This is a genomic window from Noviherbaspirillum sp., assembly GCF_036563305.1.
In the GTDB taxonomy this organism is placed as follows: domain Bacteria; phylum Pseudomonadota; class Gammaproteobacteria; order Burkholderiales; family Burkholderiaceae_D; genus Noviherbaspirillum.
In genome coordinates, this window is sequence record NZ_DATCMQ010000016.1 from 392335 (window position 1) to 445831 (window position 53497).

Here is a 53497-nt window from a genome sequence, read left to right on the forward strand (position 1 = left end):
TGCTCCGCCGCCCGGACCAGGTCGAGGAACAGCAGGAACATCGAAAGGGTGCAGAACAGGAAGCTGAGCACGCCCATTGCCTGCATCCTGCGAATCAGCGTGATGCGCAGGCCCAGGTTGGAAATCTGCCTGATGACGACCTCCGTGAGGTTCTCCTGGTTCTGGCTGTGCAGGTGCCGGATCAGCTGGGTCAGCACGATGAAGCGGTTGGTATAGGCCAGCAGCAGCAGCGAGATGGCGGGAAAAAGCAGGGCGGGCGTGGTCAGGTTCATGGTCGGGACGGACAAGGGCAAAGCCGCGATTGTTGCATGCGCCGTGCCTACCGGCGGCGATGGGGCGCGTGGCGGTCATACCAGCAAGGATCCTTCTTCCTGACCCAGGCGACGAAGCGCTGCATCTCCTCGTTCTCCAGGATGCGTTCCCAGGTGTGGTAGTAGGCCGCAAGCTCCTTCTCGCTGAACACCGAGTGGATCTTGTTGTGACATACGCGGTGCACCCGCACCTTGTCCCGGCCGCGATGGCTGCGCGGCACCAGGTGGTGCTCGTTGACGGAAGGGCCGTCGACCATGTCGCGGCCGCAGAGCGGGCATTTCTCCATAAGGGCGGGCATGAGCCGGAGGCGCTCCTGCTTGGTGCGCAAACCGCGCCGGTCGTTCCCGCCGGCAGTGCGGGCCCGGCTCAGGCGTGCGGAGTGCGCTTGACGAAGAACAGGGTGGCGCCGACCGCCATCAGCACGCCGCCGAAGAACTTGTTCTGCTTGCGCACCGCGTTTGCGCTGCGGAAGTAGCGTTGCATGACCGCTGCGGCGAGCGCATAGCCATGCATCACCACCAGGTCGACTGCACAAGTCGTGGCGGCAAGGATCAGCAATTGCGGCAGCAGCGGCGCGCTGCCCGAGATGAACTGCGGCAGCACCGCGACCATGAACACGATGCCCTTGGGATTGGTGGCGTTGGTCAGGAAGCCGAGCAGGAAGCGCCGGCCTGCGGTAGGCGCCGGACCGCCGTGCGACTGCACGGCGCCGGTGTCGACGCGGGCGCGCCACTGCGTGATGCCGAGGTAGATCAGGTAGAGCGCGCCGACCGTCTTGACGACTGCGAAAGCGGTTTCCGAGGCCAGCAGGATCGAGCCGACGCCGGCGCCGGCAATGAACAGCACCAGCAGCAGGCCTGCCTGCAGTCCGAGGATGGTCACCGTGGCCTTGCGCACGCCGTAGGCAAGTCCATGCGACATCGACAGCACGGCACCGGAGCCGGGCGAGACCGCGATCAGGCAGGAAGCGAAGAAGAAGGTGATCCAGGTGGTGAATGTCATGGCGGACGTCGGCGTCGTTGCAGGGCAAAGGGCGCCCATCTTAGCAAAGCCCGCGGCAGGTCGCTCGCGCGCTCCGCAGGCCTGCATGCCGAATGGCAGGATGACCGGTGGCGCGGTGGTGTGTAGTCGCAGGACGGGTGCGCGGCGCCAGGGGAAGCCACCTGGTGCTGACACTGCGCGGCAAGCATCGTGTCGATGAGCCAGGAAATGAATCTTTGCGAAAGCGCCATTGTCTACGATAGCCCATGACCGATGACACTGGAGGAATACCGTGGAAACAGACAAAGGAAACACGCCGGAGCAGAAGCGCAATGTAACCGAGGCGGACGTCAAGTCAGTCGACGGCAAGTCCGGGCAGAGCCTGAAGAGCAGTCACAACGACAAGAGCCACGAGAAGGCGGGGGGCGATACCGGCGCCGGCGGCGGCAAGAAGCAGGAGCGTCATCAGACGCACTGAACAGACGCACTCAGCAGATGCACCGAGCGGGGGCGCCGGCAGACGCCGCCGCTGCTCAGCGGCGCCCGACGACGATGTCGCGCTCGGCCATCATCCGGCGCAGAAAGTCCTCGGCCCGCACGACATGTTCCGCAAGCATGCGCTGGCGGTCCGCATAGGCCTCGTTCAGGCGGGAGCCGCCGTGCAGGTTGCCGGTTCGCTCCCCGGGCAGCGGTTCGATACCGATCCGCTGCTTCCTCCTCGCTTCCTCCAGCAGCATCTCCGCACGAATGACATCTGCCTCGGCGTCGTTGGCCGACTTCATCCGGCCCGGCGGCGGGATGGTGCTCAGCCGGTCGATCGGCGTGCGCTCCATCCGGGGCGGCGCCGCCGACCTGTCCGGCGGCGTGGTACTCCACAGATTGCCCTTGATTGGCGGCACGACCGCAATGGTCTCGTCGAGGCGGGCGCCCCGCTGCACCTTGTCCGAATACAGCACGCGGCCGTCCGGCGTGACCTGCCGGTAGACGGTTGCGCTGTCATGCGCGGTGGCGAGGCCAGGCAGGAAATGTACGGCAAGCAGGGCTGCGATCAGCATTTTTTTCATGGCGGCGCTCCTTTGCTTCAACTTAGCACAGGGTGCCAGGGCGTCCACTGACAATCAGCAAGCGGAATTGCGCCGACAGCCGGAAGCGCCGGGACAGGTCACCATGGCGTGAAGGCACATGTCCTTCCCTCGCCGGATCAATGGCATCCTCGCCCTGCAGCCGGACAGGCGGACGGCATGCAGCGGCAGCGCCCGGAAGCAACGGCGCCGCGAGACAGCGAGCGCAGCGATGCTGTCGCGCGCTTTCAGGAACGCTTGTTGGCCGCGACCTGCTTCAACAATTCCTCGGTGAAGTCGACAATCGACATCTGGCGCGGGGCAGATGGGCGTGCTTCCTGTCCGGGGACAGCGGCGGGGCGGGTGGCAACGCGGTCGAGCAGGTCGGAAAGGATGCCGGCGGCATCGGCGGGGTTGAATTCGGGATTACGCATGAAACCTCCAAAGAGGGCTTAGTTGCCGCGCGGAAGCTTTCGTTCCTTTAGGAAAAAACTTTTCTCGCGCGGCGTCTCATCCCCTTGTCGGCTTGCCAAATCGGCAGTCAGCGGGAAGCGCCGCTTGAGCTCTCGCGGCCGGTCTGCGTTGCACCGGGATTGCTCTTCACCTGTCCCTGGAAGCGTGCAAGTTCGCTATCGATCTGGCGCCGCGCCGCCGCGGCGTTCACATCCGCCCACTCATCCTTGCCGAGGCCGCGTGCGTTTTCGATCAGCGGTCGATCGACGTTGAGCAGCAGGTCGAGGTCCGGCCGCTGCGGGAAGGAGAAGGCCTTCAACGGCAGGGCCACCAGCTTGTCCTTCGGGCTCAGGGCCTTGTCCACCTCGAGCACGGCATATGCGCGGCCGGTCCCGAAATTCACGACAAGGTCCTCGATCTCGCCGGCGCTGTGGGCCGCGCGATCATTGACGTCCTTGCCGATCAGCTGCTCCGCCGAGATCAACCGTGCGCCGGAAGGCGTATGACGTGCCGTTTCCTCCTTGAAGAAGTAGCGGTCGACGGCGCCGCGATAGGTCTCCTCGCTGAAGTTCGGCCGCTTGTCCGGCGAGAATCCCGGCGCCTTTTCCAGTTCCTCCTTGCTTGCATTCAGCACCAGCGGGTCGCGTTCGCGCTCACCCGGCTGGAGCCGGCCCGCAGGCAGCGCGAACTGCTTGTCACCGATGTTGGCAATGCCGCCGAAGGACAGCACGACGTAGCTCACGCGCTGGTTGTCGATGTCGATCACCAGGTCCTCGATGTCGCCGAGGTTCTCGCCCTGGGGATTCTTGACCTGCTTGCCGATCACTTCGCTGGCACGCATGTCGCGTCCGCCGGCCGGCACGTTCATCCGCACCGCATTCTGCGCATCGCGCGCGGAATTGCCGCTCTGCGGCGACTGCTGCCCCTGTGCAAGCACTGGCACGGCCGCCGCGATCAGCAAGGGCGCCAGCATCATGGCGAGCAGCTGTGTCTTGATGGAAGTCGCATGCATTTTTCCGGTCCTCCTGTAATTGCCGATTCCACCTCCGTGCAAATTCCGCGCCCGGCGGCCGCCTCGTGCGCATCCGCAAGACGCGAACCGCGGCGGACAGCAGAATGAGCGCAACGAGGATTTGGAGAAACGCATGAAAAAGCTTCTGGGCCTGGTAGTTCTTTCTCTCGCCTTGCCCTGCCATGCCGATTTGCAGCCGCGCTGGGAAGTCGGCTTCGGCGTGGGCGCGGTGAGCATTCCGGACTACCGGGGCGCGGAAAACCGTAGCGGCTACCTGCTCCCGGTGCCGTATTTCGTCTATCGCGGCGACGTGCTGCAGGCCGACCGCGGGGGTGTGCGCGCCGCATTGCTCGATCGCGGCAACGTGCAGCTCAACCTCAGTCTGAACGGCAGTGTCCCGGTCAGCGCCGACGACAATCCACAGCGGCGGGGCATGCCCGACCTCCGGCCCGCCGTCGAGATCGGTCCGACCGCGGACATCCGGCTGTGGCAGGCCGTCGACCGGAAATCGGCACTGTCGCTGCGCCTGCCATTGCGCGCCGCGGTCACCGTGGAATCCTCGCCGCGACACGTCGGCTGGCTGTTCGCCCCGGGCCTCAGCTTCACGACGGACGCCCCGGCCGGATTGCGCGGCTGGAAGCTCGGGGTGCAGGGCGGGCCGCTCTATGCCGACAGCGATTACAGCAGCTATTTCTACGGAGTACGGCCGGACCAGGTGGCCGCCGGGCGGCCAGCCTATGACGCGCCGGGCGGCTTTGCCGGCACGCAGTTCACGGCGACCTTGTCGCGCCGTTTCGCGCGGTACTGGATCGGCGGTTTCCTGCGTCACGACAGCCTGCGCGGCGCGGCATTCCGCGACAGCCCCCTGGTGCGGCAACGGGACGGCGTGTCAGTGGGCCTCGCCGTTGCGTGGATATTCGGCGCCTCGTCCGAGCTGGTCGATGCCGGGCGCGATCGTTAGCGCGTCCACCGGAAGCAAGATGGATGCGGCCCTGCAGGCGAGCAGGCAAATGCTCGTCGCGGCCATATCGACTACGGGGCGGGCACTAGGGAATTGCGTGGTCTGCGGGGGGTCTCAGGCCGACAGGAGGAACCCTGATGAAAGCGAACGTACGAGCAAAAGTGCAGGGCAGCCGAATGCGGGACGCAGTACCTCCGGCCTATCGCGACGCGGTGGCGAAGGAGGTCCGTGCCGACGGCATCTACACGCTGATCCTGTGCGACCACGGCGAGCGGGATGTGGTGATGTCCGCACCGCTGGCACGGGCCCTGCGCAGGATGGGAGAGCCCGCGGCGGACGGCGTGCTCATCGTCGGCACGGTATTCACCGAGGAGGCGCAGGTATTGGCGCGTGCGCACAACGCCCGCATCATTCCCCTGCGCAGTGGCAAATGGACGGATTCGTCCGCGCGCCAGCGGCAACTGAAACCGACACCTGTGTGATCACCCGGCCCGTCGGTTCGCAGCCGCTGGGCGTGCACTTCCCCTTGCATGCCGCTTCTACGCAAGCGGCGGGTCGGTCGGCGCGCCGGACGCGCGACCTGCTGGAAGCACGTTCCAGCGGACGCGGCATCGCCTTTCTTTTAGAATGGCGCTCATTTGCCCCGCGCCATCGGCGCGCACCGATATCAGCATGTCAATTATTGAAGAAGCGGCCCTTGCCGGCCTGCTTGCCGAACTCGGCATTACGCCGCCAATCCTGGCTGCAAAAGGACTGCCCCCATACGCTGTCGCGCCCGAGGTCGTCGCTGCCGAGACAGGCGGCGACGACCGGGAGCATCTGCTGGTGCCTGCCGCAGCGCGTGCGTGGCGGCAGATGAAGCAGGCGGCCGCGGCTGACGGCGTCGACATGCATATTGTCTCGGCCTTTCGTACCCTGGAAGACCAGGCCGACATCATCCGCGAGAAGATTGCCCGGCGGATGCCCATGGAAAGGATCCTCATGCTCAGTGCGCCGCCGGGCTACAGCGAGCACCATACCGGCCGCGCAATCGATATCAATACGCCCGGTTGCATTCCGCGTGAAGAACCATTCGAGGACACCGCGGCATTTCGCTGGCTGCAGCGCCATGCGGTGCGCTTCGGATTCACGTTGTCCTATCCGAGGGGGAATGCGCTCGGCTTCATCTACGAACCTTGGCACTGGTGCTGGCAGTCGCCGGCGGAAGGGGGCGGGAAATGAAAATGAGAATGGCCGAAAACTCGCTGTTCGCGATCCTGCTGCGCAAGCCATGGTGGATCAGCATCCTGCTGGCGGGCGTGGTGGCGCTCGCGATGGCGGCCGTGCTGCCGCGCGATTTTGCGCCCTATGGCGCATCCGGGGCCTTCCCGTTCCTGGTCATCGGGATCATTGCCGCCGTGCGGCAGTGGCGGGTCCCGAATGCGGCGACGGTGACGCGAACCCTCGATGCACTGCGCGCAATGCCATGGAATGCCTTTGCCGCGGCGGTTGAACAGGCGTATCGCCGCCAGGGATACGAAGTGCGCCGGCTCGACGGCGCCGCCGACTTTGCGGTGGTAAAGGCAGGGCGCAGCACACTGGTCAGCGCGCGCCGCTGGAAGGCGGCGAGCACCGGCGTCGAGCCACTGCGTGAACTGCTGGCGGCGGTCGACAGGGAGCATGCACAGGATGCCGCCTGCCTGAGCCTCGGCGGCGCCAGCGGCGCGGCGTTGCAGTTTGCGCAACAGAACCGGATCCGCGTCGTCAGCGGCGCGGAACTCGCCCTGCTGATGCAGGGAGTGACGTCGCCCCGCACCTGACGTCGCCCTTTACCGCAGGCTGTCACATTCCCGGGCGGCTGCCCTGGCCCTCGTTGACGGCGCCTCGCCAGGCGCCTGTCTCCTGGCCGCGCGACTCGATGAACTCCTTGAATCGCTCCAGGTCGCCATGCACGCGGTGCGAGAACACACCCAGTGCGTCGCCGACATTCTCGGTCACGCCTTCCGGGTCATAGTCCATCTGCACCATGATGCGGGTGGTATTGGCATCGATATGGTGGAATGTCACGACGCCGGCATTCGGCGCGCCGGTCGTGCTGCGCCAGGCGATGCGCTTGTCCGGGATCTGTTCCGTGATCTCGGCATCCCACTCCTTGCGCTTGCCTCCCACGTCCGCACACCAGTGCAGGTGCGTGTCGTCGAGCTGGCGGACCTCCGTGATGCCCTCCATGAAGCGCGGGAATTCCTCGAACTGGGTCCACTGGTTATAGGCAGTGTTGACCGGCACATTCACTTCGATCGATTTTTCTACTGTAGACATGTTGACCTCCTGAAATTGAAGTTGCACTCCGGCGCCGGCAGGCTCGACAGCCGACTCGTAACGGTTAGACAAGGGCGTGCCGGAAGATTCAGGCGAAAGCGCGGGGATGGAGGGGCAATGCGGGCGACAGTCGACGCGGAGGCGGAGGCATGCTTAAATGCAATCTTCCCTATGCTTTCGGCAATCTCATCATGATCGACTGGCTCCGCCGCCTGTTTGCCGCTGATCCCGCCCCCCGTATCCAGGCGCCCGCGGCCGCTCCGCGCCCGGCGCCTGCCCGGGCCGCCAGCTTCGCCGACGACTGGGTGACGACAATGCAGCGCGACCGGATCGACTTCATGTTTGCGAGCTGGCTCTTCGAGGCGGAGCATCACGCGGAGGTCTTCACGAGTCCGCACGAGGACGCGATCCTGGCGGAGCTGGATGCGGTGCTGCAGTCGCGCGAAGCGGGAGCCCACCTGCTGCGCCGGCTGCCGGGCGTCATCCCGCAGCTGCTGCAAAGCCTGCGCGGCGGCGAATTTGCCGGCCCCGAACTGGCGCGCAAGATCTCGGGCGACCTGGTGCTGGTCGCCGAGGTGCTGCGACTGGCCAACAGCGTAGCCTACAAGCCCGGCACAGCGATCACCAGTGTCGAGCACGCCGTCATGATCCTTGGCCAGAACGGCCTGCGCCAGTTGATTACCAGCGTCGCGTTCAAGCCGATCATCGACCTGCGCTCGGGCAGCTTCACCCGTATGGTGGCGCCGCGGCTGTGGGAACAGTCCGAGCGCTGCGCCCTGGCCAACCGGATGCTGTCGCGGGGGGATGCCGCGGATCCGCTCGACACCTTTCTCGCCGGCCTGATCCAGAACGTCGGCCTTACCGTCTCGCTGCGCGTGATTGACCGCATGTCCGACAAGGGGCAGGCCATCGGCTCGCCGACCTTCTGCAACGGGCTGGCCAGCATCGGCAGGGCATTGGCCTGCAGCATCGGCGCCGACTGGCACTTTCCGGCGCCGGTCCTCGGCGCGATTCGGGAGCAGGGAGAAAACAAGCCCGCCGATGCAATGTCGCCGGTTGGGCGTATCCTCTTCATGGGCGACTATCTGAGCAAGATGGACATCCTCGCGCGGCACGGCCGCCTCGATACGACCGACCCGCGGGTATTGGCCGGTCTGCAGGAGGAGGAGCTGGAATGCCTGGCGCAACTGGCCGGGGTCGAAGAGCGCGTCTGGCTGCTGCCGGCCGCCGGCGCCAGGCAGCCGGCTGCGGCAGGACAATGAACCAGTAGCAATTCGTGCACACTAAGCTACAGCTATTGCATCAGACCATTGTCAGGAAGGAAATCCGACCGATATGTCCAGAATCTTTTCAAAAGCCGAAGACGCTGCGCCGGCGGACGCGCCCGCAACCGGTCGGCCAGAGGGCGAGTCCACCGGTGCTGTGGAACCGGACGCGGCAAAGCCGGCGGGCGTGGGTGCCGACATCGCGAACATGATCGGCAATCACAAGGGAAAGCTCGCGATGGGCGCCGCCGCCATGCTCGGCGTCGCTATTTTCTACAAGTGGCGGGAAGGCCGGCTCGCGAAGGAAGACCCCGAGGAATATGCCCGGCTGCAGCGGCTGAAGGCTGCCGTCGGCAAGGATGCCGAGGCGGATGGCGATAACAACGAAACAGGCAGCCGGCAATGAAAACCCTCAAGATCGATTTCGTGTCCGACGTATCGTGCCCATGGTGTGCGATCGGCCTCAAGGCGCTGGAGCAGGCCCTGCAGCAGGTGGCCGGCGAAATACACGGTGTCCTGCATTTCCAGCCTTTCGAACTGAACCCGCAAATGGGTCCCGAGGGCCAGGACATCGATGAACACCTGGCGGAGAAATACGGCGCGAGCCCCGAGCAGTCGGCCCGCACCCGCGAGGCGATCCGCGCGCGCGGCGCCGAAGTCGGGTTCGATTTCCGCATGGACCGGCGCAGCCGTATCTACAACACCTTCGACGCACACCGCCTGCTGCACTGGGCCGGGCTGGAAGGGCGCCAGCAGGCACTCAAGCACCTGCTGTTCGGCGCCTACTTCACCGACGGCGCGAACCCCGGCGACCATGACCTGCTGGTGCGGCTGGCGGCGGAAGCCGGACTCGACCCGGAACAAGCCCGCCAGGTCCTGGCTTCGGACGCCTACGCGCAGGAGACGCGCGCGCAGGAACGCTACTACCTCGAGCAGGGCATCCACTCGGTCCCCGCGGTCATCATCAACGACCGCTACCTGGTGCAGGGCGGCCAGCCGGCGGCGGCGTTCGAGCAGGCATTGCGGCGCGCCGCCGCAGACTGAGTTCAGCGCTTCAGGCGATAGCCGGTGCGGAAGATCAGCATGATCGCCACCAGGCACAGCAGCAGGAAGCCGAGCGTCATGCCGAAGCTGATGCCGACGTGGACGTCGGATACACCGTAGAAGCTCCAGCGGAAGCCGGAGACCAGGTAGACCACCGGATTGATCAGCGTGAGTTTCTGCCAGAACGGCGGCAGCATGTGGATCGAGTAGAAACTGCCGCCGAGGAAGGTGAGGGGTGTGACGATCATCACCGGCACGATCTGCAGCTTCTCCCAGCCATCGGCCCACACGCCGATGATGAAGCCGAACAGGCAGAAGGTCAGCGCCGTCAGGATCAGGAAGCCCACCATCCAGAACGGGTGCAGGATGGTGTAGTCGACAAAGAGGCGCGCGGTGCAGAGGATGATCACCCCGAGGATCACCGACTTGGTCGCCGCCGCGCCGACATAGCCGACCACGATCTCCAGCGGCGACACCGGCGCCGACAGCACTTCGTAGATCGTGCCCGCCCATTTCGGCATGTAGATGCCGAACGACGCATTCGAGATGCTCTCGGTGAGGACCGACAGCATCACCAGGCCAGGCACGATGTAGGCGCCGTAGCTGATGCCGTCGATCTGCTCCATCCGCGAGCCGATCGCCGCCCCGAACACGATGAAGTAGAGCGAGGTGGAGATCACCGGCGAGGCGATGCTTTGCATGATGGTGCGAAACCAGCGCGCCATCTCGAACTTGTAGATCGCCTTGATTCCATGAATGTTCATTGTTGTTTTTCCTCGTGCACCAGGCTGATGAAGATCTCTTCCAGCGAGCTCTCGCTGGTCTGCAGGTCCTTGAAGTGGATGCCGTACTCATCCAGGCCGCGCAGCAGCTCCGGGATGCCGGTGCGCTCGTCGGCGGCATCGAAGGTGTACACCAGCTGCGACCCGTCCGCCGACAGCTCCATGCGGTAGCCGGAGAGGGCGGCGGGCACCGCGGACAGCGGCTGCTGCAGGTGCAGCGTCAGCTGCTTCTTGCCCAGCTTGCGCATGAGGGCCGACTTCTCCTCGACCAGCAGGATGCGGCCCTTGCTGATGACGCCGATGCGGTCGGCCATCTCCTCGGCTTCCTCGATGTAGTGGGTGGTGAGGATGATGGTGACGCCGCTTTCGCGCAGGCGTCGCACCATTTCCCACATGTCGCGCCGCAGCTCGACATCGACGCCGGCAGTCGGCTCGTCGAGGAACAGGATCTTCGGTTCGTGGCTGAGGGCCTTGGCGATCATCACGCGGCGCTTCATCCCGCCCGACAGTGCCATGATCTTGGCATCCCGCTTTTCCCAGAGCGAGAGGTCCCTCAGGATCCGCTCAAGGTACGCGTCGTCGGGCGCCCGGCCGAACAGGCCGCGGCTGAACTTCACCGTGTCCCAGACGCTCTCGAAGGCATCGGTCGACAGCTCCTGCGGCACCAGCCCGATCTTGGCGCGCGCCGCCCGGTACTCGCGGGCGATGTCGTGGCCGTCGGCGGCGACCGTGCCGCTGCTGGGGTTGACGATGCCGCAGATGATGCTGATCAGCGTGGTCTTGCCGGCGCCGTTCGGGCCGAGCAGCGCAAAGATTTCGCCCGCACGGATCTCGAGGTTGATTTCCTCCAGGGCCCGGAAACCGGTCGCATAGGTCTTGGTCAGGTTGCGCACCGAAATCACCGGATGCCCCCGGCTCGTCATGTCCGGCATGTTTTCTCCTTGTTATGCATGGCAGGCGCCATGTTAAAACATCCGGCGCCAGCAGGTGCGCGTGCCCCGGATCTTGACGCAGGTCGATTGCTCGCCGTGCGGCAAGAACTGTTTCGCCGGCGGATGGACTGAGGAGTAGTCATATTCAGGAGGACGCATGCAGACCACCCGGGATCAAGGACAACTCTGGAAAAAGATCGCCGACGCCTACCAGCAATGGGACGGCGACAGGGCCAGACTGATGGGCATCGACGACCTGTCGGAAATCCTGCCGGACCTCGATCCCGACGAGATCGAACAGGCACTGGCCCGGGCGCACGCCGAAGGCAAGGTGGCGGGCTACGACGGACGCCGCCGCTTCCGGCTGGTCCCGAATCACTAGCGCGCGTGCGGGCTACATCCTGCCGAAGAACCAGTTCACCGCAAAGCGCGCAACCTCGGCGGGTATCTCGTGCCCGCCTTCAAACTCGTCATACATCACCGCATACTCTGCCCGCCGCAGGCGCGGGACGATCGTCCTGCTGCACGGTCCGACCGGCAGCACGGCGTCGCGCGTGCCGTGCGAGATGAATACCGCCGGCTGGCCCCGCGGCTGCAGCGGCGCAATGAATCCCGGCGAGAACGCGATCACATGGCTGAACAGGTCGCCGTTGGCCAGGCCCAGGGAGAGCGCATAGGACGCCCCATCCGAAAAGCCGCCGATCGCCAGGCGCCGCACATCGATCGCATGGCGCGCGAATACCTCCCCGAGTGCCTGGTCGAGCAGGCGCACGTCGGGTCCGTAGGTGCGGCTGACGATGACGTCCCAGGTCGGTGCCTGGGACGCCGGCGCCACCAGGATCATGCCGTTGTCGTCCGCCAGGTGCCGCAGCAGGTCCAGGCCGTGGTGGGCGTGCCCCCCGCCCCCGTGCAGCAGCAGGACCAGGGGAGCCGGGTTGGACGGGTCGCACCCGGGCGGCACGTACAGGTAGCTGTCGCGCCGGCTGCCCAGGTCCAGCTTCTGCAGGCCATGCTGTGCAGCGGCAGCGGCAGCGGGGCGGGACGGACGTGCATGCAGGACGGCATCGCGGGACATGTTCGATCCTTTGCGTCAATCGGAGCGCCGGGAAGCGTTTAGATCCTGCCGTCCTGCTTGGTTCCGGCCGTCGCGCGGCCGGCCACCTATCCCTTCACATGTGCTGCGCCAGGAACCTTGGATCGGACGTGGAGTCATCTGGACTCTTTTCTACGTCCTTACAAGGAGACGAGCAATGGATGAGCAACAGCACATGAACCGCAGCGGCGCCGGCTTTCCGGTCGATCGCCCGCTCGAGGCGCTCAAGGCCGACCACGCTACTGTGAAGCAACTCTTCGAACGCTTTCTTAACACGCAGGACATGAACGTGCGGCAGGAGGCCGGACCGCGTGTCATCGAACTGCTGGAAATGCATGCTGCACTGGAAGAGACGGTGTTTTATCCGCAGGTGCACGACGTCGATCCGTCTCTGGTCAACCATTCCGAACAGGAACACCAGGAGGCACGGGACCTGATGCAGCAGCTCAAGGGCATGGACGTCGGCGACCCGCAGTATGAGCAGCTGATGCGGCAGCTGTCGGAATCGGTCCTGCACCATGTCGAAAGCGAGGAGCAGCAGCTGTTCCCGAAAGTGCAGCAGGCGAATCTCGACATGACCGCACTCGGCGTGCAGATGCAGGCCTACGAGGCCAGCATGGTGAGCGCAGCGGCGCGGGCAAGCGACCAGCCGGGCAGGCCGCGCTGAGCAGGGCGGAGGACGCCGGCCCAGGACTGCGCCTGTCGTCCTGCGGCCGGTGTCGCCGAAGGACGACGCGCAGGACGGTTACGCGGCGCTGACCTGCCTGCTGTCGAAGTAGCCCTTGAAATGCCGGATCTTCCCGTCTTCGTTGAAGGTCAGCAGGCTCACGCCTTCGTACTCCAGCGGCTTGCCGCCGGCGTCGGTACCGGTCGACCGCCAGAACAGCCCGGCCGAATGATCGCTCGCGGTGACGTCAGTGAACTCGGAGTGGATGTCGCGGAATACGCCCCGGTACTCGCGCCAGAACTGCGCGATCTGGTCCCGCCCCTTGCGCTCGTGGCCCGTGCGCTCCACCAACGGGTTGCTCAACTCGGCGTCATCGGCAAACATCTCGACGATGGTATCCACGCCCGCCGATTCTCCCTGCTCCACGCTGTGCAGGCGCGCGATGAAGGTTTCCGCCATGCTCCTGACCTGTTGCTGATCCATGCTTTCCTCGCAGTAAACGGTTCAAGGCACGCCTGCGCGGTGCCGGCGCAAGCAGAAGAAGTGGCAGTACGATGTGGGCCGGCGGGCAAAGTTCACCGATGCCCGCGTCAGCCTGCGCTGGCGCGGCGCAGGGGCTGCGACGAGGCGGCTTCGATCACGCTGCGGAAGAAGGTGACCAGTTGCGGCACGTGGTGGTCGAAGGTGAACTGCGCCCGTTGCGACCAGACCCGTTCGCGCACCGCCTGCATGGCGCCCCTGTCATGCAGGGCCGCGGCGAGGCCGGCAATGTCGTCGAAGAACACGCTGATGCCCAGGGCCTGCGCCAGGGAGCGGGTGGCGACCAGCGCGCCGTCGTTGCTTTGCTGGATCATCGGCAATCCGGCTGCCGCCAGCGTGCTCATCCGCGCCGGATAGTTCAGGTCGTCCCAGTTGGCGCGCCGCAATTCGCCGCCGTTCACGCTCCTGAAGCTGTGCAGCCAGCCGGCGTCGTACTGCGAGAATTCGCGCGTCCAGCGGCCCTGCTCGACATTCGGGTGGAGGTGCAGGTAGCCTGGCGCGAGCGCCTGCGTCCGGTCGATCCACTCCTTCCACTGGCCGTGCGTGAACTCGCCGTAGAAATGCAGATGGATGCGGTGCGCGGCAAGCTCCGCCACCGTATGGGGATGCAGCCCGATCGGACGACCCGGGGAAACGGTGTGAACCTCGCCATCGGATTCCGACAGCAGCGGCGAGCGCGGCTGGTCGAACCAGTCGCGTTTCGGCAGGTCGCCGTCCAGCACATGGGTGGGCTTGCTGCGCGAGAGTCCCGGCACGACGGTGTCGAACCAGTCGCGCATCTCCGGGCTTGAAAAGATCTGTCCGTCCGCATGGCGATGCAGTTCCACCAGCTGCGGCCAGGTGCCTTTCTCCATGCAGATGAACGGGCCTTCCTTGAAGTGCCAGACGAAGGGCGTGCCGCGCGTCGCCATCATCACTTCGTGGGCGAATGGCACCGCCTGCCAGTTCAGCAGCGCATAGATGACATCCGGCTGTATGCGCTGCACCGCCTCCCGCCAGTTGTCGCGGGGCAGATCCTCGACGTGGCCGAAAGGCAGCGGCCCGACGGTGTTGTACCAGTAGGGGTCGCGCATCCAGAGCCCGTACAGCTTGTGTCCTTGCTCCTCCAGCGCCAGCACCCGGTCCGCGTTGTAGGCCAGTTCGCCGACCAGCAGGATCTTCAGGCCGTCGGCGGCGGGCGGCGTGTCCGGCCGTTCCCGCATGGCTTGGTATTGCGTCACTTCGTCGATGTGGTGGCCGGCGCTGCTGTGGAAGCGCAGCGGCTGCGTGACCCGGTAGCGTGAGCGGAAGGTGTTGATGCCGCCAGCCGGCTCCTGCATGATCTTGTGCCGCTGATGCGGATGATCGACCCATTCGCAGCTGACGCTGCCGGTGCCAACGAAGGCGCCGAGCGGCCGCAGCAGGGACCAGTACAGGCGATCGAGGTCGTCCGACTCGAGTTCCTTGCGTTCGATCCAGCGCAGTTGCATGCGGCGGTGCATGCACTGGACGAGCTGCAGCGGCCGGCCCGCGATCTGCCCGTCGGCATCGCGGTTGTAGCGATGGCGGACGCCGGAGAACGCGAGCACGGCAGCCGGATCCTGGTCGAGCCGTGCCTTGAGCTGCTGCAGATGATCGCGGTAGTAGACATCGTCGCTCGGCAGGTAGGCGACCAGCGGCGCGCGCGACTTGCCCAGCGCCAGGTTCAGTGCATGGCCGAGTCCCTTGTTCTCGGGCAAACGGTAGAAATGGATGCGCGGATCCCCGAGGTAGGGAGCGACGGCAGCCTGGGTACCGTCGCGGGAGCCGTCGTCCACGATGATCGCTTCCCAGTCCTCCATGCGCTGCGCCAGCAGGCTGTCCAGTGCACGTGCGATGAACTGCGCATGTTCGAAGGTGGGCATCAGCACGCTGACGGCGGGTGCATGGATGAGCTGCATGTATTCCTCTTGTCTGGACGTTGCACCATCCTACGGCGACTATGGACCTGGCCTCCTTGATTTGCGACGACAATCCTGTGCGCCGGGATAAATCACCCATCCGGCGCATCACATCCAGGCCATCAAACCGGCCCGCGGTTGACGAACTACAACGCGCTGCCGACGGGTTTGCGGACATACTGTCCGGCATCAATCCGACTGAAGCGAACATGAACCTCCAATGCACGACGCCGCCTGATTGCCTCGCCCGAGGAAGAGGGGAGGCGGCATGAGCCGTCACTGGGTCAGCGGCAACCGGTTCGCCCTGCTGGAGAACGGAGAGCAGTTCTTTCCACGCGTATTCGACGCGATCGCACGGGCGCGCACCGAGATCCTGATCGAGACCTTCATCCTCTACGAGGACAAGGTCGGCAAGGCGCTGCATGCGGCGCTGGTCGAGGCCGCGCGGCGGGGCGTCAGCATCGACGTGACCGTTGACGCCTTCGGCTCGCCGGACCTGTCGGAGGACTTCATCCGCACGCTGACGGAAGCCGGCGTGCGCCTCCACGTCTTCGACCCGGCCCGCAAGCTGTTCCGGCGCTTCAACTATTTCCGCCGCATGCACCGCAAGCTGGTGGTGGTGGACGGCGCGTTGGCCTTCGTCGGCGGCATCAACTATTCGGCCGACCACCTTGCGGACTTCGGGCCGGAAGCCAAGCAGGATTACGCGGTCGAGGTGGAGGGGCCGATCGTCGCCGACATCCACCGCTTCATGCGCGCGGCCATCGAGGAAGGCAAGCCGCGGCGCTGGTTCCGCCGCCGGGCGGCGCCCGGGCCGAGCCGCCCGGTGCCGCGTGCAGGCGACGCCGAGGCGATGTTCGTCTGGCGCGACAACGGCGAGCACCGCAACGACATCGAGCGCCACTACCGGCTCGCGCTGAGGCTGGCGCGCAAGCGGGTCATCATTGCCAACGCCTATTTCTTCCCCGGCTATGCGTTCCTGCGGGAACTACGCAAGGCGGCCCGCCGCGGCGTCGAAGTGTCGCTTATCCTGCAGGGCAACCCGGACATGCCGATCGTGCAGACCGCCGCTGCCATGCTGTATTTTCATCTTCTGCGCGGCGGCGTGCGGATCTACGAATACTGCAAGCGGCCCCTGCACGGAAAGGTGGCCGTGGTCGATGACGAGTGGTCGACGGTCGGCTCCAGCAACCTCGATCCGCTGAGCCTTGCACTGAACCTCGAAGCGAACGTGATGATCCGCGACCGTGCCTTCAACCGCGAACTGGCCGCCAACCTGGAGGGGCTGATCGCGCACAGTTGCAAGCAGATCGAAGCCGAGGACCTGCGCGAGCCGCACCTGTGGCGCAAGCTGCGCAGTTTCGTGCTGTTCCATGTGCTGCGCAAGTATCCGTCCTGGGCGGGTCGGCTGCCGGCCCATGCGCCTCGCCTTGCACTGCTGAAGCCGGAGGCGGAGCAGCAGGCAACCGACCGCCTGGATGAAAAGGCCAGCCTGTGAGCGCGCATCGGACGGCGGCTGCCCGGAAGGGCGGCATTACCGCGCGCGCCTGGTGGCCGTGGCTCAAGCGCGCGCTCACCGTCCTGTTCTTCGGGGTGGTGGGGTACCTTCTGTACACCCAGGCCCGTTCGGTGGAATGGGGAGAGGTGCTCGAGACATTGCGGCGGCGCCCGGCATCGACGTTGTGGCCGGCAGCCGTCCTGGCCGCCTGCAGCTACCTGCTGTACAGCTGTTTCGATCTGCTCGGACGCCGCGTCACGCAGCACGGGCTGCCGGTCGGGCAAGTGATGACGGTGAACTTCATCAGCTACGCCTTCAACCTCAACATGGGATCGCTGGTGGGCGGCGTCGCCTTCCGCTATCGCCTCTATTCGCGGCTCGGTCTGGACACCGCCACCGTGACCCGGGTGGTGGCGCTCAGCATGCTGACCAACTGGCTCGGCTATCTGCTGCTGGCCGGTCTGGCATTCACCCTGACCCCACCGGAGCCGCCGGCCGACTGGAAGCTCGGCACCGGCGGGCTGCGCTTGCTGGGCGCCGGCCTGCTGGCGGCCGCGCTCGCCTATGTGCTGTTGTGCGCATTCTCGCGCCGCCGCGACTGGAGCATACGCGGTCACGACATCCAGCTGCCTTCGCTGAGAATGGCACTGCTGCAGTTGCTGATGTCATCCGCGAACTGGCTGCTGATCGGCGGGACGGTGTGGCTCCTGCTTGGGCGGGAGATCGCCTTCGGTCCGGTGCTCGCCGTGCTGCTGGTGGCGGCCGTGGCGGGCGTGATCACCCATGTGCCGGCCGGGCTCGGCGTGCTGGAGCTGGTGTTCGTTACCCTGCTGTCGCACGAGGTGCCCCGGAATGCATTGCTGGCGGCCCTGCTCGCCTACCGGGCAATCTACTACCTGGGCCCGCTGGCCATCGCGGCACTTGTGTACGTGGTCATGGAACTGCGGGCACGGCGCGCCGGCGGCCGCAAGGGCGGCTGACCGGCCGCATGCCCACCATGCGCCGGCCAGGCATTGTCCATGCGCCCGGCCTGCGTCGACCGGTATGCGGCAGCTCAGTCCTGCAGGTCGATCTCTGCAAGCGCACGCCGGATGCTGTCGGCGTCGCCCGGACGCACCAGGCGGGCGCATTCGCGGCCGTCGCGCAGAAAGACCAGCGTCGGCCACAGCGTGACCCGGAACGAACGGCCGAGCGGACGTCCCTTGCCGTCCTCGATCTTCAGGTGGCGCACGCCCGGATGGGCCGCGAAGGCGTCGGCGATAGGCGCTTGCGCGGCCTGGCAGAAGCCGCACCAGGGCGTGCCGAACTCCAGCACGGCGGCTCCCTGCAGCTTGTCGATGTCGGCGCGTGCCGGCTCCGTCGCAGCGTAGTCGTGGTTCATCGTCATGGTGGTCACCAGGTCGGCATTACGTCATAGATTTGCAGGAAGAGCCGCGGTTCCGCGGCACGTGGCGCAGCAAGGATGCGTGCGAAAAATTTGCGTCCGGACGCGCCGGCTCCTATTGTATGAGAACAAGGATACCGCTCCTGGAGATGCCGTACATGCGCCAGCAAATCAAATGCGTCGCCGCGGTGCACGCCGCCTGCCTGTTCGTCGTTGCGGCTTCCGCTGCCGCGGAAAACATCTTCTCCTTGTACTCCACCGGCCCGGACGCCGCGACGGACGGTGCACGCCTGTCTCCTCCCGGCGGGCGTGTCGGTATCAACCCTCCGGAGCCGCGCGGCGAACCTGGGACCTTGCGCCGCGTCCCGTCCTACGGCCTGCGTTTCAGCCACTTTCCCGAACGCTTTCCCAACTGGGGGATAGGCGTCGACTTCACCCACTACGGCGTCGGTGCGCAGGGGGGCGCAACGGCGGCCGGAAGCGGACTCTGGCGCGGGGCGCTGGCCAGCAACCCGTCGCCGATGGACCGCCTGGCGCAACGCTTCGGCCAGCAGCCGCAAGGGGTCGATGTTCTCAGCGTCGGCGGCCTTTATCGCTGGCGGGAGGAGGGCAACGAGGCGGGAACGGGCAGGCTGCTGCCCTATGTCGGCGTCGGGCTTGCCTACTACCGGCCGTCCTCCGACGGCATGACTGGGATAGGTCGACCGCCGGCGTATGAATCCTCCGGTCTCGGATACCAGATGCTGGGTGGCGTGCAATATCGGTTTACCGAGCGCGCAGGTGCCTTCGTCGAGGCGAAATTCAACAGCGGCAGTGCGCTCCAGGGTTATGGCGGCGACATCGATTCTCCGCTGCGCAGCTTCCATGCGGTGGCAGGCGTGAGCTACAGCTTCTGACTTGACTGTGCTTGACATAGATCACATGCGCCGGGTCCCAATCCATCCGCTTTTGCGTCGAGAATGAGCGAAAAGACGGTGCATGCAAGCGCATCTCCGTTCACGAAAACAGCGATACGCTGCGGCAGGCATCAGGGGGCTATCGTAGTCGGTTTGCAAGGAGTCAATGATGGACAAGGCGCCCGCATCGCTGGTCGGCGAGATGAGCATTATGGATACCTCTGGCCACAAGCAGCTCAAGTGGAAAATGGACAGGCTGGACGAGATCGCTGTTGCAAGAGAGACGTTCGACGCGCTGGTGAAGGAAGGCTATTCTGCCTTCGGCTCCAGGAGCAAGAACGAGGCAAAGCAGACGGTCCGCGAATTCGACCCGACGCTCGAAGACCTGGTCATGGTGCCGCGGACCGTAGGGGGCTGACATGCACGCCGTGCCAGACCTGCGGGACGCCTGGCGGCGCCTGGTGCGCTTCGTCGGCGGCCAGCGACGATCATCGGCCTGGCCGTCGCGCCGTGGCGTCCATGGCGTCCATGGCCTTTACCAGCGGGTCAGGGAGCATGCCCTTGAAACCTTCCGCAACAGCGACCTCGCGGGCTTCGAGGATATCCACCGCGAGCGGCGCGCGAAGCGTCGCTCGCTCAGCCTGCTGATGCGCCTGTTGTCGCCGCAGCAGCGCAACGAATTTCGCCAGTTCGGCCATTTCTACGTCGCCGGCGCCGCCAGCGGCAACCGCTACCGGATCCGCCCCGGCACCTTTGCCAACATCGACGTGCTGTACCCGACGGGCAGGGTCAAGCACCGCTTGTGCGCCCATCCGGCCGGCGATGTTCCGGTCTATGACGTGATGGCGGCGCAGCTGCTGCACCTGCAGGATCCCCTGAGCGAGGCGCGCTTCCTGCGCCAGGCCAACGTGCATCTTGCCATCTCGGAAGACGGCGGGCGGTCCGCCTCGATGTGGATGGGCTGAGCCGCGGCGCTAGCGCGGTTTCGGCTGCAGGGCGTCCGCCTCGAAGCGGACGCCGTCCCAGCCGGTCTTCATGAAGTTGCGGATGTTCTGGTGGTCGCTGCCACCCGGACTGCCGAGCACATCCTGCCGGTAATAGGCGCCGAAGCAGGCCAGGGTCTGCTGCGCATCCAGCCCGTGCAGCCTGGCGAAGGCCAGCAGCTTGCAGGAACCGTTGTTCTGTCCGGCCTCGTTGCGCACGGCGCCATTGACAAAGGCCGTCGGGGTGAAGGCGAAGTGGGTGTCGATGACGCCCATTGTGTCGCTGAATTCGATAGTGGCGGGCTGCGTGCGCACACGGTGCAGGAAGTCGTCCAGTGTCATTGCTTATCCGGAAGGCAGGTTGATCGACCGTGCACATGCACGGCCGCAAGAGGATAGCCGATTGCCCGCAATGCCGCTCGGCCGCTGCCCCTAACCTACCGGCCGGTGACGGCTGTCCGCCTGCATTTCGGCCGGCGTCAGATAGCCTTCCTTGACTCCGGTCAGCGGGGCGCCGCCTCCGCTGCCCGCGAAGTCCGGCGCAATCCGGTGCATCAGGTCGTCCGGCACCGACTCGGCGCACGCCCTGGCCGAGGCGAACAGCGGCAACTGGTAGGGATCCTGTCCCTCTTCCACCGCTGCCGCCAGCGGTTCGAAATAGTCGCGGGCGCGCGCCATCAGCATCTCGCGCATGCGGGCCGAGGACGCGTTGGTTTCGGCGGATTCGGCCAGGAGCGCATGGTCGATCACCGGGATCGGTTCGGCATCGCTGCCGGCGCGCGCCAGCATGAAAGGATCGAAGCCGGCTTCCAGCAGGGAGCTGAGAAAGCGTTCATGAAAGATGCTGTGGCGCACCCCGTCAAGCGCAAGGGAATGGAAGGAAGGGCCGTTTCCCTCGTTGTAGGCCTGTGCGGCTTGTTGCACGATCATATCGAGCTGGGTCCAGTCGAAGCCTTCCGGATTGCTTTCCCAGGCTTCCTGCAGATCCATGAATTCGCCGACGAGGCGATTGATCGCGTTCGAGTCGAGTTGCGCCATAGTGCCTCCTAAAACCGCTTTGGCGCGCGATTCCCGAAAACGTTCAGCGTCGGGAACACGGCGTGCTTGCCGGCGGTAACCTGACAGCGCCGGCGGTTCCATCCGCCATAATGTAGCCGATCAAAGCATGTGCAGATTTCGCGAGCGATAATGCCGTATGTATTCCCTTTGCGCGACAAAATGCGGCAAGGGACCATGTCCCCTAACTCTTGAAGGCAGAAGACGTTGACTACCAGAAGCAAACGCTGGAACGGCAAGTTTGAGAACTTGCCGACCGAATTCCTGAAGGCCGTGCTGGCCCGGATGGGAGACTATGGAGACCGCGTGCAGTTCTCGCTGGTCACCGGCGGACCGGAACCCGCCTACCAGGTGATCAATGCCGACGAGAAGAAGATCGCCTTTGACGGCAGTCATCATCTGCTGCGCGTCGAAGGCGACGAATTTTCAGGCACGAATGTTTCCGCGGTCTTCTCCACCGAGCAGGTGAAGGCGGCCATTGCCGGCATGGCGCCGGTTACCGCCGGCGGGAAGGCGACGAAAGCGGTGCGCAGCACCGGTACCCGTGCCAGCGCGGCCAGGCTGGAGGAACAGTGCGCGGCGCAGCGCTACGAGTATTTCCGCAATCACCGGCAAAGCCTCCCCGCCGGTATCGCCGGTCATACCGAGGAAATCACGACCCTGATGAAGCAAGGCAAATCGGTGGAGGAGGCCTTCGACGAGGTGGTCCGCAAGTATTTCTAGAAACGATCGCGGCGCCGCCATGTCCGAGGGGAAGATGGACTCGACGACAAGGGTGACTTCATGCAGGTAAGCGAACTCGAAGACCTCGACCGCCGGTTGCACGCACTGCAGGACCGCATGCGGCAATACAGCATGCGGGAGGATGCGCCGCTGGACGACAGGCATCCGCTGGTGCAGGAGGCAACGACCTGCGACTTCATGCTGCCGGAGGTGCTGACCGTCGGCAACCTGGCCGAAACGGTGGCCCGCAAGATCGGCAACGTGCGGCTGCTGCTCGAGCGGGCGCGCAAGCATGAAGGACTGCCGGAGTCGGCGCAGCTTGCGGCCGGGCAGGAATACATGATGGATGCGGATGACTACCGCGTCGCGCATGACGGAGCGGGCGCGCAGGAGCGGCGCCCGGCCGGCTGAGGAACGGCTGCGGCAATGGCGACCGGCGCCGGCGAAGGCAAGCGCAGCGTGCGGGCGCAGGCTGCCGCACCGCCGCGCGAGGCGCCGCAGCACGGCGACCTCGGCGTGCTGCGGCAGGCGGCGATGCAATGCCGGGCCTGCCACCTGTGGCGGGATGCGACGCAGACCGTATTCGGCGAAGGGCCGTCGCATGCGCGCCTGATGCTGGTTGGCGAGCAGCCGGGCGACCGGGAAGACCTGCAGGGCCATCCCTTCGTCGGGCCGGCCGGCCAGCTTCTCGAGCGCGCGCTGGACGACGCCGGGATCGACCGCGGCGCGGTCTACCTGACCAATTCGGTGAAGCACTTCAAGTTCGAGCAGCGCGGCAAGCGGCGGCTGCACAAGAAGCCGGTGGAGGGCGAGATTGTCGCCTGCCACCAATGGCTGGAACGGGAGCTGGCGCTGGTGAAGCCGGCGCTGGTCGTTGCGCTGGGCGCCACCGCTGCCCGGGCACTGCTGGGCGCCGCCACGCCGGTCGAGGCCAATCGCGGGCGCCTGATGCCGTTCGGCGAACGCGGGCGCATCCTGATCACGGTCCATCCCTCGTTCCTGCTGCGCATGCCCGGGGAAGCGCGCGCCGCAGCCTATGCGCGCTTCGTGGCCGACCTCGCGCTTGCGGCGGGCGCCTAGCCTAGCCCGCGCGAGGATTGCGCAAACCGCTTTCCAACATGCGGCAATCGGCGTAGTGTGAGGCGGTCTCTCATCCGGAGGAGAGCCGAAATGAACAAGACCTTGCGTTGGCTGCTTGCCCTCATCCTGCTTGCCGTGGCCGCGACCGCCGTCTATATCTGGGTCCAGGGCCCGACCTACCGACCCTCGCCCGACGCGCCGCCCGACGTGCCGCCGCTCGCCGCCGCACCGCCTGCCCCGGAGACCCACTACCCGGTCCCGGAAACCAGGGAAGTATTGCCGCCGCTCGAGAAGAGCGACCCCACGCTGCTCGCCGCATTGTCCGAGGTGTTCGGCAAGGGCGTGCGACAGTACGTGCAGCCGCAGGAGCTGGCGCGCCGCATCGTCGTCACGATCGACAACCTGCCGCGCGAAAGCATGTCGGGCCAGCTGCAGCCGCACAAGCCGGTCCCCGGCAAGCTGCGCACCGAGCGGAACGGCGGGACCGGAGAAGGCCTGCGCCTGGCCGCAGCCAATGAAGCGCGCTACCGACCGTATGTCCTGCTCCTGGAAGCGGTCGACCCGGCTGCCTTCGCGGCGGGGTACCAGCACATGTATCCGTTGTTCCAGGAGGCGTACCGCAACCTCGGCTATCCGGACAAGCACTTCAACGACAGGCTGGTCGCCGTAATCGACCATCTGCTGCAGGCACCGGCGCTTGCCGAGCCGCCCGCACTCGTGCAGCCCCACGTCTTCTACAAGTTTGCCGATCCCGAACTGGAGAAGCTGTCCACGGGACACAAGCTGATGCTGCGCATGGGGAGCGGCAATGCGGAGCGGGTGACGGCGAAGCTGAAGGCGATCAGGGCGGAGTTGACGAAGGAAGCCGTCACCCGCTGAGATGGCGAATGGGACGGCGTGACAGGACCTTACTGCAAAAAAAAGACCCGCAGAAGCGGGCCTTCGGGAAAGCCGGTACGGCCTATTTCGTCCAGCTGTCCTTCAGCGTCACCACCCGGTTGAATACCGGCCTGGTCGCCGCATGGTCGATGCGGTCGGCAACGAAGTAGCCGTGGCGCTCGAACTGGAACTTCTCGTCCGGCTGCGCGGCGCGCATGCCTTGTTCGAGGTAGGCGGTCACCACTTCCTTTGCATGCGGGTTCAGCGCCTGCTTGAAGTCCTTGCCGCCGGCGTCCGGGTGGGGGTCGGTGAACAGCCTGTCGTACAGCCGCACTTCCGCCTCCAGCGCGTGGCTGGCGCTGACCCAGTGGATCGTGCCCTTGACCTTGTAGTTGTTCGCCCCCTCCGTTCCGCTCTTCGAGTCGGCGAAGTAGTTGCAGTGGACCGCGATCACATTGCCGTCCGCATCCTTGTCGCACCCGGTACATTCGACAATGTAGCCGTAGCGCAGGCGAACCCGGTTGCCGGGATACAGCCGGAAGTAGCCCTTGCTCGGCACCTCCATGAAATCTTCCGCTTCGATCCACAATTCCTTCGTGATCGGGAAGCTGCGCTGCCCGCGCTCCGGATGGTGCGGATGAACGGGCGCCGCGCATTCGTCGACGAGGTTGTCGGGGAAGTTGTCGATGATCAGCTTCAGTGGACGCAGCACCGCGACGGCGCGCGGCGCCTTTGGATCGAGGTCGTCGCGCAGCGCGCCTTCCAGCGTGCTCATGTCGATCCAGCTGTCCGCCTTGGCGACGCCGACGCGTTCGCAGAACAGCTGCACCGATTCCGGCGTGAAGCCGCGCCGGCGGATGCCCACGATGGTCGGCATGCGCGGGTCGTCCCAGCCGTCCACGATCTTCTCCTCGACCAGCTGCAGCAGCTTGCGCTTGCTGGTGATGGCATAGGTCAGGTTGAGCCGCGCGAATTCGGTCTGCTCCGGCAGCGGCCGCTTGAAGAAGCCGCCCTCGGCCGCGCGTTCCAGCACCCAGTCGTAGAACGGACGGTGGTCCTGGAACTCGAGCGTGCAGAACGAGTGGCTGACGTTTTCTATCGCGTCTTCCAGCGGATGCGCATAGTCGTACATCGGATAGATGCACCATTTGTCGCCGGTCCGGTGGTGGTGTGCGTGACGGATCCGGTAGATCGCCGGGTCGCGCATGTTCATGTTGGGAGAGGCCATGTCGATCTTCGCCCGCAGGATGTGTTCGCCATCCTTGAATTCACCGGCCTTCATCCGGCGGAACAGGTCGAGCGATTCGGCGGCGGGGCGGTCGCGGAACGGCGAGTTCCTGCCGGGCTCGCTGAAGCTGCCGCGACCCCGCGCCATTTCTTCCGCGCTCTGGCTGTCGACGTACGCATGCCCGGCGCCGATCAGGTATTCGGCGATTTCATAGAACCGGTCGAAGTAGTCGCTGGCGAAATAGAGGTGTTCGCCGCTGTCGTCCTTCCAGTCGAAACCCAGCCACTTCACGCTGTCGAGGATGGTGTCGACGTATTCCTGCTCTTCCTTGGTCGGATTGGTGTCATCGAAGCGCATGTGGCAACGGCCGCCGAAGTCGCGCGCAAGGCCGAAGTCCACGCAGATCGCCTTCGCATGGCCGATATGCAGGTAGCCGTTCGGTTCCGGCGGGAAGCGGGTCACCACCGGCGGTAACGGACGTCCGAGATGATCGGTGCGGTGGTCGTACTTGCCCGACGCGAGATCGGCTTCGATCAGGCCGCGCAGGAAGTTGGAGGCGGGTGCCGCGGTTTCGCCGGCGGCGGTGTTCTTGGCGTCGTTGCTCATGAAGGGAATGGTCCGGATAGGCGGTGCAGATACAAGGCTTGCCGCATTTTACCGTACCGTGCCGAGGGCGTCCGCGCGGTCGGCCTTTATGCGCGCGGCGCGAACATGATGATCGCCATGCCGGACAGGGAAACCAGGACCCCGGCGACATCCCACCCGGTGGGCCGGATGCCGTCCACCGCCCACAGCCAGGCGAGGGCGACAGCGATATAGACGCCGCCGTAGGCCGCATAGACTCGCCCCGCGGCATTCGGATGCAGGGTCAGCAGCCAGGCGAACAGGGCGAGGCTGGCGGCCGCCGGCAGCAGGACCCAGGCCGGCGCGCCTTTCTTCAGCCATAGCCAGGGAAGGTAGCAGCCCGCGATTTCGGCGAGCGCGGTGAGGATGAACAGGACAAGGGTCTGGATGACATGCATGGCGGCTTCCGGTCGGCGCGGACACGATGCCCGGGCGCAAGCAGCGCATGATAGCAAGCCGGCGCGCGGCATAATCGCCGGCAAGGAAATGTACCGGAGGCGGGCGCATGGCTGCAGCGGCGATTGAGCGGGCATAAACACCGTGCCGTTCGGGGCGTCCGCTTGCGATAAATCTAGCTCTTCGAATTCCGGAAACGGCTAAATACGCGTGTACTCAACCAGATCAGCCGCGCCGGCGGCAGTCCGCGCGCCATTCCAGCAATGCCCGACGCGCGGGCAAATGGAGCAGTCGCTGCGTCCGTTCGAGACGCCGCCATCGCCTTCGGCCGCGCCGGCTGCCGGCGCTTTAACTGCCGCGGGACTTGGCCGTGCGCGCGGAAGGCCTGCGCTGCGTGCATGCCGGACGAAAGGAGCAAGTGATGACGATACGCCGCGAAGACCTCGCCGCAGCTGCCTCCCTTGGCCTGCTGCAATACAACCAGGTCGACCCCTTGCTGATTTTCCTGCTGCAGCGCGACCTGCGCGAACGCCAGGTCGCGCTTGCCGCCAGTGCCCGCGCCACGCCGGTGCAGTGGTTGCGGACCGTGCTGTCCTACGTCGCCGCCTTTCTCGCGGTCCTCACCCTCGGGATGTTCGGTGTCCTGCATGTTTCCCGGATTGCGCCTTCCGCAGGGCTGGCGGCGCTGGTGCTGGCGGTTATCCTGTACACCGCCGTCGGCGTCGGTCTCGCCGTCTGGAGCCGGGGGCAGGGCCATTGTCGTCCGATACGGGTGACGCTCGGCGTCGTCATGGCGTCGGTGCCCCTCGCGGTGCTTGCGCTGCACGGCGCCGCCGTCGCCTGACCGGTACTACATCTGCCGGAACAGGTGGGCGTAGACGCGGCTGACGGGCAGGGTCTGCTGCCTGCCGCGCAGTCGCAACGCAATCTTGCCGCTGTCGTCGCGCACCGCTGCCTCGACGAATTTCAGGTTGACCACCGTGCCGCGGTGGATCTGCCAGAAGCAATCGGGGTCGAGCTGCGGCAGCAATTCCCGGAGCGGCGTGCGGATCAGCGCCTCCCCCTCCGTGCTCACCACGTTCACATACTTGTCCGTCGCTTCGAAGTACTGCACCTCGCCGACCGGTATCAGCCGCACCTGGTTGCCGACCGCCGCCCGGACCAGCTCCAGCCGCGCCGACGCGCGTGGCAGCGGCACCAGCGTACGCAGCTGCCCGACGATCTGCTCCAGCGCCTGGTCGCGCTCGGCGTGCCGCGCCAGCCGCGCGCGCAGCCGCGCAACGGTTTTGCCGAGGCGCTCGTCGCTGACCGGCTTGAGCACGTAGTCGGCGGCAGCCTGCTCGAAGGCCTGCAACGCATATTCATCGTAGGCGGTCACGAACACCACCAGCGGGAAGGGCCGGTCGTCCGGCCAGTCCTCCGCCAGCTCCTGCGCGGCCTCGATGCCCGACTTGCCGGGCATCTTGATGTCGAGGAACAGGATGTCCGGCCGCTGGGCCAGCGCCTCGCTGACGGCCTCGACGCCGTTGGCGGCAATGCCCACCACCTGCAGTTCCGGCCAGAGGCGCTGCAGCGCCTGCTGCAGCATGAAGGCAAGGACCGGCTCGTCCTCGGCGATCAGGGCATGGATCCGGTTCATACGGGCAGTCTCATGATGGCGCGCACGCCGTGCGGCGTCGCGGGTTCGAGGTCGAGCGATGCCTGCGGCCCGTAAAGGGCGCGCAAGCGTTCGCGCACGTTGGCGAGGCCGGTGCGGGTGCCGGCGGTGGGGGCATTCTCGTCGTGGCCGAGACCGTCGTCGCGCACCGTCAGCACCAAGCCGCCCGCGACGCGCTGCGCATCGATGTCGAGCCGTCCGCCGTCGAGCTTCGGTTCCAGGCCGTGCTTGATCGCGTTCTCGACCAGCGGTTGCAGCAGCATCGGCGGCACCGGCTGCGCCGCCAGCTCGGGGGGCAGCCGAAGCGCAAAGCTCAGGCGGGAGCCCATGCGCACCTGCATCAGGCCAAGGTAGGCTTCCATCAGCGCGAATTCCTGGCCGAGCGTCGCCTGTTGCGCCCGGGAGGTGCCGAGCGTGGCCCGCAGGTACTGGATCAGCTGGTCGAGCATCAGCTGCGCACGCTGCGGGTCGACCGCGATCAGGCCCTGCAGGTTGGCCAGCGTGTTGAACAGCATGTGCGGTTCGATCTGCGCCTGCAGCAGCTGCAGTTGCGCCTGCAACGCCTGCCTTTCGGTCGCGGCGGCCCGCGCCTTCTCGGCCGCCGCCTCCGCCTTGAGCTGCTCGATCTGGCTGCGCTTCCAGAAGAACCAGGTGATCGATGCGCAGACCAGGATGAACATCAGGTAGAAGCCGATTTCGTTCTTGCTGCGCACGGCCTCCAGGCGTTCCAGCGGGATGCCGAGGAGCAGGCTGGCGGCGGCGTTGCCCAGCAGCTGGGCGGACGGCAGGGCGGCAATGAACAGCAGGGCGAATGGCAGGGCAGGGGGCTTGTCCTGCCCCCACAGCAGCAGGCGTCCGCCATCGATGAAGCTGACCATCATGGTGCCGATGCAGACCGACACCACCAGGTTCTGGACGAAGGAGTCATTGAGGCGGAGTATGTAGGTCACCACCAGCGCGACGGCGATATTGAACACCTGCGTCAGGGCGACGTCGATCGCGAAGCGCCGCAACCGCGGCAGCGGCCGGGCCGCGGCCTGCGGCAGGGTGTCGGTGGTGCCGGTGTTCATGAGCGCTTCTTCATTTCCTGTTCGATCATGCGCTGTTTCCAATGCGTTCCCGGCGCGTGCAGGGCGACGGCCAGCCCGTGAAATAGTAACCCGATTCCCCATCCCGCCAGCGGCCAGATCGACCAGAGACGGTCCGGGACGGCCAGCAGGTTGAACAGGATCAGGCCGCTGTTGACGGTGGCGAAGACGGCGAGATGGATGCCGAAACCGATCCGGCGTTCGACCTGGCGGCGTGCCTCGTGGTAGTGCTGGTTGCGTTCCATGTTGCTCTCCTTGGGTTGGGCGACGGTTCAGATGAGTCCGGCGGCGTTCCACAGCAGGGCGCCCAGCCGGCGGTCCGGCAACAGCGCAAAGATCCCTGCGATCACGAGTCCGGCATACGCGCCGGTCATGCCGCGGCGATGGGCCATGATCCTGCCGCGCGCGGCCGCCACGATCGCCGCGGTCACCGCGACCAGCGTCACCACGGACAGGATGTGGATGGCGGAAAAATGGCCGTGGGACCTTATGCCGAAGGACACGAGGGCGGTGGTCAGCATCAGCACCACCCACGTCCTGCCGGCGATGCGGTGCAGGGTGGAGCCCTTGCGCGCGGCAAGGGCGATACCGCCGAGCACGAGCGCCAGGCCGGCAGTGGCGACGTGGATCAGGATGACCGGGGTGAATGCCATGTTACGCTCCATCGGTTGGTTGATGGAGGCAGTATCGGGATGGCGGCAGGCGTGCGCGAGCCGAATGCGACGAACTGCGGGATAGGTGGAGCGAGCTGTCGCTGCCGGGCGCGAACGGGATTAGAAGCCGACCGCCTGGCCGTCGCGGCGACCGTCGCTGGCGGCCACGTAGCCGTCGTCCAGCTTCCAGATGAATTGCCCTGAACCAAAGTCCATGTAGCTGTCGCTCACGCTTTCCAGCCGGTGGCCGCGCGCCGCCAGCGCCTCGGCAAGTCCCGGGGCGGCGCTGCCCTCCAGGTCGAGCACCAGGCCGTGATGGACACGCCAGCGCGGCGCGTCGCAGGCTGCCTGCGGTTGCTGCCGGTACGTCAGCATGCGCACCAGCGCCTGCAGGTGTCCCTGCGGCTGCATGTTGCCGCCCATGACCCCGAAACTCATGACCGGCGCCCCGTCCCGGCTCAGGAAGGCCGGAATGATGGTGTGAAACGGCCGTTTGCCCGGTGCGACGCAGTTCGGGTGGCCGGGCAGCGTGTTGAAGCCATGGCCGCGGTTCTGCAGGCTGATGCCGGCGTCCGGCACCACCACGCCCGACCCGAAGCCCAGGTAGTTGGACTGGATGAAGCTGACCATCATCCCGTTGTCATCGGCCGCGGTCAGATAAACCGTGCCGCCCGCCGGCGGCTGGCCATGGCCGTAATCCGCCGCCCGCTCACGACTGAGGAGCCGGGCGCGCTCCGCCAGGTAGCCGTCGTCCAGCAGATCATGCGCACGCACCTCGGTCATCCAGGCACTGTCGGCAACCCAGCGGTAGGTGTCGGCGAAGGCCAGTTTCATCGCCTCGATCTGCAGGTGCAGGCTGTCGGCGCTGTCGGGCGGGTAGCGGGAAAGGTCGAACTGTTCGAGTATGCCGAGGGCGATCTGGACCGCGATTCCCTGGCCGTTGGGCGGCATTTCATGCAAGGTGTAGCCGGCGTAGTCGCGCGCGATGGGCGCGATCCACTCGGGGCAGTAGGCAGCGAGATCATCCAGCGTCAGCGCGCCACCGTGGAGCGCGGCATGGTCCGCCATCGCTTCGGCGAACTCGCCGCGATAGAACACTTCGCCATGGGTCTCGGCGATGCGCGTCAGGGCATGGGCCGCGGTCGGAAACAGGAAATTCTCGCCGACATGCGGCGCCCGGCCATACGGCATGAAGACCTGGGCGAAGCCAGGCTGCCGCTGCAGCAGCGGTACCGCCCCGGCCCATTTGCGCTGCACCGTCTGCGCGACCAGGTGGCCGCGCTCCGCCAGTTCGATTGCCGGCTCGAACAGGTCGGCAAACGGCAGCAGGCCGTAGCGTTCCGAGAGGGCGACCCAACCGGCCACCACGCCCGGCACCGTCACCGAATTCCAGCCGCGCTGGGGAATCGCTCCGCCATGCCGCGCGGCGAAGTAGGCCGGCGTCCAGGCGGAAGGCGCCGGACCCGAGGCGTTCAAGCCGGTCAACTCCCGCCCGTCCCAGACCATGGCGAACGCGTCGCCGCCCAATCCGCACGAAACCGGCTCGACCACGACCAGCGCCGCGGCCGAGGCAATCGCCGCATCCACCGCGTTGCCGCCCTTGAGCAGCATGCGCAGACCGGCCTGGGCGGCCAGCGGATGCGACGTGGCGACCACATTGCGGGCAAACACCGGCGCACGCGTGGTCGGATACGGGTTGGTCCAGTTGAATGCGCTCATCGCGGCTCCGGCCGGTTATCGTCCGTCGCGCGGCGGGCGCGGCGCCCGCCGGCGTCGTCAGACTATCTTCTTTTCGCGCAGCGCCTCGATCTCCGCGAGGGTCAGCCCGAGCATCCGGTGCAGGACTTCATCGGTATGCTGCCCGAGCAGCGGCGGCGGCAGCTCGCATGCAGGCGGGGTTGCCGACATCTTCATCGGGCTGCCGACCAGCCTGACCTTTCCGCCGGTGGGATGCGGCACGTCGACGCGCAGCCCGCGTGCCTGCACCTGCGGATTCTCGAAGACTTCGTCGAGATTGTTGATCGGTCCGCATGGGACGCCTGCCGCTTCCAGTGCGTCGATCCATTCCTGCTTGGTGCGCGTCTTCACCATGTCGGCCAGCAGCGGCACCAGCGTGTCGCGGTGGCGCACCCGCATCGGATTGGTGGCGAAGCGTTCGTCGGTCGCCAGCTCCGGGCGGCCGCCGGCCTCGACAAAGCGCTTGTACTGGCCGTCGTTGCCGACCGCGACGATGATGTGGCCGTCGGCGGTCGCAAAGGTCTGGTACGGCACGATGTTCGGATGGGCGTTGCCCCACCGACGCGGTGCCTGGCCGCTGGCCAGGTAGTTGGTGTTCATGTTGGCGAGCATCGCCACCTGCACGTCGAGCAGGGCCATGTCGATGTACTGGCCTTCGCCGGTACGGTCGCGATGGGCGAGGGCGGCCAGGACCGCAATCGTCGCGTACATGCCGGTCATCAGGTCCGAGATCGCGACACCCGCCTTCTGCGGGCCGCCGCCCGGCTGGTCGTCACGCTCGCCGGTGATCGACATGAAGCCGCCCATGCCCTGGATGATGAAGTCGTAGCCGGCACGCTGGGCATAGGGGCCGCTCTGACCGAAGCCGGTGATCGAGCAGTACACGATGTCCGGTTTCTCGCGCTGCAGCGACGCATAGTCGAGGCCGTATTTCTTCAGCTGCCCGACCTTGTAGTTCTCCAGCACCACGTCGGACTGCCTTGCGAGCGCGCGCACGATCTCCTGGCCTTCCGGCGTCGCGATGTCGAGGGTGACCGACCGCTTGTTGCGGTTCGCCGCGAGATAGTAGGCCGCCTCGGTGGTATCCCTGCCTTCCGCGTCCCGCAGGTAGGGCGGGCCCCAGTGCCGGGTGTCGTCGCCGGCGCCCGGGCGCTCCACCTTGATGACGTCGGCGCCAAGATCGGCGAGGTTCTGGGCGCACCATGGTCCTGCCAGGACGCGGGTGAGGTCGAGGACGCGTATGTGTCCGAGGGCTTTCTTGTTCAGCGGCGAATCAGCCATTTTTCGAATTGATCTGCGGTGAGCGGTTGAGTGTAATGGTAGCCCAGCCCGATGTCGCAGCCGCGTTCGCCCAGGTATTCGACCTGCTGCGATGTCTCCACGCCCTTGGCAACGACCTCCAGCCCCAGCCGGTGCGCGGCGCCGAGAGCCGCGTCCACGTCCTCGCGGCCATCCTCCCCTTGCGCGCCGTCTGACGGGCTGGCATCGATTTTAACCTTATGCACCGGATACCGCCCGAGAAGCGCCGCATCGAGCCCCGCACCCGTGAAATCGTCGATGCTCACTGTCACGCCAATGGCGGCCAGCCCGGCAAGGGTGTCTCCTGCCGGCTGCGGCGGATCGCGCAGCAGCGCTTCCTTCACCTCGCATTCCAGCTGCCGTGGCGGCAGGCGGTTGTCGCGCAACGCCGCCTGGAGCGCCGCCGGCAGCCCCGGATCGGCGAGCTGGGCGGCGGACAGCTTGACCGCGACAGTGAAGCCGTCGATGCCGAGCCGCTGCCAGGCCGCCGCCTGGCGGCACACGTCGGCAAGTGCCCAGGCAGTAAGGGCCGGCAAGCCGCCGCCCTGTTCGGCAAGCGGGAGGAAACTGGCGGGCAGCAGCAGGCCATGGCGCGGATGCTGCCAGCGCAGCAGGGCTTCCACTCCGCGGATGCGGCCGTCGTGCAGGTCGACCTGCGGCTGGAAATAGTGCCGCAGTTCGTGACGTTCGACCGCACGCCGAAGCTGGGTGGACGGCGCGTCCGCCGTCGCCTCCTCGGCGGCCGGCACAAACGTCCGGTACTGGCCGTGGCCGGCGGCCTTGGCCAGGTAGCGCGCCTGTCCAGCCTTTCTGACCAGCGTATCGAGGTCGGCGCCGTCGCGCGGGTAGAGGGCAATGCCGACGCTGGCGGAAACGCGCAGCAGCCGGCCCTGGAGGGAATACGGGTTGCGCATGCTGTCCGTCACCTGTTGTGCGATGTCCTCCGCCACCTGCATGTCGCCCAGGTCGCGGGCCAGCAGCAGGAATGCGTCCCCGTCCAGCCGCACGAGCAGGTCGTCGCGGCGCACGGCATTTTTCAACCGGAGAGCCACCGCCTTCAGCAGTTCGTCGCCGAGCAGGAGGCCGTGGCGGTCGTTGACTTCGGTGAAGCCGTCGAGGTCGACCACGAACGCCGCCAGCGTGTTCGAGCGGGCGCTCAGCCTCGGAAACAGTTCGGCCGCCTGCTGCCGCAGGTAATCCCGGTTCGGCAGGCCGGTCAGGGTGTCATGCAGCGCCACATTGCGCAGCCGGCTTTCGGCGCGGCTGCGCGTGATCTCCTCCAGCGCGGCGGCGACCAGGCCTGCTGCGGTCTCGGCAAACCCGGCCTCGTCCTTGCGCCACGGCCGTCCCTCGCCACTCACCGTGAACACCAGCACCCCTGCCGGCACGCCGCCGGGCAGCACCGGCGCCAGGATGGCCGCCTTGATGCCGTGCGCGTGGAAATACTCGCAGCAGAGTGCGCTGCGCGGGTCGCGGTCGACATCGTCCAGCGCCAGCGGCCCGCCTCCGGCCAGTACCTTCCGCATCAGCGGTTCGAATCCGCCGGTGAACAATGCGTCCGGCACCTCCTCGACGAAATTCTGCCGCACGTCGTCATAGGCGCTCAGGCAGCGGGCGGGCCGGTCGTCGTCCGCTTCCCAGTAGGCGCAGCGATGCACGGCGATCGCCTTGGCGGCGGACTTGACGATCACCTTCAGTGTGGAGTCGAGGCTGGCGCGCGGCTTGCGCGCGATGCGTAGCAGCCGGTTCAGGTAGTGCAGCTGGCGCTTGCGTTCGCTTTCGGTGCGCTGCTGTTGCGCCACCTGCTCGCTGATGTCGCGCACATTGACCAGGAGCCCGTGCACATCGGGGTGCGACAGCAGGTTGACCACGGTGCCGGCAACCCGGCTCCAGCCGCCGTCGGCGCGCCGCAGGCGCATTTCGAGCCCGACCGTGTCGGCGGCGGCGGCCCGCTCGAGCGCATGGCTAACGTGCTGGCGGTCGTCGTGGTGCACCAGGGTCAGCAGGGCGTCGCCATGGGGGCCGGCAAGCTGGCCGAACGCCCGGTTGGCGTAGCGGATCCCGGCGTCGCTGTCGCACACCAGCACCATGTCCGGCAGCTGTTCGGTGATCGCCAGCAGCCGGGCGCCGGGTGCGGGCAGGCTGTCCTCATGGTCGGGTTGCAGGCGCAGCACCAGGATGCTGCAACGGCCATCGCTGAGCGGATCGATGCGGTTTTCCAGCACCTCGAAGGACACGCGGCCGCCCCATTTCCCGCGCAGCGCCAGGATGCCATCCCCTGGCAGCGCCTGCGAGCCGGCGCCGGCTTCCTCGTCCGGCAAAATTGCTTCCAGCAGCCGGCCCGCCAGTTCTTCCGGCGCATAGCCAAGCTGCTGCGCGAGAACCGGGTTCATTTGCATGATCCGGCCGTCCTGCAGCATCAGCACGCCGGCGTCGGTTCCCAGCAGGTCGGCAAGGGTGTGCCATTCTGCCGGGAGGATGAAATTGGCGGCATCGAAGGGCGCGCGGGACGCCAGGTTGGGAGAGACCGGCATGGCGAGCGTGGCGGCGGGCAGGGCCGCGGGCAGTTGGAAGATTGGCTTAGACTACGACCGGTCGGATTTGATTTCGAGAGATAGATCAAGTCCGGGCGCTTTGCCGGCGGTCCGTGTCGTCCGCGCTTTCCTGCCGCAAAGGAATCCGGCCGCTGCCCGTCACCGTTGGCGAAATGCCAAGTTGGGGCGCTCGGCGCCCGCCCGGACGGCCTCATTGCCAAGGGCTTATCACGTATAATCAACGGTTTGCCGCACCGTCTTCCACCCATTGCCGACAACATGAAATCGTCTGAAATCCGCGAGAAATTCCTCAAGTTCTTCGAATCCAAGGGCCACGCCATCGTCGCATCCAGTCCCGTGGTGCCCGGCGACGATCCGACGCTGCTGTTCACCAATGCGGGCATGAACCAGTTCAAGGACGTGTTCCTCGGTTTCGACAAGCGGCCCTATACCCGCGCGACCACTTCGCAGAAGTGCATTCGCGCCGGCGGCAAGCACAACGACCTGGAAAATGTGGGTTATACCGCGCGCCACCACACCTTCTTCGAGATGCTCGGCAATTTCAGCTTCGGCGACTATTTCAAGGAAGACGCGATCAGCTACGCCTGGGAACTGCTGACCGAGGTCTTCAAGCTGCCGAAGGAAAAGCTGTGGGTGACGGTGTACGCGGAGGACGACGAGGCCTACGAGATCTGGAACAAGAAGGTCGGCGTGCCGACGGAACGCATCGTGCGCATCGGCGACAACAAGGGCGCCCGTTACGCCTCCGACAATTTCTGGATGATGGGCGATACCGGTCCCTGCGGCCCCTGCACCGAAATCTTCTACGACCACGGTCCGGACGTGGCCGGTGGCCCGCCGGGTTCGCCCGACGAAGACGGCGACCGCTACATCGAGATCTGGAACAACGTGTTCATGCAGTTCAACCGCGATGAAGCCGGCGTCATGCACAAGCTGCCGAAGCCGAGCGTGGACACCGGCATGGGCCTTGAGCGGATCACCGCGGTGCTGCAGCATGTGCACAGCAACTACGAGATCGATACCTTCGTCAACCTGCTGGCCGCCGCCAAGAAGGCGGTCGATACGGCCGGCGGCGGCGACTGCGACAAGGAGTCGCCCTCGCTGAAGGTCATCGCCGACCACATCCGCGCCTGCACGTTCACCGTGGTCGACGGCGTCATTCCAAGCAACGCCGGCCGCGGCTACGTGCTGCGCCGCATTGCCCGCCGCGCGATCCGCCACGGCTACAAGCTCGGTGCCCGCAAGCCCTTCTTCCATGCGCTGGTGCCGGCACTGGTGGCCGAGATGGGCGACGCCTATCCGGAACTGCGCCAGAACGAGCAGCGTGCGATCGAGGTGCTGAAGCAGGAAGAGGACGCGTTCTTCCGCACCATCGCCAACGGCATGGAGATCCTGGAAAAAGCGCTCGCCGCCGGCAACCAGCAGGTGGACGGCGAGACTGCCTTCAAGCTGCACGACACCTACGGCTTCCCGGTCGACCTGACCGCCGACGTATGCCGCGAGCGCGGCGTCACCGTCGACGAGGCGGGTTTCAACCGCCTGCTCGATGAGCAGCGCCAGCGCGCCCGCGAGGCCGGCAAGTTCAAGATGGCCCAGGGCCTCGAGTACGCCGGCAGCCCGACCACCTTCCATGGCTACGAGAAGCTGATTCACGACACTGCCGCCGTGGTGGCGATCTACGTGGACGGCACCGCCGTCGAGGTCGCCAATTCCGGCGACGACGCGGTCGTGGTGCTCGACCATACGCCGTTCTATGCCGAATCCGGCGGCCAGGTCGGCGACACGGGCGAGCTGCGCAATGCCGTCTCGCGCTTCCTGGTGGAAGACACGCTGAAGATCCAGGCGGACGTGTACGGCCATCACGGCCGCATCGCCGAGGGCACGCTGAAGGTCGGCGACGTGGTCAACGCCCGCGTGGACGCCGAGAAGCGCGCCAGGACCGTGCGCAACCACAGCGCCACCCACCTGATGCACAAGGCGCTGCGCGAGGTCCTCGGCAGCCATGTCCAGCAGAAGGGTTCGCTGGTGAACGCGGACCGCACCCGCTTCGACTTCGCCCACCACGGCCCGCTGACCGACGAGCAGATCCGCAAGGTCGAGGCCATCGTCAATGCCGAGATCCTTTCCAATCACCCGACGCAGGCGCGGGTGATGCCGATCGAGGAAGCGCAGAAGTCGGGCGCGATGATGCTGTTCGGCGAAAAGTACGGCGACGAGGTACGGGTGCTGGACATCGGCACCAGCCGCGAACTGTGCGGCGGCACCCATGTGGAGCGCACCGGCGATATCGGCTTGTTCAAGGTGGTCGCCGAGGGCGGCGTCGCCGCGGGCATCCGCCGGATCGAGGCGGTGACCGGCGAAAACGCGCTGGCCTACCTGCAGTCGCTGGAATCGACGGTCAGGGGCGTTGCCAGCACCCTCAAGGTGACGCCTGCCGAAATTTCCGCGCGTGTCGGCAGCGTACTGGAGCAGGTGCGCGCGCTGGAGAAGGAACTCGCCGCGGCCAAGGGCAAGCTGGCATCGGCGCAGGGCGACGAGCTGCTCGCCAGTGCGGTGGACGTCAACGGCATCAAGGTGCTCGCGGCCACGCTGAACGGCGCGGATGTGCCGGCGCTGCGCGAGACCATGGACAAGCTGAAAGACAAGCTCAAGACCGCCGCCATCGTGCTGGCGGCCGTCAACGACGGCAAGGTCAGCCTGATCGCCGGCGTCACCCAGGACGCCACCGGGAAGGTGAAGGCGGGCGAACTCGTCAATTTCGTCGCCCAGCAGATCGGCGGCAAGGGAGGGGGGCGTGCCGACATGGCGCAGGCCGGCGGCACCGACCCGGTTGCATTGCCGAAGGCGCTGGACGGCGTCGCCTCGTGGGTACGGGAAAGGGCCTGAGGCCCGCTCCATGATGGAGTACCGTTACTGCCCGATGTGCGCCGCGCCGCTGACGGAGCGGCAGGATGCCGGCGAAGGCGGCAAGTTGCGCCTCGCCTGCCCTGATGGCCACTGGACCCACTGGGACAATCCGTTGCCCGTGCTCGCCGCGCTGGTCGAAGTCGAGGGCCGCATCCTGCTCGCCAGGAATGCGGCCTGGCCGGAGAAGACGTTTGCACTGATCACCGGCTTCATGGAGCGCGGCGAGACGCCGGAGCAGGGCGTCGCCCGCGAACTGAAGGAAGAGACCAATCTCGATGCCGACCAGGTTTCGCTGATCGGCGTCTATGAGTTCATGCGCAAGAACGAAGTGATCATCGCCTACCATGTCAAGGCATCGGGCGAGATCAGGCTGTCCGAGGAGCTGGTCGATTTCCGCCTCATTGCGCCGGAGAAGCTGCGTCCCTGGCGTGCGGGAACCGGCTATGCGATGGCCGACTGGATGCGCGCGCGCGGACTGCCGGTCGAGTTCATGGACTTTCCGTCATCCTGATCCGGCGCAGAAGTGCGCTTGCTGCATTGCACCATCCTTTTTGCAATTCAGGTAGAATTTTCCGCTCCTTCCCTCCCACCGTGAACACTGATCATGGAATTTCATAAAGAGCTGGATGCACGCGGGCTGAACTGCCCGCTGCCGATCCTGAAGGCGAAGAAAGCCCTGGCCGAAATGGTCAGCGGCGAGATCCTCCGGGTAGTGGCGACCGATCCCGGCTCGGTACGCGATTTCCAGGCTTTCGCCCGGCAAACCGGCAACGACCTGGTTGGCCAGAGCGAGAACAACCAGGAATTCACCTTCTTCATGAAGCGCAAATGAATGACGCGGCGCATGGCGCGCCGCCCGCACCCACAGTAATCTCCCTCCTCGACGGTCGCGCCCGTATCCGGGTGCCTCGGCTGTACTTCCTGGAATCCCCGCATGGCCGGACGCGCTCCAGGCACTTTGGCATTTCGTACAATTTAGTGCATACTCTCTACCAAGTAAAAGAACGGTCGTGCTAAATTCTGGCATCCCACCGGCTACTCTTTATAATCACGGTTTGGTTTACGTTAACGTCAATTGTTTTTTCTAAAGGCAAAGCTATGAAAGTTTTGGTTCCAGTCAAGCGGGTGGTGGACTACAACGTGAAGGTCCGGGTGAAGTCCGACGGCTCCGGCGTGGATATCGCCAACGTGAAGATGTCGATGAACCCCTTCGACGAGATCGCAGTGGAAGAAGCAACCCGCCTGAAGGAAGCCGGCGCGGCGACGGAAGTGGTGGCGGTGTCCTGCGGCGTGACGCAGTGCCAGGAGACCCTGCGCACCGCCATGGCGATCGGCGCGGACCGCGGCATCCTGGTCGAGACCGATGTCGAGCTGCAGCCGCTGGCCGTAGCCAAGCTGCTCAAGGCGCTGGCCGACAAGGAGCAGCCCCAGCTGATCATCCTCGGCAAGCAGGCCATTGACGACGACTGCAACCAGACCGGTCAGATGCTGGCTGCCCTGCTGGGCTGGCCGCAGGCAACCTTCGCCTCCAAGGTGACTCTGGCCGACGGCAAGGCGACCGTGACCCGCGAAGTCGATGGCGGCCTCGAGACCCTGGCCCTGCAGCTGCCGGCCGTGGTGACCACCGACCTGCGCCTGAACGAACCGCGCTACGTGACCCTGCCGAACATCATGAAGGCGAAGAAGAAGCCGCTGGAAACGGTGAAGCCGGCCGACCTCGGCGTCGACGTCACCCCGCGCCTGAAGACCCTCAAGGTTTCCGAACCGCCGAAGCGCTCCGCCGGCATCACCGTGCCGGATGCGGCCACGCTGGTGAGCAAGCTGAAGAACGAAGCCAAGGTCATCTGAGACCCCTTCACTTGCCAACGATATTCTGAACAGGACTCATCATGACCGCACTCGTCATTGCAGAACACGATAACGCTTCCCTGAAGGGTAGCACCCTCAACACCATCACCGCTGCCGCAGCCTGCGGCGCCGACGTCCACGTCCTCGTCGCCGGGCAGAACGCCGCCGGTGCAGCCGAAGCGGCGTCCAAGGTCGCCGGCGTGACCAAGGTGCTGCTCGCCGACGCCGCGCACTTCGCCGACGGCCTCGCCGAGAACGTCGCCGAGCAGGTGCTCGCCGTCGCTTCCGCCTATTCGCACATCCTGGCGCCCGCCACCGCCTTCGGCAAGAACGTGCTGCCGCGCGTGGCCGCCAAGCTGGATGTCGGCCAAATCTCCGAAATCACCAAGGTCGTGTCGCCCGATACCTTCGAGCGTCCGTTCTACGCCGGCAACGCGATCGCCACCGTGCAGTCTGCCGACCCGGTAAAGGTCATCACCGTGCGCACCACCGGTTTCGACGCCGCCGGCAGCGGCGGCAGCGCCGCGGTGGAAACCATCAGCGCGGTTGGCGATTCCGGCAAGTCCGCTTTCGTGTCGCGCGAAGTCGCCAAGTCCGACCGCCCCGAGTTGACGGCGGCGAAGGTCATCGTCTCCGGCGGCCGCGGCATGGGCTCCGGCGATGCCTTCAAGATTCTCGAGCCGCTGGCGGACAAGCTGGGCGCGGCCATGGGCGCGTCCCGCGCCGCGGTCGATGCCGGTTACGTGCCGAACGACTGGCAGGTCGGCCAGACCGGCAAGATCGTCGCGCCGCAGCTGTACATCGCGGTCGGCATCTCCGGCGCAATCCAGCACCTTGCCGGCATGAAGGATTCGAAGACCATCGTCGCCATCAACAAGGATCCCGAGGCGCCGATCTTCTCTGTGGCGGACTACGGCATCGTCGGCGACCTGTTCGAAGTGGTGCCCCAGCTGGTCAAAGAACTCGGCTGATTAAAACTATTTGATGTGCGCCGGGCAGGACTTGCCGGGTTTGTCGCGGAACTGACAGGATATTTTCCTGCTTCTTGCGACCATCCCGCAAAGCCCTGCCCGATTTCTTTCTGGAGACCTAAATGAGCTATGTCGCCCCGTTGAAGGACATGCTGTTCGTGCTGAACGAACTGGCCGGCCTGTCCGAAGTGAATGCCTTGCCCGGTTGCGAGGATGCGAGCCCGGAAACCGTCGAGGCGGTGCTGGAAGAGAACGCGAAATTCTGCAGCGAGGTGGTCGCGCCGCTGAACGTCGCAGGCGACAAGGAGCCGAGTTTCTGGAAGGACGGCACGGTCACCACGACCAGGGGCTTCAAGGAAGCATTCAAGGCGTTTGGCGAGGCAGGCTGGCAGGGCGTCCAGCACCCGGTGGATTTCGGCGGCCAGGGCCTGCCGAAGCTGGTGGCGACGCCGTGCATCGAGATGCTGAATTCCGCCAACCTGTCGTTCGCGCTGTGCCCGCTGCTGACCGACGGCGCGATCGAGGCGCTGATGACGGCCGGCACCGACGCCCAGAAGGAGACCTACCTTGCCAACCTGATTTCCGGCAAATGGACCGGCACCATGAACCTGACCGAACCGCAGGCCGGTTCGGACCTGGCGCTGGTGCGCACCCGCGCCGTGCCGCAGGGCGACGGTACCTACAAGATTTCCGGCACCAAGATCTTCATCACCTATGGCGAGCACGACATGGCGGAGAACATCGTGCACCTGGTGCTGGCCCGCACGCCCGACGCGCCGGAAGGCGTCAAGGGCATCTCGCTGTTCATCGTCCCGAAATTCCTGGTCAATGCCGACGGCACGCCCGGCGCGCGCAATGACGTGCACTGCGTCTCGATCGAGCACAAGCTCGGTATCAAGGCCAGCCCGACCGCGGTGCTGCAGTTCGGCGACCACGGCGGCGCGATCGGCACCCTGGTCGGTGAAGAAAACCGCGGGCTCGAGTACATGTTCATCATGATGAACGCCGCCCGCTTCGCGGTCGGCATGCAGGGCGTCGGCATCGCCGAGCGCGCCTACCAGCAGGCCGTGGCCTACGCGCGTGACCGATTGCAATCGCGCGACCTCGCCGGCTCGTCCGGTGCGGTTGCCATCATTCACCATCCCGATGTGCGCCGCATGCTGATGTCGATGCGCGCCCAGACCGAAGCGGCGCGCGCGCTTGCCTACGTGACGGCCGCCGCCTACGACGCCGCGCACCACCACGCGGACGACGCGGTACGCAAGGCCAACCAGGCTTTCTATGAATACATGGTGCCGGTGGTAAAGGGCTGGTCGACCGAGATGTCGATCGACGTCGCCTCGACCGGCGTCCAGGTCCATGGCGGCATGGGCTTCATCGAGGAAACCGGCGCTGCCCAGCATTACCGCGATGCGCGCATCCTGCCGATCTACGAAGGCACCACCGCGATCCAGGCCAACGACCTCGTCGGCCGCAAGACCGTGCGCGACGGCGGCGCCACCGCCAGGGCGATCCTCGCGCAGGTGCGCCGGACAGAGGAGGAGCTTTCGGCGTCCACCTCCGCCGACCTCGCTGCCATCCGCAAGCGCCTGGCCGCCGCATCCAGGGCATATGGCGACGTGGTGGACTACATGGCCGGCAACATGAAATCCGACATCAAGGGCGTGTTCGCAGGCAGCGTGCCATACCTGAAGATGGCCGGCATCGTGCTGGGCGGCTGGCAGATGGCGCGCGCCGCGATGATCGCCGAGCGCAAGCTCCAGTCCGGTGAAGGCGACGCCGCCTTCTACCGCACCAAGATCGCGACGGCGCGCTTCTTCGCCGACTACATGCTGTCGCAGGCGGACGCCTACCGCGTCGCCATCGTCGAAGGCAGTGTCGGCGTGCTGGCGATTCCCGAAGAGCAGTTTTGATTCGCCCGGCATCGCAATCCGGAAAGGCAGCCCGCGCGGCTGCCTTTTTTCATTTGGCCGGTGAACTCCCATGATGTTTTTCAATCTGCCCGGTACGGACTTTACATACGCTGGTTTCAGGTCGGGAGGCGATCATGAAACGTTTGTTGGTGACGGCGGGCTTGCTCATCGGTTTGTGCGGACCGTGGACTTCCGCGGCGGCGGTCGACGCGATTACGACCGCGGATGCAATCGCCATCCACGAGACGGTGCGCAACCAGATGGAAGCGCTGTCGAAGGATGACGCGAGCGGCGCCTTCGAGCTGGCGACGCAGGAAAAGCGGCAGATGATCGGCAACGCCGACGTCTTCCTGCGGATGATGAAGGAGGAGTACAACCCCATCTACCGCAGCCAGGTCGTGATCTTCTCAAGCCCGGAAGTGGTGGATGGCGACCCGGTGCAGGTGGTGCGGGTAACGGACGGCTACGGCAAGGTGTGGCTCGCGGTGTTCTGGATGCAGCAGGAGGAAGACGGCAGCTGGAAGATCGACGGTTGCCACCTGCTCGGCACCAGGACGGTTTCTATCTGAGGCGGCCGACGTAGGACCGGTCCACGTCGCCGCCTGCCTGTTCGGCAGGCAGGGCCGGTGCGGGCGTCGCCGGAGACGGGCCGCGCCGTGCGAGCAGCGGTTGCTTCGGCGCCGTGCGCACGAATAGCCCGTCGGCGCCGAAATAAATCTCTTCGAGCCTGGCGCATAGCTGGTGCAGGTCTTCCCCCCCGATGCTGGCCGCCGTATCCAATACATGCCTGCAATACGCCGGGTCAACCCGCATGTATTCGATATCCGTGATCCGACCGTTCTGGCGCCTCAGGAGCACATGCAGCCGGCTCATCAGTGCGAATGCCTGGCTCTCGAGCGCCGCCAGCGTGACCTGTTCCAGTGCGCTCATAGCACATGCTCCCCGTGCTGTTGGAGGTCCAGTCCTTCCTGCTCCTGTTCGGGCGTCACCCGCAGCCCGACCACCGCGTGCACCAGGCCGAGGATCAGGGCGGTCGCGACAGCGGCGTAGACGGCGGTGACCGCGACGCCGAAGGCCTGCACGCTCAGCCTGCCTGCAACGCCGCCGATATCCTTTACCGCGAAGACGCCGGTCAGCAGCGCCCCGGCGATGCCGGCGATGGCGTGCACGCCGAAGACGTCGAGCGAGTCGTCATAGCCGAGCATGGCCTTCAGGGAAGTGGCGCCCCAGTAGCACGCCAGGCCGGCCACCGCGCCGATGGCCAGCGCACCGCCGGCCGCAACGAAACCGGATGCCGGCGTGATCGCGACCAGGCCGGCGACCGCGCCTGAAACCAGGCCGAGCACCGAGGGCTTGCCGCGACGAGCCCATTCCGCGGCCATCCAGGCGAGTGCGCCTGCCGCGGCCGCCAGCTGGGTGACCAGCATCGCCATCCCGGCACGGCCGTCGGCGGCAACCGCCGAGCCGGCGTTGAAGCCGAACCAGCCTACCCAGAGCAAGGCGGCGCCGACAACGGTCAGCACCAGGTTGTGCGGCGGCATGGCTTCCTTGCCGAAACCCGCCCTCGGACCAACGATGAGCGCCGCGACCAGGCCGGAGATCCCGGCATTGATATGGACCACGGTGCCGCCTGCAAAGTCGAGCACGCCGTGCGCGGCAAGCCAGCCCCCCGGTTCCCACACCCAGTGCGCGACCGGCGCGTAGACCGCCAGCGACCACAACGAGACAAACAGCAGCAGGGCGGAAAACTTGATGCGCTCGGCGAAGGCGCCGGCGATGAGCGCGGGCGTGATGATCGCGAACGTGAGCTGGAACATCGCGAAAACGCTTTCCGGGACAGTCGGCGCCAGGTGGTGGACGGTGAGCCTGCCGGTGTCCTTGATGTACTCCATGCCTTCCAGCATCGCGCGGCCGGTACCACCCAGGTAGGGCGTGCCGGGCGTGAAAGCGATGCTGTAGCCAATCACGACCCACAGCACGCTGACGACGCATGCAGCGGCGACGCTGTGCGCCATCGTGCCCAGCGCGTTCTTCTTGCGCACCATGCCGGTATAGAACAGGGCAAGTCCCGGGATCGTCATCAGCAGCACCAGGGCGCTCGCCACCATCATCCAGGCGGTGTCGCCGGCGTTGATGGCCGAGGCCGCGACCAGCGCCGGACGGACAAGCGGTGCGGCGGCTGCGGGAGATGCGGCCGCAGGGGGCGGCGCCGCGGACGCGGGCGGCTCGACGGCCGCCTGCTGCGCCAGCGCCGGCAAGGCGCAGAACAGCATCAGGTGCAGGAGAAAACGCAGTACCGGAGCGGATAGCGGCTTCATGAGGATCCCAGGTCGTTGACGGTGTGTTCTGCTTAACGCAGTTTCCGGTGAGCACAAAACATGCCAATGGGAATCGACCAGTTACGTGCTTCATCAGCTTGCCAGCCGCACCATTGCAGGACGCCGCACCGGCCTGCTTGCGGGCTTTGCCACTTTTTTGTGGACCCTCCGATGCGGATGCACCGGAATGGCGGTCAGCCGTAGGCGCCGCCGGTGAAAAGAAGGTCGAACGTCCGGGCGAGGGCGGCGATGAGGGCGGTGGCGCCGACGCCGAAAGTCAGCACCACCAGCAGCACGACGGGCCAGCCCGAGGCGGAGCGACGGCCCGAGTCCTCGTTGTGCCGGGCATCCCACTTGTCGTCAGGGGTGAGGCCGATGATCAGCGCCTCCAGGAATCCAGCGAATACGGACAGCGGAAACAGGGCGAGATGGACCCAGGCCCAGACGTCTTTCTTGCCATGGAGGTAGAAGCGGTGTGCGCCGAGGCCGCCCAGGACGGCGGCGAGGAGGGTGGCGAGGGTCTTGTTCTTGTGCGCTGTCGTCATGGTAATGCTCGTTCTCGTGTTTCCCGGGATGCAAGATTGCCTGCCCAAGGCGACGCGTAGTGTGCCCGACAGCGCGGCCGGATGCAATGCGGGAAGCAGCGCAAAGCCTTGCGATTCTTGCCGATATGGCGGAAAGCGGGCTATAATGCTCGGCTTTTTCCGTCCTCGACACTTTTTGGAAGCAGATTATGGTCGTTATTCGTCTTACCCGTGCCGGCGCCAAGAAGCGCCCGTTCTACAACATCGTTGCCACCGATTCCCGCAGCCGCCGCGACGGCCGCTTCATCGAGCGCATCGGCTTCTACAACCCGGTTGCTGCCGGCAAGGATGAGGGCTTCCGTATTGCCCAGGACCGCCTGGCGCACTGGCAGGGCGTTGGCGCACAACTGTCGCCGACCGTTGCCCGCCTGGTCAAGCAAGCCGGCAAGGCCGCTGCCTGACCGGCAGCGTAGCAAGGAATTTTGACGCAGCACACTGCATCGGGCATGTCGGCTCCTGACGACCTGGTGCTTGTCGGGCATGTATCCGGCGCTTATGGCATCCACGGCTGGGTGCGCATCCGGCCGTATTCGAGCGATGCCGACGCCCTGTTGCACGCGAAGACCTGGTGGCTGGACAAGCCGGGTCTGCGCGATGTCGACGTGATGCAGGTTAAGGGTCACGGCGAAGACGTGGTCGCCCAGCTGATGGGCGTGGCCGACCGTAACGCCGCGGAAGCATTGCGCGGGGCGACGGTGCAGGTCCGCCGCAGCCATTTTCCCGTGCTGACCGGCGATGAATTCTATTGGATCGACCTGATCGGCCTGCAGGTGCAGAACCTGGAGGGCGAACTGCTCGGCAGTGTCGCCGACCTGATGGATAACGGCGCCCATCCGATCCTGCGCGTGCAGGCGGCAGTCTGCGCCGACGAGAAGCCGAAGGAATGGCTGATCCCGTTTGTCGACCGGTTCGTGAAGACGGTGAACCAGGCGGAAAAGAAGATCGTTGTGGATTGGGGGCTGGACTTCTAGCCGATGTGATTGGGGTGGGCAGGTATGCAATTCGATGTCATCACGCTCTTCCCCGAGATGTTCGCCGCGCTGACGCAGTCCGGTATTACCCGGCGTGCATTCGAGCAGCAGCGTTGCGGGCTGGGATTGTGGAACCCGCGCGATTTCACGACGGACAATTACCGCACCATCGATCACCGGCCGTATGGCGGTGGTCCCGGAATGGTGATGCTGGCCAAGCCGCTGGACGCCGCCATCGGCGCCGCCCGCGACCGCCAGCTGCAGCAGGGACTGCCCCGGCCGCGCGTGATCTACCTTTCGCCGCAAGGCAAGGCATTGACGCATGGCCGGGTGATGGCGCTGTCGCAGGAGCCTGGACTGGTCCTGCTGTGCGGCAGGTATGAGGCGGTCGACCAGCGTCTGCTGGACCGCAGCGTGGACGAGGAGATCAGCCTCGGGGATTTTGTGCTGTCGGGCGGGGAAATTCCGGCGATGGCGCTGATGGATGCCGTGATCAGGCAATTGCCCGGCGTGCTGAACGACGATGGCTCGGCAGTGCAGGACAGCTTCGTGAACGGCCTGCTGGATTGCCCGCACTATACGCGGCCCGAGGTGTACGAGGACGTGCCGGTGCCCGAGGTGCTGATGGGCGGGCACCACGCGGAGATCGCCAGATGGCGACGCGAGCAGGCGCTGCTGGCGACCGCGAGAAAGAGGCCCGACTTGATTGTGAAGGCGCGCGAGGCAGGATTGCTGTCGCGGACCGATGAAAAGTTTTTGAGCAGTTTGTCGTTGTAGTACCGCGCGGGAGCAGTCCCGCATGTCTTAACCCCATCCTCTACCGGGCATACAAGAGCAGCAGGCGCCGGCATGATGGTTACAGGAGCTGAAAATGGACTTGATCCAGAAACTCGAGCAGGAAGAAATCGCCCGCCTGGGCAAAAACATCCCCGACTTCGCGCCGGGTGACACCGTCGTGGTCAACGTCAACGTGGTTGAAGGCACCCGCAAGCGCGCCCAGGCCTACGAAGGCGTCGTGATCGCCCGGCGCAACCGCGGCCTGAACTCCAACTTCATCGTCCGCAAGATCTCTTCGGGCGAAGGCGTTGAGCGTACGTTCCAGCTGTATTCGCCGCTGATCGCATCGATCGAGGTGAAGCGCCGCGGCGACGTCCGCCGTGCGAAGCTGTACTACCTGCGCGAACGTTCGGGCAAGTCGGCACGCATCAAGGAAAAGCTGCCGAACCGCCGCGTTGCGACGGCCGCCGCAGCACCGGCAGCAGCAGAATAAGCAGCGCGTCCGGCGAAAGAGGGCACCCTGGTGGTGCCCTTTTTTCATTGTCCAGGCCCGCCGGAGGCAGATGCCGGATTCACGCTAGACTACGCGGTTATGTACTTCCCGCCGTCGTACAACATCAGGAACACGTCTTGTCGAAACTCAGCTTCAACCCCGAAACCCTGCCTGTCGATTCCATTGCCGGCGAGCCTGCGGTGCCGCCCGACACGCTGACGGCGAGCTGGTTGCGCGAGCGCTTTGCCAACCCTCCTGCCTGGTCCCCCGAAAATTTCGAAGAGCCGCTGGTCCGGCTGGCGGGCAGGGCGCCGACGCCGGCGGCGGTCCTGATGCCGCTGGTGCTGCGCGAGGGCGGGATGACGCTGCTGCTGACCCAGCGCACCGCGCACCTGAACGACCATGCGGGGCAGGTCAGCCTGCCAGGCGGTCGGGTCGACCGGGTGGATGCGAGCGCGGTCGAGACCGCCCTGCGCGAAACCGAGGAAGAGGTCGGGCTGCATCGGCGCCACATCGAGATCCTCGGCAGCCTGCCCGATTACTTCACAGGGACTGGATTCCAGGTAACGCCGGTCGTCGGCCTGGTGCATCCACCGTTCGACCAGCGCGCCGATCCGTTTGAAGTCGAGGAAATCTTCGAAGTCCCGCTGGCCTTCCTGCTGGACGGCGCCAACCACCAGATCCGCTCTGTCGACCTGCCGGGCGCGCATGTCAGGCGCAGCTTCTACACCATGCCCTACGGCCGCTTCTTCGTCTGGGGCGCGACCGCCGGGATGCTGCGCAACCTGTTCCACTTCCTGCGCGCCTGACCGTTCACCGGGCTGCGCCGGACGACATGCGGGCGCCCGTGCCGGCAGCCGCGGTTTGATTCTGCCGGAGGGCTGCGTTATCGTAGCGGCTGTGCAATTCCCAAGGCTGGCCGATGACCTTTCTCTCGATTCTACTTGCGCTGTTGTTCGAGCAATTCAAGCCCCTGCGGGCCGACAACCCGGTCTATGCGGCGATCAAGCAGCTGGCCGCGCGCATGGAGGCGACGTTCAACGCGGGCCAGGAGGGGCATGGCAGGATGGCGTGGTTCGTGACGATGCTGCTGCTGCTCGTGCCGACCATCCTGGTCTACTGGCTCAGCGCGAAACTCAGCCCCGTGCTTGCGCTTGCCTGGAACGTGCTGGTGGTCTACCTGACCCTCGGATTTCGCCGCTACAGCCACTACTTCACCTCGATCCAGCTCGCGCTCAACGCGGGTGACGACACCACTGCCCGCAAGCTGCTCGCCGAATGGACGCACCAGGACACGACCGGCATGAGCACCAGCGAAGTGTCGCGCATCGCCGTCGAGAAAGCCCTGGTCACCACCCACCGCAACGTGTTCGGCGTCTTCTTCTGGTTCGCCATGCCGCTCGGCCCGGCGGGGGCCATCCTGTATCGGGTGGCGGAGTTTCTGGCGCGGGCATGGAATGAGCCCGACCACCTGAAGAACGAGCCGTTCGGGCGTTTCGCCACCCGTGCCTTCTACGTGCTCGACTGGGTGCCGGCACGTCTGACGGCGATCGCCTTCGCCGTCGTCGGCAATTTCGAGGACGCCATCTACGCCTGGCGCAACTTCGCGCATCGCTGGCAGGACGAGGCGATGGGCATCATCCTCTCCGCCGGGGGCGGCGCCATGGGACTGCGGCTCGGTTCGGCGACGGAGAACGCGGCAGACTTGCCGGCGGGGGACGTCACCGCCGTCGATGCAATCGGCATGGACGCGGGCAGCACCCCGGTCGGGGAAGAGGCGACGGCGCGCGCCCTGCAAAGCACGGTGGGCCTGGTATGGCGCGCCTTGCTGCTGTGGATGCTGCTTCTGCTGCTGCTTTCCTTTGCCGTCTGGCTTGGCTGATGTCCGGTTGCGGTCGCGGCCGGGCCGTTCCTTCCTCTTCTCACGCCGAATCCCGCTGCATCGGCACAAGCGCGGCACGGCGCTGTCAAAGCCACGGCGCACCTATCCCGGACCTGTAATTTTCATAATGCGAGATGTTGTTTCGCAGCAGGTCTTCTATAAGATATAATATGCAAGAACCTTGAATACTTGCTGCCCCATGACGGCGGCAAGAAAGACATCGGCTGGCGGGACGATCGACCCGGCGGCAGATCAACGGTACAACCGCCACAGAGGTACGCCACGCACATGGCCGATTCCAGCAAAACCGACAACGTCGCGCGCGAGTTCTTCATCCAGGGGCAGACCAGCGACGGGCGCCAGTTCCGGCCAAGCGACTGGGCGGAGCGCCTGTGCGGGGTAATGGCCTGCTTTCGTCCAGCCGACGCCGGTCCCGGCTCCCATCTACGCTATTCGCCTTACGTCCGTCCGACGGTGCTCGGCGGCGTCAAATCGGTCGTGGTCAACGAAGCCCTGCGCGAAATCGAGCCCATGGCCTACCACTTCGTCATCAATTTCGCCAAGGACAACGATCTCCAGATCGTCGATGCCTGCCTGCTTCCCGATCCGCGCTCGCGGGACTGAACGGACTCACGCGGCGCGGCGCCGCTGCGGGGCCAGCCGCGCATAAAGCGCGGCTGCCGACACGCCGAAGGCGAGATGCGCCATGACCGTGGCCCAATCGCGGCTCGCCGAAAACCAGGGGAAGAGGACGGTGAAACCGTACATGTTGACGGCAAACAGCAACAGCCCGAAAACCGCTCCCGCGACCAGAGCGCGGCGTTTATGAAAGCGTATCGCCAGTGCACCTTGCGCGATGCCGTATGCGGCGGACAGCAGGAAGTGCACCGCACCCGCCGCAACCGTGATTGCGAAGTCGGGATCGACAGGGGGCGGCAGCACCTGCGGGCCGAGGACGATCGCCGCCGCCAGTCGGGTGTCGCGCAAGAGCAGCGCGGTAACGGAATAGCCCGATATCCACCAGCAAAGCATCTGCACCGGCGTGGCAATGATCCCTGCGCCTATTCCGGCGAGGATGGCCGCGCGATAGCGGATACGGGAAGGCTGTGAAGTGCTCATGCCGATGCTCCGCAGGCCAGCCGAGGTAGACGGATGTGGCACGAAGGTCGCGCAGAAGAGGGGTAATACTTTCCATATGGAAATATTTCAGCTACCCTAGCGGAATCTTCGCTGATGTATCCGCTTTCGAATGCGTCCCTTACCGGCATGATCGCCACTGCAACATTTGAAAGCCTCCAGTCCTGACGATGTTTCTGCAACGGCAGTCCAATCCGCTATCGTTCTCCGCGCTCCTGGTGCTCGGGTTCGGACTCGCTTGCAGCGTGCTCCTGTTCATCGGGGTGCGCCATCTGGAACACGACAAGGCCGACCAGGCATTCCGCGCGCTGGCGCGGACGCGCTTCCTGACCCTGCAGCAGCAACTGCAGGATACCGAACAGGTGCTGAAGGTGCTCAACCAGCTGTTCGTGACGGTCGAGCCGGTGACCCGCGTCCAGTTCCGCGAGTTCACCCGGCCATTGGTGGCGCGCCACCCGTACCTCCAGGCATTCAATTTCCACCGCTTCGTCGACGGCAGCGAGCGCGAGGCATATGAAAACGCGCTCCGGGCAGAATACCCCGGCTTCGTGTTGAAGGAGTTGCGGGAGGGTGGCACGGTTCCCGCCGTCCGCCGGGACCGGCACCTGATCGTCGAGTACATCGAACCGGAAAAAGGCAACACCGCCGCCTTCGGGCTGGACGTCTCGTCGAACCCGTCGCAGATGGAGACATTGCAGCGCGCGATCGATACCGGGCGTCCCGCGTCGACGCCGCCCCTGGCGCTGGCGCAGGGCGACGGCAAGCGCCTCGGTTTTCTTCTGTTGATGCCGGTCTACCGTCACGGCATGCCGCTGAATACCGTCTCCCAACGGCGTGCGGCGGCGATCGGCGACACCGCCGCCGTGTTCGACGCGCCTGCGCTCATCGGCAACATCCTCGCCGGCAACGGCTTGCTGGAAAACGCCGGCATCGACATTGCCGTGTATGGAGGTGCCGCCGCCACCGGGGATGCCCTGGTATTCCAGACCGGTCCAGGCGAGCGCGTCGATCGGGGCCTGCATTTCCTGCTCGACTGGCCGTGGCGACGGGCGGCGGAACGCCTGGAGCACGGATTCGAAGTCGCCGGCAGGCCGTGGCGCGTGGTTGCCACGCCGGCCGCCGGCTTCTACAGGCATGAGCACGGGCGCTCGCTCGGCGTGCTGTTCGGCGGCCTGCTGTTCACCCTGCTTGTCGCCGCTTACGTGCAGTCGCTGTGCTCCCGCACGCGGCGCGTGCACCTGCTGGTCGAACAACGCACGGCGGAACTTCGGCTCGCCAACGACATGCTCGTCAGCGATATCGTCGCCCGCAGGAAAGTCGAGGAGGCACTGCAGTTGCGTCAGCGCGCCATCGAGGCAAGTGCGAACGCGATCATCATCACCAGCGCCGAGGGGCCGCACTATCCGATCCAGTACGTCAACCCGGCTTTTGAGCGGATCACCGGATATGCGGCGGCCGACATCCTCGGGCGCAGCTGCGGCCTGCTGTGGCAAGAGGATCGGGACCAGCCGGAAGTACATGAGCTGATCCTGGCGGCCCGCGAGAAACGGGAAGCCCATGTCATCCTGCGTACCTACGCAAGGGATGGCCGGATGTTCTGGAGCGAAGCCTTCATCTCTCCGGTCCGCGATGACACTGGCGAGACCACGCATTTCGTCGCGGCGATGTATGACATCACTGCCACAAGGCGCTACCAGGCCGAGCTGGAATTCCAGGCCAACCGCGATACCCTGACTGGTCTCGCCAACCGCAGCCTGCTGCACGACCGCCTGCGGCAATCGATCGCCCATTCGCAGCGACAAGGCTGCCCGGCCTGGCTGCTGTTCCTCAACCTCGATCGCTTCAAGTTCGTCAACGACACGCTTGGCCATCGAGCCGGCGACCAGCTGCTCCGGATCGTGGCGGAAAGGTTGCAGGCGGCCGTGCGGGATGGCGATACGGTGGCGCGGGTATCCGCCGATGAGTTCATGCTGCTGCTGCCCGAGGGCGGAGAGCAACGTTCGCCTGCCATCGTGCAGCAGGTGATGGAAGCCGTCGCCCAGCCTATCGTGATCGACGGCTACCGTTTCGTGATGGGCGCGAGTGTCGGGGTTGCCGTCTGCCCGGACGATGGCCTCGAGCCCGATACGCTGATCAAGCATGCCGGCATCGCGATGTATCGTGCGAAGGAGTCCGGGCGCAACAACTTCCAGTTCTACACCCCCGCGATGAACGCGCACGCGATGGAGCGCCTGCGGATCGAGGGCGCGCTGCGGGAAGCACTGCATCGCGACGAGTTCACGCTGCATTACCAGCCGCAGGTCGACCTGGCGAGCGGGCGGGTAGTGGGAATGGAGGCGCTGATCCGCTGGCGCCACCCGGAACTCGGCATGATTGCGCCGGGACGCTTCATCCAGCTGGCCGAGGAGATGGGCCTGATCGTGCCCATCGGGAACTGGGTGCTGCGGACGGCCTGCAGGCAGAGCGTCGCATGGCAGCGGCAGGGACTGGGAGCGGTCCGGGTCGCCGTCAACCTGTCCGCCCGCCAGTTCTACCAGGATGATCTGGTGGCGACGATCCAGGATGTGTTCGCCGAAACCGGCATTGCGCCGCACCTGCTCGAACTCGAACTGACCGAGAGCATGATGATGAACGACGTCG

At 65.8% G+C, this 53497-nt stretch carries 63 protein-coding genes (2 of these 63 running past the window's edge); 35 read left to right on the forward strand and 28 right to left on the reverse strand.

Features of this window, described 5'->3' with window-relative positions; genetic code table 11:
* The 3 genes from VIM12_RS18265 to VIM12_RS18275 form a co-directional block, all read right to left on the reverse strand.
* Positions 1-287, reverse strand: partial view of a DUF2721 domain-containing protein gene (locus VIM12_RS18265; RefSeq protein ID WP_331943317.1) — the 5' portion only. It extends 142 nt beyond the left edge of the window; 287 of the gene's 429 nt are visible here — the first part of the coding sequence; its start codon is at positions 285-287; its stop codon lies off the left edge, out of view.
* 32 nt (positions 288-319) lie between these two features.
* Positions 320-610, reverse strand: coding sequence for a hypothetical protein (locus VIM12_RS18270; RefSeq protein WP_331943318.1), 291 nt, complete (start codon positions 608-610; stop codon positions 320-322).
* A 68-nt stretch (positions 611-678) separates the two neighbouring features.
* The gene (locus tag VIM12_RS18275) at positions 679-1314 is read right to left on the reverse strand and encodes a LysE family transporter (RefSeq protein WP_331943320.1); all 636 of its coding nucleotides are present in this window, start codon (positions 1312-1314) and stop codon (positions 679-681) included.
* A 271-nt stretch (positions 1315-1585) separates the two neighbouring features.
* Between VIM12_RS18275 and VIM12_RS18280 the strand changes: the two genes are divergently transcribed.
* Complete coding sequence (locus VIM12_RS18280; protein WP_331943322.1) at positions 1586-1771, forward strand: hypothetical protein; 186 nt, start codon at positions 1586-1588, stop codon at positions 1769-1771.
* 55 nt (positions 1772-1826) lie between these two features.
* Here VIM12_RS18280 and VIM12_RS18285 read toward each other — a convergent pair whose 3' ends face one another.
* From VIM12_RS18285 to VIM12_RS18295, 3 genes are all read right to left on the reverse strand, one after another.
* Positions 1827-2357 (reverse strand): hypothetical protein, encoded by a 531-nt coding sequence (locus VIM12_RS18285; RefSeq protein WP_331943324.1) that lies wholly within the window; start codon positions 2355-2357, stop codon positions 1827-1829.
* A 245-nt stretch (positions 2358-2602) separates the two neighbouring features.
* Positions 2603-2788: a hypothetical protein gene (locus VIM12_RS18290; RefSeq protein ID WP_331943326.1), complete on the reverse strand. Its 186-nt coding sequence runs from the start codon at positions 2786-2788 to the stop codon at positions 2603-2605.
* A 107-nt stretch (positions 2789-2895) separates the two neighbouring features.
* Positions 2896-3819 carry a PRC-barrel domain-containing protein gene (locus tag VIM12_RS18295; RefSeq protein ID WP_331943328.1) on the reverse strand — a complete coding sequence of 308 codons (924 nt, stop codon included), beginning with the start codon at positions 3817-3819 and terminating at the stop codon, positions 2896-2898.
* 133 nt (positions 3820-3952) lie between these two features.
* On the opposite strand from VIM12_RS18295, the gene VIM12_RS18300 reads away from it, so the two are divergent.
* The 4 genes from VIM12_RS18300 to VIM12_RS18315 all read left to right on the forward strand — a co-directional run bounded on the left by VIM12_RS18300 (position 3953) and on the right by VIM12_RS18315 (position 6579).
* Positions 3953-4780, forward strand: coding sequence for a MipA/OmpV family protein (locus VIM12_RS18300; RefSeq protein WP_331943330.1), 828 nt, complete (start codon positions 3953-3955; stop codon positions 4778-4780).
* Between the two features lie 137 nt (positions 4781-4917).
* Positions 4918-5262, forward strand: a complete 345-nt coding sequence (locus VIM12_RS18305; protein WP_331943332.1) for a hypothetical protein — start codon at positions 4918-4920, stop codon at positions 5260-5262.
* Between the two features lie 190 nt (positions 5263-5452).
* The gene (locus tag VIM12_RS18310; RefSeq protein ID WP_331943334.1) at positions 5453-6001 is read left to right on the forward strand and encodes a M15 family metallopeptidase; all 549 of its coding nucleotides are present in this window, start codon (positions 5453-5455) and stop codon (positions 5999-6001) included.
* A 2-nt stretch (positions 6002-6003) separates the two neighbouring features.
* A complete protein-coding gene (locus tag VIM12_RS18315; RefSeq protein WP_331943336.1) occupies positions 6004-6579 on the forward strand; it encodes a restriction endonuclease in 576 nt (191 codons plus the stop codon).
* A gap of 22 nt (positions 6580-6601) precedes the next feature.
* On the opposite strand, the gene VIM12_RS18320 is transcribed toward VIM12_RS18315, so the two are convergent.
* Entirely contained in the window at positions 6602-7078 is a 477-nt protein-coding gene (locus VIM12_RS18320; protein WP_331943338.1) for an SRPBCC family protein, read from the reverse strand.
* Positions 7079-7269: 191 nt separating this feature from the next.
* On the opposite strand from VIM12_RS18320, the gene VIM12_RS18325 reads away from it, so the two are divergent.
* The 3 genes from VIM12_RS18325 to VIM12_RS18335 all read left to right on the forward strand — a co-directional run bounded on the left by VIM12_RS18325 (position 7270) and on the right by VIM12_RS18335 (position 9387).
* Positions 7270-8340: an HDOD domain-containing protein gene (locus VIM12_RS18325; protein WP_331943340.1), complete on the forward strand. Its 1071-nt coding sequence runs from the start codon at positions 7270-7272 to the stop codon at positions 8338-8340.
* Between the two features lie 73 nt (positions 8341-8413).
* Entirely contained in the window at positions 8414-8749 is a 336-nt protein-coding gene (locus VIM12_RS18330; protein WP_331943342.1) for a hypothetical protein, read from the forward strand.
* Positions 8746-9387 (forward strand): DsbA family oxidoreductase, encoded by a 642-nt coding sequence (locus tag VIM12_RS18335; protein ID WP_331943344.1) that lies wholly within the window; start codon positions 8746-8748, stop codon positions 9385-9387. Before VIM12_RS18330 ends, VIM12_RS18335 begins: the two co-directional genes overlap by 4 nt.
* Positions 9388-9389: 2 nt before the next feature.
* Here VIM12_RS18335 and VIM12_RS18340 read toward each other — a convergent pair whose 3' ends face one another.
* The gene (locus tag VIM12_RS18340) at positions 9390-10151 is read right to left on the reverse strand and encodes an ABC transporter permease (RefSeq protein ID WP_331943346.1); all 762 of its coding nucleotides are present in this window, start codon (positions 10149-10151) and stop codon (positions 9390-9392) included.
* The gene (locus VIM12_RS18345; protein WP_331943348.1) at positions 10148-11101 is read right to left on the reverse strand and encodes an ABC transporter ATP-binding protein; all 954 of its coding nucleotides are present in this window, start codon (positions 11099-11101) and stop codon (positions 10148-10150) included. Before VIM12_RS18345 ends, VIM12_RS18340 begins: the two co-directional genes overlap by 4 nt.
* A 157-nt stretch (positions 11102-11258) precedes the next feature.
* On the opposite strand from VIM12_RS18345, the gene VIM12_RS18350 reads away from it, so the two are divergent.
* Positions 11259-11483, forward strand: coding sequence for a hypothetical protein (locus VIM12_RS18350; RefSeq protein ID WP_331943350.1), 225 nt, complete (start codon positions 11259-11261; stop codon positions 11481-11483).
* Between the two features lie 12 nt (positions 11484-11495).
* Here VIM12_RS18350 and VIM12_RS18355 read toward each other — a convergent pair whose 3' ends face one another.
* Positions 11496-12176 carry a phospholipase gene (locus VIM12_RS18355; RefSeq protein ID WP_331943352.1) on the reverse strand — a complete coding sequence of 227 codons (681 nt, stop codon included), beginning with the start codon at positions 12174-12176 and terminating at the stop codon, positions 11496-11498.
* Between the two features lie 175 nt (positions 12177-12351).
* On the opposite strand from VIM12_RS18355, the gene VIM12_RS18360 reads away from it, so the two are divergent.
* On the forward strand, positions 12352-12861 hold the full coding sequence (locus VIM12_RS18360) for a hemerythrin domain-containing protein (RefSeq protein ID WP_331943354.1): 510 nt from the start codon (positions 12352-12354) through the stop codon (positions 12859-12861).
* Between the two features lie 78 nt (positions 12862-12939).
* Here the strand turns inward: VIM12_RS18360 and VIM12_RS18365 are convergent, their stop codons facing one another.
* Both VIM12_RS18365 and VIM12_RS18370 read right to left on the reverse strand, forming a co-directional pair.
* On the reverse strand, positions 12940-13344 hold the full coding sequence (locus tag VIM12_RS18365; RefSeq protein ID WP_331943356.1) for a nuclear transport factor 2 family protein: 405 nt from the start codon (positions 13342-13344) through the stop codon (positions 12940-12942).
* A 107-nt stretch (positions 13345-13451) separates the two neighbouring features.
* On the reverse strand, positions 13452-15320 hold the full coding sequence (locus VIM12_RS18370; protein ID WP_331943358.1) for a glycosyltransferase family A protein: 1869 nt from the start codon (positions 15318-15320) through the stop codon (positions 13452-13454).
* A gap of 268 nt (positions 15321-15588) precedes the next feature.
* On the opposite strand from VIM12_RS18370, the gene clsB reads away from it, so the two are divergent.
* Positions 15589-16818, forward strand: a complete 1230-nt coding sequence (gene clsB / locus VIM12_RS18375; protein WP_331943360.1) for a cardiolipin synthase ClsB — start codon at positions 15589-15591, stop codon at positions 16816-16818.
* Positions 16815-17798, forward strand: a complete 984-nt coding sequence (locus VIM12_RS18380; protein WP_331943362.1) for a lysylphosphatidylglycerol synthase domain-containing protein — start codon at positions 16815-16817, stop codon at positions 17796-17798. The genes clsB and VIM12_RS18380 overlap by 4 nt, the downstream gene beginning before the upstream one ends.
* 74 nt (positions 17799-17872) lie before the next feature.
* Here the strand turns inward: VIM12_RS18380 and VIM12_RS18385 are convergent, their stop codons facing one another.
* On the reverse strand, positions 17873-18205 hold the full coding sequence (locus VIM12_RS18385) for a thioredoxin family protein (RefSeq protein WP_331943364.1): 333 nt from the start codon (positions 18203-18205) through the stop codon (positions 17873-17875).
* 155 nt (positions 18206-18360) lie between these two features.
* Between VIM12_RS18385 and VIM12_RS18390 the strand changes: the two genes are divergently transcribed.
* The 3 genes from VIM12_RS18390 to VIM12_RS18400 all read left to right on the forward strand — a co-directional run bounded on the left by VIM12_RS18390 (position 18361) and on the right by VIM12_RS18400 (position 20063).
* Positions 18361-19098, forward strand: coding sequence for a hypothetical protein (locus VIM12_RS18390; protein ID WP_331943366.1), 738 nt, complete (start codon positions 18361-18363; stop codon positions 19096-19098).
* A gap of 166 nt (positions 19099-19264) precedes the next feature.
* Positions 19265-19516: a hypothetical protein gene (locus VIM12_RS18395; RefSeq protein WP_331943368.1), complete on the forward strand. Its 252-nt coding sequence runs from the start codon at positions 19265-19267 to the stop codon at positions 19514-19516.
* A 1-nt stretch (position 19517) separates the two neighbouring features.
* Complete coding sequence (locus VIM12_RS18400; protein WP_331943370.1) at positions 19518-20063, forward strand: hypothetical protein; 546 nt, start codon at positions 19518-19520, stop codon at positions 20061-20063.
* Between the two features lie 9 nt (positions 20064-20072).
* Here the strand turns inward: VIM12_RS18400 and VIM12_RS18405 are convergent, their stop codons facing one another.
* A complete protein-coding gene (locus VIM12_RS18405; RefSeq protein ID WP_331943372.1) occupies positions 20073-20423 on the reverse strand; it encodes a HopJ type III effector protein in 351 nt (116 codons plus the stop codon).
* A 90-nt stretch (positions 20424-20513) separates the two neighbouring features.
* Entirely contained in the window at positions 20514-21119 is a 606-nt protein-coding gene (locus tag VIM12_RS18410) for a hypothetical protein (protein ID WP_331943374.1), read from the reverse strand.
* A 225-nt stretch (positions 21120-21344) separates the two neighbouring features.
* On the opposite strand from VIM12_RS18410, the gene VIM12_RS18415 reads away from it, so the two are divergent.
* The 4 genes from VIM12_RS18415 to VIM12_RS18430 all read left to right on the forward strand — a co-directional run bounded on the left by VIM12_RS18415 (position 21345) and on the right by VIM12_RS18430 (position 23819).
* The gene (locus tag VIM12_RS18415) at positions 21345-21860 is read left to right on the forward strand and encodes a hypothetical protein (RefSeq protein WP_331943376.1); all 516 of its coding nucleotides are present in this window, start codon (positions 21345-21347) and stop codon (positions 21858-21860) included.
* A 60-nt stretch (positions 21861-21920) separates the two neighbouring features.
* Positions 21921-22271 carry a hypothetical protein gene (locus VIM12_RS18420; protein ID WP_331943378.1) on the forward strand — a complete coding sequence of 117 codons (351 nt, stop codon included), beginning with the start codon at positions 21921-21923 and terminating at the stop codon, positions 22269-22271.
* A 15-nt stretch (positions 22272-22286) separates the two neighbouring features.
* Positions 22287-22940 carry a UdgX family uracil-DNA binding protein gene (locus tag VIM12_RS18425; protein WP_331943380.1) on the forward strand — a complete coding sequence of 218 codons (654 nt, stop codon included), beginning with the start codon at positions 22287-22289 and terminating at the stop codon, positions 22938-22940.
* 90 nt (positions 22941-23030) lie between these two features.
* Positions 23031-23819 carry a DUF3014 domain-containing protein gene (locus VIM12_RS18430; protein WP_331943382.1) on the forward strand — a complete coding sequence of 263 codons (789 nt, stop codon included), beginning with the start codon at positions 23031-23033 and terminating at the stop codon, positions 23817-23819.
* A gap of 82 nt (positions 23820-23901) precedes the next feature.
* Here the strand turns inward: VIM12_RS18430 and VIM12_RS18435 are convergent, their stop codons facing one another.
* Positions 23902-25653, reverse strand: coding sequence for a glutamine--tRNA ligase/YqeY domain fusion protein (locus VIM12_RS18435; RefSeq protein WP_331943383.1), 1752 nt, complete (start codon positions 25651-25653; stop codon positions 23902-23904).
* A gap of 86 nt (positions 25654-25739) precedes the next feature.
* The gene (locus VIM12_RS18440; protein WP_331943384.1) at positions 25740-26069 is read right to left on the reverse strand and encodes a YnfA family protein; all 330 of its coding nucleotides are present in this window, start codon (positions 26067-26069) and stop codon (positions 25740-25742) included.
* A gap of 419 nt (positions 26070-26488) precedes the next feature.
* On the opposite strand from VIM12_RS18440, the gene VIM12_RS18445 reads away from it, so the two are divergent.
* Positions 26489-26911 (forward strand): hypothetical protein, encoded by a 423-nt coding sequence (locus VIM12_RS18445; RefSeq protein ID WP_331943386.1) that lies wholly within the window; start codon positions 26489-26491, stop codon positions 26909-26911.
* Between the two features lie 6 nt (positions 26912-26917).
* Here the strand turns inward: VIM12_RS18445 and VIM12_RS18450 are convergent, their stop codons facing one another.
* The 7 genes from VIM12_RS18450 to VIM12_RS18480 all read right to left on the reverse strand — a co-directional run bounded on the left by VIM12_RS18450 (position 26918) and on the right by VIM12_RS18480 (position 35035).
* Entirely contained in the window at positions 26918-27706 is a 789-nt protein-coding gene (locus VIM12_RS18450; protein ID WP_331943388.1) for a LytTR family DNA-binding domain-containing protein, read from the reverse strand.
* Positions 27703-28794, reverse strand: a complete 1092-nt coding sequence (locus VIM12_RS18455; protein ID WP_331943390.1) for a sensor histidine kinase — start codon at positions 28792-28794, stop codon at positions 27703-27705. The genes VIM12_RS18450 and VIM12_RS18455 overlap by 4 nt, the downstream gene beginning before the upstream one ends.
* On the reverse strand, positions 28791-29057 hold the full coding sequence (locus VIM12_RS18460) for a 2TM domain-containing protein (RefSeq protein WP_331943392.1): 267 nt from the start codon (positions 29055-29057) through the stop codon (positions 28791-28793). Before VIM12_RS18460 ends, VIM12_RS18455 begins: the two co-directional genes overlap by 4 nt.
* Before the next feature lie 27 nt (positions 29058-29084).
* On the reverse strand, positions 29085-29465 hold the full coding sequence (locus VIM12_RS18465; RefSeq protein ID WP_331943394.1) for a DUF2306 domain-containing protein: 381 nt from the start codon (positions 29463-29465) through the stop codon (positions 29085-29087).
* A gap of 120 nt (positions 29466-29585) precedes the next feature.
* Positions 29586-31184 carry a gamma-glutamyltransferase family protein gene (locus tag VIM12_RS18470; RefSeq protein ID WP_331943396.1) on the reverse strand — a complete coding sequence of 533 codons (1599 nt, stop codon included), beginning with the start codon at positions 31182-31184 and terminating at the stop codon, positions 29586-29588.
* A 57-nt stretch (positions 31185-31241) separates the two neighbouring features.
* Positions 31242-32483, reverse strand: coding sequence for a CaiB/BaiF CoA-transferase family protein (locus tag VIM12_RS18475; RefSeq protein ID WP_331943398.1), 1242 nt, complete (start codon positions 32481-32483; stop codon positions 31242-31244).
* Entirely contained in the window at positions 32465-35035 is a 2571-nt protein-coding gene (locus VIM12_RS18480; RefSeq protein ID WP_331943400.1) for a sensor domain-containing protein, read from the reverse strand. The genes VIM12_RS18475 and VIM12_RS18480 overlap by 19 nt, the downstream gene beginning before the upstream one ends.
* 279 nt (positions 35036-35314) lie before the next feature.
* Here VIM12_RS18480 and alaS point away from each other — a divergent pair, with 279 nt between their 5' ends.
* The 7 genes from alaS (at position 35315) to VIM12_RS18515 (ending at position 43264) form a co-directional block, all read left to right on the forward strand.
* The gene (alaS, locus tag VIM12_RS18485) at positions 35315-37942 is read left to right on the forward strand and encodes an alanine--tRNA ligase (protein ID WP_331943402.1); all 2628 of its coding nucleotides are present in this window, start codon (positions 35315-35317) and stop codon (positions 37940-37942) included.
* A 10-nt stretch (positions 37943-37952) separates the two neighbouring features.
* Positions 37953-38474, forward strand: a complete 522-nt coding sequence (locus VIM12_RS18490) for an NUDIX domain-containing protein (RefSeq protein WP_331943404.1) — start codon at positions 37953-37955, stop codon at positions 38472-38474.
* A 93-nt stretch (positions 38475-38567) separates the two neighbouring features.
* The gene (locus tag VIM12_RS18495; protein WP_331943406.1) at positions 38568-38795 is read left to right on the forward strand and encodes a sulfurtransferase TusA family protein; all 228 of its coding nucleotides are present in this window, start codon (positions 38568-38570) and stop codon (positions 38793-38795) included.
* Between the two features lie 266 nt (positions 38796-39061).
* Positions 39062-39811, forward strand: coding sequence for an electron transfer flavoprotein subunit beta/FixA family protein (locus VIM12_RS18500; protein WP_331943408.1), 750 nt, complete (start codon positions 39062-39064; stop codon positions 39809-39811).
* 41 nt (positions 39812-39852) lie between these two features.
* Positions 39853-40782 (forward strand): electron transfer flavoprotein subunit alpha/FixB family protein, encoded by a 930-nt coding sequence (locus VIM12_RS18505; RefSeq protein WP_331943410.1) that lies wholly within the window; start codon positions 39853-39855, stop codon positions 40780-40782.
* 122 nt (positions 40783-40904) lie between these two features.
* The gene (locus VIM12_RS18510) at positions 40905-42695 is read left to right on the forward strand and encodes an acyl-CoA dehydrogenase (RefSeq protein WP_331943412.1); all 1791 of its coding nucleotides are present in this window, start codon (positions 40905-40907) and stop codon (positions 42693-42695) included.
* 134 nt (positions 42696-42829) lie between these two features.
* Positions 42830-43264, forward strand: a complete 435-nt coding sequence (locus VIM12_RS18515; RefSeq protein ID WP_331943414.1) for a DUF4864 domain-containing protein — start codon at positions 42830-42832, stop codon at positions 43262-43264.
* Here VIM12_RS18515 and VIM12_RS18520 read toward each other — a convergent pair.
* The 3 genes from VIM12_RS18520 to VIM12_RS18530 form a co-directional block, all read right to left on the reverse strand.
* Positions 43257-43625 (reverse strand): hypothetical protein, encoded by a 369-nt coding sequence (locus VIM12_RS18520; protein WP_331943416.1) that lies wholly within the window; start codon positions 43623-43625, stop codon positions 43257-43259. The genes VIM12_RS18515 and VIM12_RS18520 overlap by 8 nt on opposite strands.
* The gene (locus VIM12_RS18525; RefSeq protein WP_414691806.1) at positions 43622-45013 is read right to left on the reverse strand and encodes an ammonium transporter; all 1392 of its coding nucleotides are present in this window, start codon (positions 45011-45013) and stop codon (positions 43622-43624) included. The genes VIM12_RS18520 and VIM12_RS18525 overlap by 4 nt, the downstream gene beginning before the upstream one ends.
* 194 nt (positions 45014-45207) lie before the next feature.
* On the reverse strand, positions 45208-45558 hold the full coding sequence (locus VIM12_RS18530; RefSeq protein ID WP_331943417.1) for a TM2 domain-containing protein: 351 nt from the start codon (positions 45556-45558) through the stop codon (positions 45208-45210).
* A gap of 188 nt (positions 45559-45746) precedes the next feature.
* On the opposite strand from VIM12_RS18530, the gene rpsP reads away from it, so the two are divergent.
* The 7 genes from rpsP (at position 45747) to VIM12_RS18565 (ending at position 50344) form a co-directional block, all read left to right on the forward strand.
* The gene (rpsP, locus tag VIM12_RS18535; RefSeq protein ID WP_331943419.1) at positions 45747-45998 is read left to right on the forward strand and encodes a 30S ribosomal protein S16; all 252 of its coding nucleotides are present in this window, start codon (positions 45747-45749) and stop codon (positions 45996-45998) included.
* Between the two features lie 45 nt (positions 45999-46043).
* Positions 46044-46568 (forward strand): ribosome maturation factor RimM, encoded by a 525-nt coding sequence (gene rimM, locus VIM12_RS18540; protein ID WP_331943421.1) that lies wholly within the window; start codon positions 46044-46046, stop codon positions 46566-46568.
* 24 nt (positions 46569-46592) lie between these two features.
* Positions 46593-47345, forward strand: coding sequence for a tRNA (guanosine(37)-N1)-methyltransferase TrmD (gene trmD / locus VIM12_RS18545; RefSeq protein ID WP_331943423.1), 753 nt, complete (start codon positions 46593-46595; stop codon positions 47343-47345).
* Between the two features lie 94 nt (positions 47346-47439).
* Complete coding sequence (gene rplS / locus VIM12_RS18550; protein ID WP_331943425.1) at positions 47440-47838, forward strand: 50S ribosomal protein L19; 399 nt, start codon at positions 47440-47442, stop codon at positions 47836-47838.
* Positions 47839-47975: 137 nt separating this feature from the next.
* Positions 47976-48647: a CoA pyrophosphatase gene (locus VIM12_RS18555; RefSeq protein WP_331943427.1), complete on the forward strand. Its 672-nt coding sequence runs from the start codon at positions 47976-47978 to the stop codon at positions 48645-48647.
* Between the two features lie 113 nt (positions 48648-48760).
* Positions 48761-49720 carry a CobD/CbiB family protein gene (locus VIM12_RS18560; protein WP_331943429.1) on the forward strand — a complete coding sequence of 320 codons (960 nt, stop codon included), beginning with the start codon at positions 48761-48763 and terminating at the stop codon, positions 49718-49720.
* A 288-nt stretch (positions 49721-50008) separates the two neighbouring features.
* Complete coding sequence (locus VIM12_RS18565; RefSeq protein WP_331943431.1) at positions 50009-50344, forward strand: DUF3579 domain-containing protein; 336 nt, start codon at positions 50009-50011, stop codon at positions 50342-50344.
* A gap of 6 nt (positions 50345-50350) precedes the next feature.
* On the opposite strand, the gene VIM12_RS18570 is transcribed toward VIM12_RS18565, so the two are convergent.
* A complete protein-coding gene (locus VIM12_RS18570; RefSeq protein ID WP_331943433.1) occupies positions 50351-50839 on the reverse strand; it encodes a sodium:proline symporter in 489 nt (162 codons plus the stop codon).
* 188 nt (positions 50840-51027) lie between these two features.
* Between VIM12_RS18570 and VIM12_RS18575 the strand changes: the two genes are divergently transcribed.
* A protein-coding gene (locus VIM12_RS18575; protein ID WP_331943435.1) for a bifunctional diguanylate cyclase/phosphodiesterase crosses the window boundary here: on the forward strand, positions 51028-53497 show its 5' portion. The gene runs 422 nt beyond the window's last position; the window shows 2470 of its 2892 coding nt (coding positions 1-2470); the start codon lies at positions 51028-51030; the stop codon falls past the right edge of the window.

Bases quoted from the DNA above. Each gene is read 5' to 3' on its own strand.
- VIM12_RS18270 (WP_331943318.1), bottom strand. From the start codon at position 610: ATGCCCGCCCTTATGGAGAAATGCCCGCTCTGCGGCCGCGACATGGTC.
- trmD (WP_331943423.1), top strand. From the start codon at position 46,593: ATGCAATTCGATGTCATCACGCTCTTCCCCGAGATGTTCGCCGCGCTG.
- VIM12_RS18330 (WP_331943342.1), top strand. From the start codon at position 8,414: ATGTCCAGAATCTTTTCAAAAGCCGAAGACGCTGCGCCGGCGGACGCG.
- VIM12_RS18430 (WP_331943382.1), top strand. From the start codon at position 23,031: ATGAACAAGACCTTGCGTTGGCTGCTTGCCCTCATCCTGCTTGCCGTG.
- VIM12_RS18420 (WP_331943378.1), top strand. From the start codon at position 21,921: ATGCAGGTAAGCGAACTCGAAGACCTCGACCGCCGGTTGCACGCACTG.
- VIM12_RS18395 (WP_331943368.1), top strand. From the start codon at position 19,265: ATGATGGACAAGGCGCCCGCATCGCTGGTCGGCGAGATGAGCATTATG.
- VIM12_RS18305 (WP_331943332.1), top strand. From the start codon at position 4,918: ATGAAAGCGAACGTACGAGCAAAAGTGCAGGGCAGCCGAATGCGGGAC.
- rimM (WP_331943421.1), top strand. From the start codon at position 46,044: ATGTCGGCTCCTGACGACCTGGTGCTTGTCGGGCATGTATCCGGCGCT.
- rpsP (WP_331943419.1), top strand. From the start codon at position 45,747: ATGGTCGTTATTCGTCTTACCCGTGCCGGCGCCAAGAAGCGCCCGTTC.
- VIM12_RS18435 (WP_331943383.1), bottom strand. From the start codon at position 25,653: ATGAGCAACGACGCCAAGAACACCGCCGCCGGCGAAACCGCGGCACCC.
- VIM12_RS18565 (WP_331943431.1), top strand. From the start codon at position 50,009: ATGGCCGATTCCAGCAAAACCGACAACGTCGCGCGCGAGTTCTTCATC.
- VIM12_RS18405 (WP_331943372.1), bottom strand. From the start codon at position 20,423: ATGACACTGGACGACTTCCTGCACCGTGTGCGCACGCAGCCCGCCACT.
- VIM12_RS18295 (WP_331943328.1), bottom strand. From the start codon at position 3,819: ATGCATGCGACTTCCATCAAGACACAGCTGCTCGCCATGATGCTGGCG.
- VIM12_RS18325 (WP_331943340.1), top strand. From the start codon at position 7,270: ATGATCGACTGGCTCCGCCGCCTGTTTGCCGCTGATCCCGCCCCCCGT.
- VIM12_RS18515 (WP_331943414.1), top strand. From the start codon at position 42,830: ATGAAACGTTTGTTGGTGACGGCGGGCTTGCTCATCGGTTTGTGCGGA.
- VIM12_RS18560 (WP_331943429.1), top strand. From the start codon at position 48,761: ATGACCTTTCTCTCGATTCTACTTGCGCTGTTGTTCGAGCAATTCAAG.
- VIM12_RS18310 (WP_331943334.1), top strand. From the start codon at position 5,453: ATGTCAATTATTGAAGAAGCGGCCCTTGCCGGCCTGCTTGCCGAACTC.
- VIM12_RS18500 (WP_331943408.1), top strand. From the start codon at position 39,062: ATGAAAGTTTTGGTTCCAGTCAAGCGGGTGGTGGACTACAACGTGAAG.
- VIM12_RS18315 (WP_331943336.1), top strand. From the start codon at position 6,004: ATGAGAATGGCCGAAAACTCGCTGTTCGCGATCCTGCTGCGCAAGCCA.
- VIM12_RS18525 (WP_414691806.1), bottom strand. From the start codon at position 45,013: ATGAAGCCGCTATCCGCTCCGGTACTGCGTTTTCTCCTGCACCTGATG.
- VIM12_RS18385 (WP_331943364.1), bottom strand. From the start codon at position 18,205: ATGACGATGAACCACGACTACGCTGCGACGGAGCCGGCACGCGCCGAC.
- VIM12_RS18465 (WP_331943394.1), bottom strand. From the start codon at position 29,465: ATGGCATTCACCCCGGTCATCCTGATCCACGTCGCCACTGCCGGCCTG.
- VIM12_RS18360 (WP_331943354.1), top strand. From the start codon at position 12,352: ATGGATGAGCAACAGCACATGAACCGCAGCGGCGCCGGCTTTCCGGTC.
- clsB (WP_331943360.1), top strand. From the start codon at position 15,589: ATGAGCCGTCACTGGGTCAGCGGCAACCGGTTCGCCCTGCTGGAGAAC.
- VIM12_RS18475 (WP_331943398.1), bottom strand. From the start codon at position 32,483: ATGGCTGATTCGCCGCTGAACAAGAAAGCCCTCGGACACATACGCGTC.
- VIM12_RS18495 (WP_331943406.1), top strand. From the start codon at position 38,568: ATGGAATTTCATAAAGAGCTGGATGCACGCGGGCTGAACTGCCCGCTG.
- VIM12_RS18320 (WP_331943338.1), bottom strand. From the start codon at position 7,078: ATGTCTACAGTAGAAAAATCGATCGAAGTGAATGTGCCGGTCAACACT.
- VIM12_RS18275 (WP_331943320.1), bottom strand. From the start codon at position 1,314: ATGACATTCACCACCTGGATCACCTTCTTCTTCGCTTCCTGCCTGATC.
- VIM12_RS18425 (WP_331943380.1), top strand. From the start codon at position 22,287: ATGGCGACCGGCGCCGGCGAAGGCAAGCGCAGCGTGCGGGCGCAGGCT.
- VIM12_RS18285 (WP_331943324.1), bottom strand. From the start codon at position 2,357: ATGAAAAAAATGCTGATCGCAGCCCTGCTTGCCGTACATTTCCTGCCT.
- VIM12_RS18440 (WP_331943384.1), bottom strand. From the start codon at position 26,069: ATGCATGTCATCCAGACCCTTGTCCTGTTCATCCTCACCGCGCTCGCC.
- VIM12_RS18450 (WP_331943388.1), bottom strand. From the start codon at position 27,706: ATGAACCGGATCCATGCCCTGATCGCCGAGGACGAGCCGGTCCTTGCC.
- alaS (WP_331943402.1), top strand. From the start codon at position 35,315: ATGAAATCGTCTGAAATCCGCGAGAAATTCCTCAAGTTCTTCGAATCC.
- VIM12_RS18350 (WP_331943350.1), top strand. From the start codon at position 11,259: ATGCAGACCACCCGGGATCAAGGACAACTCTGGAAAAAGATCGCCGAC.
- VIM12_RS18300 (WP_331943330.1), top strand. From the start codon at position 3,953: ATGAAAAAGCTTCTGGGCCTGGTAGTTCTTTCTCTCGCCTTGCCCTGC.
- VIM12_RS18355 (WP_331943352.1), bottom strand. From the start codon at position 12,176: ATGTCCCGCGATGCCGTCCTGCATGCACGTCCGTCCCGCCCCGCTGCC.
- VIM12_RS18530 (WP_331943417.1), bottom strand. From the start codon at position 45,558: ATGACGACAGCGCACAAGAACAAGACCCTCGCCACCCTCCTCGCCGCC.
- VIM12_RS18345 (WP_331943348.1), bottom strand. From the start codon at position 11,101: ATGCCGGACATGACGAGCCGGGGGCATCCGGTGATTTCGGTGCGCAAC.
- VIM12_RS18520 (WP_331943416.1), bottom strand. From the start codon at position 43,625: ATGAGCGCACTGGAACAGGTCACGCTGGCGGCGCTCGAGAGCCAGGCA.
- VIM12_RS18365 (WP_331943356.1), bottom strand. From the start codon at position 13,344: ATGGATCAGCAACAGGTCAGGAGCATGGCGGAAACCTTCATCGCGCGC.
- VIM12_RS18490 (WP_331943404.1), top strand. From the start codon at position 37,953: ATGATGGAGTACCGTTACTGCCCGATGTGCGCCGCGCCGCTGACGGAG.
- VIM12_RS18445 (WP_331943386.1), top strand. From the start codon at position 26,489: ATGACGATACGCCGCGAAGACCTCGCCGCAGCTGCCTCCCTTGGCCTG.
- VIM12_RS18455 (WP_331943390.1), bottom strand. From the start codon at position 28,794: ATGAACACCGGCACCACCGACACCCTGCCGCAGGCCGCGGCCCGGCCG.
- VIM12_RS18505 (WP_331943410.1), top strand. From the start codon at position 39,853: ATGACCGCACTCGTCATTGCAGAACACGATAACGCTTCCCTGAAGGGT.
- VIM12_RS18510 (WP_331943412.1), top strand. From the start codon at position 40,905: ATGAGCTATGTCGCCCCGTTGAAGGACATGCTGTTCGTGCTGAACGAA.
- VIM12_RS18570 (WP_331943433.1), bottom strand. From the start codon at position 50,839: ATGAGCACTTCACAGCCTTCCCGTATCCGCTATCGCGCGGCCATCCTC.
- VIM12_RS18370 (WP_331943358.1), bottom strand. From the start codon at position 15,320: ATGCAGCTCATCCATGCACCCGCCGTCAGCGTGCTGATGCCCACCTTC.
- VIM12_RS18460 (WP_331943392.1), bottom strand. From the start codon at position 29,057: ATGGAACGCAACCAGCACTACCACGAGGCACGCCGCCAGGTCGAACGC.
- rplS (WP_331943425.1), top strand. From the start codon at position 47,440: ATGGACTTGATCCAGAAACTCGAGCAGGAAGAAATCGCCCGCCTGGGC.
- VIM12_RS18335 (WP_331943344.1), top strand. From the start codon at position 8,746: ATGAAAACCCTCAAGATCGATTTCGTGTCCGACGTATCGTGCCCATGG.
- VIM12_RS18400 (WP_331943370.1), top strand. From the start codon at position 19,518: ATGCACGCCGTGCCAGACCTGCGGGACGCCTGGCGGCGCCTGGTGCGC.
- VIM12_RS18290 (WP_331943326.1), bottom strand. From the start codon at position 2,788: ATGCGTAATCCCGAATTCAACCCCGCCGATGCCGCCGGCATCCTTTCC.
- VIM12_RS18390 (WP_331943366.1), top strand. From the start codon at position 18,361: ATGCGCCAGCAAATCAAATGCGTCGCCGCGGTGCACGCCGCCTGCCTG.
- VIM12_RS18470 (WP_331943396.1), bottom strand. From the start codon at position 31,184: ATGAGCGCATTCAACTGGACCAACCCGTATCCGACCACGCGTGCGCCG.
- VIM12_RS18410 (WP_331943374.1), bottom strand. From the start codon at position 21,119: ATGGCGCAACTCGACTCGAACGCGATCAATCGCCTCGTCGGCGAATTC.
- VIM12_RS18340 (WP_331943346.1), bottom strand. From the start codon at position 10,151: ATGAACATTCATGGAATCAAGGCGATCTACAAGTTCGAGATGGCGCGC.
- VIM12_RS18480 (WP_331943400.1), bottom strand. From the start codon at position 35,035: ATGCCGGTCTCTCCCAACCTGGCGTCCCGCGCGCCCTTCGATGCCGCC.